Genomic DNA, 57,671 nt, shown 5'->3' on the forward strand with positions numbered 1-57,671 from the left:
CACGACGTCTGCCGTCGTCGGTCCCGGCCGCACGCTCGTGCCCAATGCGTTCACCATCGACCTGGGCCCCGCCGACCACGAGCGCTTCTCCTCCTGGGAGGACGCGCTCGCCGCAGAACTGGCGACGGCGGTCACCGAGCACGCACGCGCCCAGCGGTACTCCTTCTCCGGGCCTGTGGTGGTGCGTCTGCAACGCGACGACGAGCTCGCCACCGGCGTGTTTCGGGTGCGCAGCGCTCGCGTCCGGGGCGGCATCGCGCCCGCGACGTCCGCCGTCGCCACTCCGGCCCACCCCGTCCTCGAGGTCGACGGCCGCAGCTACCAGATGACGAGCGAGCGGACCGTCATCGGGCGCGGGAGCGAGTGCGACGTCGTCGTCGACGACCCGGGCACCTCCCGGCGCCACCTGGAGGTGGTCCGCAGCGGCGGACGCACCACCGTCCACGACCTGGGCTCGACCAACGGCACCAGCGTCGATGGCCGCCGCCTCGACGACGCGGGCGGACGCACCGCCGTGCTGCACGACGGCAGCCGCATCCAGCTCGGACGCACGACCGTGGTGTTCCACTCCGGCGAGAGCTCCGACAACCCCGACGAAGAGTGGTGAGCTCGTGAGCCAGCTCACCGTCACGGTCCTCCAGCTGGGCCTGCTCGTGCTCCTGTGGCTGTTCGTGCTGGGGGTCGTCACCGTGCTGCGGCGCGACCTGTTCGGCGCGCGCGCCCCCAGGCAAGAGCCTGCCGCGGCGGTTGCCGCACCTGACGCACCTGCTCGCCAGCCCGTCCAGCAACCGGCGGCCTCCCGGCCGGCTCCGGCCCCCGAGCGACGGCCCGAGACACCACGCTTGGTCCTGGTCACCGAGGGCCCTCGCTCCGGCACCCGCCTCGAGCTGGGCTCCTCGCCGATCCTGCTGGGCCGCTCCGACGACTGCACCCTCGTCCTCGGCGACGACTACGCCTCCGGCCACCACGCCCGCCTCGCACCTAGCCCGCAGTCCCCCGGAGGGTGGGTGGTGGAAGACCTCGGCTCCACCAACGGCACCACGGTGGGTCGTGGGTCGGCCGCCGTCCCCGTCCGCGGAGCGGTACCGGTGGGCGTGGGCAGCGTGGTGCGCGTCGGCCGCACCACCCTGGAGCTGCGCGCATGACCCTCGCCCTGCGGGCCGCTGCCCGCTCCGACGTGGGCCTGGTCCGCGCCAGCAACCAGGACTCCGGCTTCGCGGGGGCCCGATTCATCGTCGTCGCTGACGGCATGGGCGGTCACGCCGGCGGCGACGTCGCCTCGGCCACCGCCGTCGCCGAGCTCATGGGCCTGGACGACGAGGCGCACGGCGCGGAAGCGCCCCAGCGGCTCGCCGACGCCGTGGCACGCGCCCAGACCGCGCTGCTGCGCCGGGTGGCCGCCGAACCGGCGCTGGCGGGCATGGGCACCACGGTGACCGCCCTGCTGCGCGCAGGGGAGCGCCTGGTGCTGGCGCACCTGGGGGACTCGCGCGCCTACCTGCTGCGTGACGGCGCCCTGGCGCAGGTCACCCGCGACCACACCTTCGTGCAGCGGCTCGTCGACGAGGGCCGCATCACCGCGGCCGAGGCCGAGCACCACCCGCAGCGCAACGTCATCCTCCGCGTCCTCGGTGACGTGCAGTCCTCGCCCGATCCCGACCTGTCGGTGCAGGAGGCGCACGTCGGCGACCGCTGGCTGCTCTGCTCCGACGGGCTCCCCCGCGTCGTCTCCGACGAGACGATCGAGCGGACGTTGCTGCGCGTCGGTGACGTGGGGGCGTGCGCCGAGACACTGGTCGAGTTGGCGCTGCGCGCCGGCGCGCCCGACAACGTGACGTGTGTCGTCGCCGATGTCGTCGAGGTCGAGCCGGGTGGTCCACCGGCCACGGAGCGACAGGTGGTCGGTGCCGCCGGTGAGCGCCCGGATCCCGCCGAGCGCGCCGTCCGCATCCCCACGAGCCCCGCGATGCGCGCCGCGGGGCTGGGTCGCGGCTCGACCCCTTCCCCCGTGACTCCGCCGACCGGAGCGCCCGCCCCCGTCACGGCCACGCTGGACGCCTCGGCGACCGACCTCACGGATCGACCGGCAGCCCGGCAGACAGATCCTCAGCCGGACTCGCTGGAGGACCCTGACGACGACGGACAGCCCCGCCCCGTCACCGGGCGGCGACCCGACGACCCGCCGCCCCGACCAGCGCGCGTGCGCTGGGGATTGCGGGCTCTGGTGCTGCTCGCCGTGGTCCTCGTGCTCGGAGGCGGCGCCCTGGCCGGGTCGGCGTGGCTGGGGCGCCAGTACTTCGTCGCCGACGACAACGGCACCGTGGCCATCTACCGGGGCCTTTCACAGGACGTCGGCCCGCTGCACCTCTCGCAGCTGGTCAGCCCCACAGACCTGCGCACCTCCGAGCTCCCCGAGCTCTACCGGCAGCGTGTCGACGCCACGATGACAGCGGGAAGCCTCGGCGAGGCCGAGAAGATCGTCCAGCAGTTGCGCGACGTCTCCAGCACGGCGAACGCCACCGGTTCGACGGGCCCGACAGGCGGCATCCAGCCCTCGCCGACTGACAGCCTCCCCTCGCCGACGATCACGACGACGACGGCCGCACCGTGAGCGCCCGCTGGACCGAGTTCTGCCTTTCCGCGGCAGCCGTGGGCATCGCCATGGTCGCCTACGGCCTGGTCGGGGTCGCCACCGACGGTGCCTGGCCGGCGGGCTTGCTGGCCTACGGCGGTGGCCTGGGCGCTCTGGTGCTCGTGCTGCACCTGGCGGTCCGCTGGCGCGCGCCCTTCGCCGATCCCCTGCTCGTCCCGGTGGCCACCCTGCTCAACGGGCTGGGGCTGGCGCTGATCCACCGCCTCGACGTTGCCCGCGACGGCTCCTTCGCCGAGCGTCAGCTCGTGTGGTCGGCCGTCGGGCTGCTGCTCACCGTCGTCGTCGTGGTCGTCCTGCGCGACCACCGCTGGCTGCGCCGGTACACGTTCACGGCGATGGTCGTCGGTCTCGTGCTGCTCGTCATGCCCCTGGTACCGCTGCTCGGCGTCAACATCAACGGGGCGCAGATCTGGGTGCGCGTTGGACCGGTCGGCTTCCAGCCGGGTGAGCTCGCCAAGATCGTGCTCACGGTGTTCTTCGCCGGGTACCTCGTCACCGCACGCGACACGCTCTCCCTGGTCGGCCCGAAGGTGCTCGGTCTGCAGCTGCCCCGCGCGCGCGACCTCGGGCCCCTCATCGTGGCCTGGCTCGCGAGCCTGGCCGTGCTCGTGCTCGAGCGCGACCTCGGCACCTCGCTGCTGTTCTTCGGGTTGTTCGTCGCGATGCTCTACGTGGCCACCCAGCGCGTGAGCTGGATCGCCATCGGCATGACGCTTTTCGTCGGTGGGGCCGTGCTGGCCTGGAGCATGTTCGACCACGTGCAGGCCCGCGTGTCCGCCTGGCTGAACCCGTTCGACGCCGAGGAGTACGACCGGAAGTTCGGCGGCAGCTTCCAGCTGGTGCAGGGGCTGTTCGGCCTGGCGAACGGTGGCCTGGTGGGCACCGGCATCGGCGAGGGACGGCCGCAGACCGTGCCGTACGCCGAGAGCGACTTCATCATCGCCACGCTGGGGGAGGAGACCGGCCTGACCGGCCTGCTCGCCGTGCTGGTGGTGTACCTCGTGCTCGTCGAGCGTGGGCTGCGCACCGCCGTGGCGGTGCGCGACGGCTTCGGCAAGCTGCTCGCCGGGGGGCTGGCCTTCGCCATCGCCCTGCAGTGCTTCGTGGTGGCCGGCGGCGTGCTGCGCGTCATCCCCCTGACCGGTCTGACCATGCCGTTCCTCGCCTACGGCGGCTCCAGCCTCGTGGCGAACTGGATGATCGTCGGGTTGCTGCTACGCATCTCCGACGCCGCTCGCAGGCCCGCGCCCGCCGTCCCGGAACCTGAGGGCACCCCCGTGGTGCCCGACGTCGCGGGCTCGGCGGAGACGCAGGTGGTGCGCCTGTGAACGCCCCGCTGCGCCGCCTGGCGATGATCGTGACGGCCATGTTCACCGCGCTCATGGTGGCCGCCACCTGGGTGCAGTTCGTCGACGCCGGTCGGCTGCGCGACGACCCACGCAACTCGCGGACCCTCTACGAGAAGCTCGGGCGAGAACGGGGTGCCATCACCACCGCCGACGGCACCGTCATCGCCCAGTCGGAGAAGGTCGACGACCGCTACCAGTACCAGCGGAAGTACCCGAAGGGTGATCTCTACTCGGCCGTCACCGGCACCTTCTCGGTGACCACCGGGGCGAGTGGCCTGGAGGCCGCTGAGGACAAGTACCTCTCCGGCACCTCCGACAGGTACTTCTTCCGGCGCGTCTCCGACCTGCTCACCGGTACCCAGCCCAGCGGGGCCGTGGTGGAGACGACGCTGCGCGACTCCGTGCAGCAGGCCGCTGCCGACGGGCTCGGCAACCAGCAGGGCGCGGTCGTGGCGCTCGACCCGAAGACCGGAGCCGTGCTGGCGCTGTACTCCTCCCCCGGGTGGGACCCCAACGCCCTGGCCTCGCACGACCGCTCCGCCGCGGCGCAGGCCAGGGCCGCGCTGGAGGCCGAGGACAGCGAGCCTCTCGTCAGCAAGGCCACGCGGCAGAGCTACCCCCCGGGCTCGACGTTCAAGCTCATCACGACGGCGGCGGCGCTGGAGAGCGGCGACTACACCGCCGACAGCCTCCTGGACGGCCCTGCGGAGCTGACGCTCCCCCAGACCTCGCGCACGTTGGCCAACGACGACGACAGGCCGTGCGGCACCGACGGGAAGACTTCGTTGGCCGACGCGCTGCGCGTCTCGTGCAACACGGCCTACGCCAGCCTGGGTATGACGCTCGGTCAGGACGTGCTGCGCGAGCAGGCCGAGAAGTTCGGGTTCAACGCCGGCTTCGACATCCCGATCGGGGTGGCGGCCAGCACGTTTCCCACCGGGCTCGACGGAGCGCAGCTCGCCCGGTCCGCCATCGGGCAGGACAGCGTGACGGCAACCCCGATGCAGATGGCCATGGTCGCCGCGGCGATCGCGAACGGTGGAGTGGTGATGCAGCCGAACCTGGTGCGCACGGTGCGCGGGCGCGACCTGGAGGTTCTCGACGCACCGTCCCCCGACGAGCGCGGGCGTGCCGTGTCACGGCAGACCGCGGCCAGCTTGACCGCCATGATGGAGGGCGTGGTGGAGTCCGGGACCGGTCGCAGGGCGCAGATTCCGGGCGTCAGCGTCGCCGGGAAGACCGGCACGGCACAGACCGTCGCCGGGGCCGCCCCGCACGCGTGGTTCACCGCCTTCGCGCCCGCGGACGACCCGAAGGTCGCCGTCGCCGTCCTCGTGGAGAACGGCGGCAACGCCGCCCAGGAGGCGTCCGGCGGAAGCGTCGCGGCCCCCATCGCCAAGTCCGTCATCCAGGCCGCCTTGGCGGCCCCGAGCTCGGGGAGCGCCGGCTGATGCGCGTCGACGCAGGCACCGTGCTGGGCAACCGGTACCAGCTGACCACCCCCATCGCCTCCGGCGGCATGGGGGAGGTCTGGGAAGCCCACGACGAGCTGCTCGGCCGCACCGTGGCCGTCAAGGTGCTGCGCAGCGAGCTCGCGAGCGACCCGGGCTTCCTGGCCCGCTTCCGCACCGAGGCCCGCAACAGCGCGCGCCTGGCGCACCCGGCGATCGCCGCCACCTACGACTACGGAGAGTCCGACGGCAGCGCGTGGCTCGTCATGGAGCTCGTGCCAGGGGAGCCGCTCAGCGACCTCCTGGCCACGCAGCACTCCGTGGAGCCGCGCCGCGCCATGCGGATCATCGCCTCGGCGGCCTCCGGCCTGGCCGCGGCGCACGAGGCCGGGATCGTCCACCGCGACGTGAAGCCCGGCAATCTCCTCGTGACCCCGACCGGCGGGGTGAAGGTCACCGACTTCGGCATCGCCAGGGCCGCCGCGGAGGCGCCGCTGACGGCTACCGGGCAGGTCATGGGGACGGCGGCGTACCTGTCCCCGGAGCAGGCCACCGGTCGGCGCGACCTGACGCCCGCCGTCGACGTCTACGCCCTCGGCGTGGTCGCCCACGAGATGCTGGCCGGGCAGCGGCCCTTCACGGGTGAGTCGCAGGTGGCGATCGCGCTGGCGCAGGTCAACGACCCGCCGCCGCCGCTGCCGTCGTCGGTGCCGCCGGGTGCGCGGGCGCTGGTCGACGCATGCCTCGCCAAGGACCCGAACGCCCGTCCTCGAAGCGCCAGCATCGTGGCCCAGGTGGCCTCTCTCATCGCCGAGGGCGACGACGCGCACGCCCAGCGGGTGCTGCGCGCGGGTCTCGGCCCGGCCGCAGCGGGTGCGGCCGGCCCGGCCGGCGCCGCGACGGGCGGAGCCACCGTGGCCCTGCCTCCGACGACTGATGCGACCCGTGCCATGGGTCCCGGTGCCGACGAGACCGTCCCGTGGCCCGAGCCTGCCGCTCCCCCGAGTCGGCGCTCGGCGCAGGCGGCTGCTGCCTACGCCGCCGGCGCGGCGACCGGAGCGGGCAGCGCCGGGGCGTTCCCCTCGACGGGCATGACCACGGGTCCGCAGAGCGCGCCCGAGCCCACCGGCCAGCGGTCGGGTCGTGGCCGGATGACCGTGCCGCTGTTGGGGCTGCTCGCGGTGCTCGTCGTCGTCCTGGCGGCGCTGGTCTACCTGACCAGCGGTTCCGGGGACCAGCAGAACACCCCGAACCCGTCGCTGGACACCCCAGCGCCCACGCAGGACAGCTCGCCCGCCCCGCGGCAGTCGACCGTCACCCAGACGGTCACCTCGTCCGCTTCGAGCGCCGCGCCGACGAGCTCAGCCCCCACGCCGAGCACGGCGGCGCCCACGGAGACCGCCAGCGAACCGACCTCCGCGCCCGCATCGACCGCCCCGGCGGAGTCGACCGCCCCGGTAACGCCGAGCACTCCGGCCAGCAGCGCCCCCGCGGCAACACCGGGCGGCACCGGCACCGCTGGAGCAGCTCCCGCCAGCGGCACCGTGCAGGGGGTGGACGGCGCGTGAACGGAACCTCCCGGGTTCTCGGAGACCGCTACGAGGTCTCCGAGCTCCTCGGGCGCGGCGGGATGGCGGAGGTCCACGCCGGGCGCGACCAGCGACTCGGCCGCCGCGTCGCGATCAAGCTGCTGCGCGCGGACATGGCCCGCGATCCGGTGTTCCAAGCACGGTTCCGCCGTGAGGCGCAGTCGACCGCAGGTCTGAACCACCCCTCGATCGTCGCCGTCTACGACACCGGTGAGGACGTCTTTACCGAGTCCGGCGGAGCGCAGGTGCGGACGCCGTACATCGTCATGGAGTACGTCGAGGGCCAGACCGTGCGCGACCTCCTCGACGAGGCCGGCGGCTCCGGGCTCGGCACGCAGCGCGCAGTGGAGATCACCACTGGGGTGCTGACGGCCCTACAGGCCGCGCACGCCGCCGGCATCGTGCACCGCGACGTCAAGCCCGCCAACGTCATGGTGACGCCCTCGGGTGGCATCAAGGTCATGGACTTCGGCATCGCCCGCGCGGTGGCCGACTCCTCCGCCACGATGACCCAGACCAGCGCCGTCATCGGCACCGCGCAGTACCTCTCCCCGGAGCAGGCGCGCGGCGAGGTGGTCGACGCCCGCACCGACCTGTACTCCACCGGCTGCCTGCTCTACGAGCTGCTGACGGGCCGCCCGCCGTTCGTGGGCGATTCCCCGGTGGCGGTGGCCTACCAGCACGTGGGGGAGCTGCCGCAGCCGCCGAGCCGGTTCAACCGCGCTGTCGACGACGAACTCGACCGCGTGGTGCTCAAGGCCCTCGCCAAGCAGCGCGACGACCGCTACGCCGACGCCGCGGAGTTCCGCGAGGACCTGCTGGCCGCCGAGGCGGGCCACGAGGTGATGGCCCCCACGGTGGCGGTCGCCCATGCCGCGGCCACCCAGCACCTGCCGACCACCACCGAGGCCACCCGCGCGGTCGCCGCCGGCGGCTTCGTGAGCCGGCGCGGCCGCAACGACCCGACGGGCCAGGCCGCTGCCGTGGACGCGCCCGTCACCGGGCAGTTCGCTGCTCAGCCGGAACCACGCCGCGGCAGCCGTGTCTTCATGGCGGTGCTCGTCGTCGTCCTGCTCGTGGTGCTTCTGCTGGTCGGCTGGCTGACCCTCCGGGCGTACCAGGAGTCGACGATGGTCACGGTGCCGACGGTGGTCGGCCAGAACGAGGAGACCGCCAGGGGGCTGCTGCGTGCCCAGGGGCTCAGCGTCAGCGGCGTGACCTCCAAAGCCGACCCCAAGCCCAGCGGCATCGTCATCGACTCCACCCCCCAGGGTGGCTCCCAGGTCAAGGCGAAGTCGTCCGTGGCGCTCGTGGTGTCCTCGGGGCCGGCCGCCGTGCAGGTGCCGGAGGTCGCCGGCCAGACCCAGGAGCAGGCGGCCGCCTCACTGCGCCGCGAAGGGCTCACGCTCGGCGACATCGCGACGCAGGACATCGCGCAGCTCCGCGCTGGCACGGTCATCTCCACGGACCCCCCCGTGGGCTCCTCCGTGGCACCGCAGACCGCCGTCAACCTCACCGTCGCCAGCGGCAAGGTGGCGGTGACGAACGTCGTCACCAAGAGCCAGGAAGACGCCGTCGCCGCGCTCACCGAACTGGGGCTGGTGCCCTCGCTCTCCCCCGCGCCGAGCGACCAGCCCCTCGGGACGGTCCTTTCGCAGACGCCGGAGAGGGGCGTCGTCGCGATCGGGAGCGTGGTGCAGCTGGTGATCTCGGGCGGCCCGACGGCCACCCAGACCCCTAGCGAGACCACCCCCAGCGACACACCGACGTCGGACCCGACGGACAGCGGAGCGCCCCCCAGCCCCAGTCAGAGCCCCTCGGGGACGGCGAGCGGCACCCCGACGCAGAACACGTCGTTGGCTCCTGAGGAGCCCGACGAGAGCCCGACGCGGACCCCCGCGGCGGCGGGCTAGGAGCGAACGGGCTAGGAGCGGGCGCGCACCAGCGGCGCCATGCCGGCGGAACGGGCCACGGCGCCGTCGTCGCCGCAGATCTCCAGCCAGTTCGCCAGGAGACGGTGACCGCCCTGCGTGAGCACCGACTCGGGGTGGAACTGCACGCCGTGCAGGGGCAGCTCGCGGTGCTGCACCGCCATCACCACCCCGCCGGTGGTCCGGCCGGTGACCACGAGCTCGTCCGGCACGGTGTCGGCCACGACGGCGAGGGAGTGGTACCGGGTGGCCGTGAAGGGCTGCGGGAGCCCATGGAGCACGCCCTGCCCCTCGTGGACGACCTCGCTGGTCTTGCCGTGCAGCAGCTCCTCCGCGTGCGTCACCGTGGCGCCGAAGACCTCCCCGAGGGCCTGGTGGCCCAGGCAGACGCCGAGCATCGGGGTGGCCGTCTCGGCGCAGCGCCGCACGAGGTCGGGGCTGGCACCGGCGTCCTTGGGCGCGCCGGGACCGGGGGAGAGAAGCACCCCGTCGACACCGTCGAGCACGTCGCCGGAGTCGAGGGCCCTCTCGAGCGCAGGGTCGTCGTTGCGGAGCACGTGGCACTGCGCACCGAGCTGCTCGAGATAGCCGACGATCGTGAAGACGAAGCTGTCGTAGTTGTCGACGACGAGCACGCGGCGGCCGGTGGAGCTCATCGCGGCACCGTAGCGTGCGCAAGCTGCAACGACCCGTCCCAGCCGGGCACGCTCACCTGCTCCTCGCTCAGCTGCCAGCCCAGCCCGACGCGCGCCACGTCGGACAGGTAGGTCTGCACCGCCGGAGAGGCGTGCACGGCCGCGCGCAGCGCCGCCGGGTCTCCCACGGCCCTCACGGTGTACGGCGGGGCGTACAGACGCCCCTGGAGGCGCAGCACGTTGCCCACGCAGCGCACCGCGGACGTGGAGACGATCCGCTGGTCCTGGAGCCCGACGGCGGTGGCGCCGCCCTCCCACAGGGCGTTGACCACCGCCTGCAGGTCCTGCTGGTGGACGATGAGGACGTCGGCCGCGATGCCGCTGGCCGCCGCCGTGTCCGCGGCGCGCGGGGCGTCGTCGAGGGTGATGACCAGCCCGGGGCCCTCCACCGGGTCGAGGCCGGCAGCGCCGGCGAGCTCGTCGGCTTCCGCCTGGAGCTGCTGGGCGGCAGGGTCGTCGACCTCCTGCCCGAGCTGGGTGACCTCCTGCTGCAACGCGGCGAGGCGGCGGTCGGCGCGCGCGACCTCGCGCTCCTGCGAGACCACCTGGCTGCGCAGGTCGCTGGTGCTGGCCCGCAGGTCCGTCCCGTCAGCGGTGCGGGCACTCGTCGCGAAGAGCACCCCCGCCAGGAGGAAGACGACGACGACGGCCAGCGTGCCCCCGCTGCCGGGCTGGATCCACCGGAGGCGCCGGGTCCGCAACCAGCGCAGCGCACGGGCCGTGCGGGCGTCGCGGGGCGGTCCTGGCTCGCGCGATGCGCGCGGTTCGCGGGGTCCGGTCGCGGGCGGCGACGCGCCGGGAGGTGCGTAGGTCACGGCTCGCCCTCCCCGCCCGGCCCGGGCGACTACCCTCGGGCGCTGACAGCCCTGCAGAGGAGGACCGGTGCCCGAGTCGAGGATACGTCGCCGTCGCGCGTGGACAGCCCCGCGCGAGAAGAGCGCCGGCCCCCGCCCGAGCCCGCGCTGGTGGGTCCCCGTGATGCTGGGGCTGATGCTCATCGGCCTGGTGTGGATCGTCGTGTACTACCTCAGCAGCGCCACCTACCCGGTGCCTGCGCTGGGTCCGTGGAACCTCGGGGTCGGCTTCGGCGTGGTGCTCGTGGGTTTCGCGATGACCACACGCTGGCGCTGACGTCGCCGTCCTGAATCCGTAGTCCTGCGCCGGATCGACCGACAAGGTCGTGCGGGAGGCGTTCAGATCAGGCCGGTGGCCGCCATCCGCGCGACGGCGGCCACCACGAGCACCGCCGCCACCGCTACCGCCCCAGCCACCTGCACGGGCGTGCGGGCGCGCTGGGGTGCGTAGGCGAACACGGCGCCCAGCGCGAGACCCGTCACGAGGCCACCCAGGTGGGCCTGCCAAGCAATGTTCGGCAGCACGAAGCCGATCGCGCCGTTGATGACGATGAGCACGACGATCTGGCCGAACTGCTGGTTGAGCTTGCGCTGCACGAGCACGAGGGCTCCAAACAGCCCAAAGACAGCTCCCGATGCGCCCACGGAGATTCCGCCCCAGCCCTCACTGGCCGGCGAGATGAGCAGGAGCGAGCCGACGGACCCGCCGAACGCCGACAGCAGGTACAACGCGGCGAAGCGGAGCCTCCCGAACTGCTGCTCGAGGTAGGAGCCGAAGATCCACACCGCGTAGAGGTTGAAGGCGATGTGGAGCAGTTGGCCGTGCAGGAACGCCGCGGTGAGGAAGCGCCAGGGCTCGGCAGCGGCGAGGAACGGGCGGAAACCGAAGAAGAACGGCAGTCCCGGGGCGACCGACGCCTGGAACAGGTAGACGACGACGCAGATTCCGATCATCGTCAGTGTGACGACGGGCCGACCGCGCCGCAGCGTTGCCCCGAACGCGGTCCGCGCCTCGCGGACACCCCGGGAGCCCTCGCGGACGCAGTCGACGCACTGGATCCCCACAGCGGCCGCCCGCTGGCACTCGGGGCACGTGGGCCGCTCGCAGCGCTGGCAGCGGACGTAGGAGACCCGGTCGGGGTGACGCGGGCAGGTGGGGTCCTGCCCGGGGGCCTGGGGCCCCCAGGCAGGATCGGTCACGGGTGGATCAGCCGTGGATCTCGGTCAGGCAGAGATCTCGACGGACTCCACGACCACCGGCTCCACCGGGCGGTCCATGGCGCCGGTGCGCACAGCGGCGATGGCGTCGACGACCTTCTTGCTCTCGTCGTCGGCCACCTCACCGAAGATCGTGTGCTTGCCCTGCAGCCACGTCGTCGGTGCGACGGTGATGAAGAACTGCGACCCGTTGGTGCCCTTGCCGCCCCGCTTGCCCGCGTTGGCCATGGCCAGCAGGTACGGCTTGGTGAAGGTCAGCTCGGGGTGGATCTCGTCGTCGAAGGTGTACCCCGGGCCGCCCGTGCCGTTCCCGACCGGGTCACCGCCCTGGATCATGAATCCCGGGATGACGCGGTGGAAGGTCAGACCGTCGAAGAACTTGTCGGTGCGCTGGGCACCGGTCTGCGGGTCGGTCCACTCCTTCTCGCCCGTCGCCAGGCCGGTGAAGTTGGCCACGGTCTTGGGCGCGTGGTCAGAGAACAGCACCACGCGGACGTCACCGTGGTTCGTGTGCAGCGTCGCCTCCATGCGCACCATCCTCGCACCCGCGCGGATCTCGCCCCCTCGCTGGGCGAGCCGCAGCGCCTCCCGGCAGGATGGGCGCCGACGGTCCGGGAGCCGGGCCCGGGAGGAGGAACGCGTGTTCGGGAGGAAGAACCGAGCGGAGCGGACCGCCGCGGCGGTCAGCCACGCCACCAAGGCGGCCGGGGCGACGCTCGCTGGCAAGGCGGAGGAGCGTGCCGCGCAGCTCGCCGGTGAGCTCGCTCTCGCCAAGAGCACCGCGAAGGGCGCAGGCCACGCCGTGGCCGCGTCGGGAGCGGCGCTGCAGGCGGGGGCGCTCAGCAGCGCACAGCGCATCGCCAAGAGCGCCGAAGACTGGAAGAAGCAGGCGGGGCCGGCAGCGGCCCAGGCCCGCGATGTCGCCTCGACGTACGCGGGTCAGGCCCTGGAGTACGTGCAGCCCAAGGTGGAGGAGGCCTACGCCAAGGCCCTGCCGCTCGTCATCGACGCGAAGGACCGGGGGCTGCGCGCCGCCGCCCCCAAGGTCGAGCAGGCTGCGGAAGCGCTGGTTCCTCGCGTCGACCACGCGCGGGACGCCATCGTCGAAGACTGGCTGCCCCGCGCCGTGGCCGCCGTCGGCGCCGCGGCTGCTGCCGCTGCGACCAAGGCGAGCGAGGCCACCGATGCGGCGGCCACGAGCACCACCGCGGGCCTGAAGAAGGTCAGCGGTAGCCCGCTGATCAGCGCCAAGGCAGCCCGCAAGGCCGCCCGTCGTCGTCGTACACGCCGCTTCCTGCTCTTCACGGGCATTGCGGGCGCTGCCGGTGCCGCGGGGTGGGCCGTGTGGAAGTCTCGCCAGCAGGCCGTGGTCGACCCGTGGGTGCCGGCCACCGCGCCCGGTACGGGCGTCAGCACCGCTCCGGGCGACCAGAGCCGCCTGTCGTCCGCCACGCCGGGCAGCTCGCCCAGCGCCGGGGCGCCGCTGGGCTCGGGCTCCGCCGCGAGCACGTCGGCCGACGTCGACACGCCGTCCGCTGACGGCTCGTCGACGGCGCAGAAGGCCGCTGCCACCGCGAGTTCCGCGGCCAGCTCGGCCGCGAGCACCGTCAAGGAGACCGTCGAGAAGGCCGCCGACGCAGCCAAGGAGACGGCTGCCAAGGCGGCAGACTCCGTGAAGGAGACCGCCGAGAAGGTGACGGAGAAGGCTCCGGAGGGCGCCAAGAGCAGCCCCCAGGCCACTCCTTCGACCAGCCCTGCGACCAGCCCGGCGCCTTCGCCGAAGGCACCGACCACGGGCTCGACGCCGGCCTCGCCGTCGTCCAACCGGCCCCGGCCTCAGCCCCAGCAGCCTCGCAAGCCGGGCTCCGGAGCCTGACTCTCGAAGCACACGAGGGCCGGTCACCCTGCAGGGTGACCGGCCCTCGTGCTGTTCTCCATCAACCGCCGGGTGTCTCCGAGTGGAGGCGAGGGGACTCGAACCCCTAACCCCCTGCATGCAAAGCAGGTGCGCTACCAATTGCGCCACGCCCCCGGGGGCACGTCTGGTGGGCCTAACAGGACTTGAACCTGTGACCTCTTCCTTATCAGGGAAGCGCTCTAACCAACTGAGCTATAGGCCCGGGCCGGGCGCGAGGCACCCGGGTGGAACGAGATTACCGCACTGCGCGGGTCAGTCGTCGCTGAGGGTCAGACGGACACCGCCCACCAGGCCACTGGCGAGGTTGTAGAGCAGTGCGCTCAGCGTGCTGAGGAGGGTGAGCAGGACGACGTCGACGACCGCCAGGAACACGGTGACCGACAGCACCCGCGACAGGCTGAGCAGGTCGGCGACGCGGAAGTTGCTCTCCGAGCCGACGACGTCGCTGATGACGCTGTCGAGCTGGGCGAAGACACCCATGCCGTTGAGGATCGACCACAGCACGGTGACCGCCACGACGGCGATGATCCCCAGTGCCACCGACAGCAGGAACGCCAGCCGCGCTACGGACCACAGGCTGACCCTCGACAGGCTCAGCCGTACCCGGCGTGGCGCGTCGGCGACAGGTGCACTGGGCGCCGGTTCAGCCGGCTCCCCGCCGCGCGCCGAGGCGGACGTGCCGGGCTGACGCGCCGCCGTCGCCCCTGCCGCCGCGGAGATGCCGGCCGGGCGCTGCCCCACGGTGGTGCGTGCGGCCGCTCCGGCTCCGCTCCGAGGACCGCTGCCGAGCGGGCTCCGCCCGGCGGCACCGGCCGACCCCGCTGACCCTGCCGATCCGGAAGGCCCCGGTGTCGACGAGCTTGCGGAACCCGTGGTCGATGACGGACGGGGAGCACCGCCGGGACGCGACCCGAGGGGGGCGCGGGAGGCGCCTCCCGCGCTGGTGCGGGGTGCTCCGCTCCCGCCGGCACCCGCGGCTCCCCCGGGCGTGCTGCCCGACGGTGTGCTCGCAGACGACGAGGTCGACGGAGTGGACGCGGGCCGCCCTCCGGGCCGGGGGGAGTCTCGGGCGTCAGTCTTCTCCGACGGGCTCACGCCCCACCTCCGGGCTCAGGCTCAGGGTCGTTCGACGGTACGGCATCCGGACCGTCGTCACCGTTCGCCGCGCCCGGTGCCGCGCCGTCCTCGGAGGAGATCTCCTCTTCGACGGCTCGCTCGGCGTTACGCGCCACCAGGAGGATCTGGTCGCCGTTGTCGACCTTGGCGAAGCTCACGCCCATCGTGTCCCGGCCGGTGGCGCGGACCTCGGCGGCGTGGCTGCGGACCACCTTGCCGCTGGCCATGACCACGAGCACCTCGTCCTCGTCGCCCACGAGGAGCACGCCGGCCAGGTCACCGCCGCGCTCGGACGGCTTGGCCACCCGGACGCCGTACCCACCGCGGCCCTGGACGCGGTACTGGTCGACGGCGGTGCGCTTGGCCATCCCCGAGGCGAACACCACGAAGACGTCGGCGGTGGTGTCGTCGCGGACGGCGTCCATTGCCAGCAGCTCGTCACCGTCGCGGAACCGCATGCCCGTGACGCCGGAGGTAGCGCGGCCCATGGGCCGCAGGGCGTCGTCGGAGGCGGTGAAGCGGACCGACTGGCCCTGGCGGGAGACGAGGAGCAGGTCGTCCTCGTCACCCACGAGGCGCGCGGAGACCAGTTCGTCACCGTCACGCAGGTTGATGGCGACGACGCCGCCCGAACGCGGGGAGTCGTACTCGGACAGCCGCGTCTTCTTCACCAGGCCACTGCGGGTGGCCAGCACGAGGAACGGCGCCTGCGCGTAGTCGCGCAGGTCGAGCACCTGGGCGATGGTCTCCCCCGGCTGGAACGCCAGCAGGTTGGCCACGTGCTGGCCGCGGGCATCACGGCCGCCCTCGGGCAGCTCGTGCGCCTTGGCCCGGTAGACCCGGCCGTAGTTGGTGAAGAAGAGCAGCCAGTGGTGCGTCGTCGTCGTGAAGAAGGAGTTCACCACGTCATCCGCGCGCAGCGCGGCGCCGCGCACCCCCTTGCCGCCGCGGCGCTGGGCGCGGTAGGCGTCGACACGGGTGCGCTTGGCGTACCCGCCGGACGTGATCGTCACGACCACGTCTTCTTCGGGGATGAGGTCTTCGACGCTCATGTCGCCCTCGAACGGGACGATCCGGGTGCGTCGGTCGTCGCCGTACTTGGCGACGATCTCACCGAGCTCGTCACCGACGATGGTCCGCTGACGTGCGGGCCGGGCGAGGATGTCCTCGAAGTCGGTGATCTGCGCGACGAGGGCGTCGTACTCGTCGATGATCCGCTGGCGCTCCAGGGCGGCCAGGCGGCGCAGCTGCATCTCGAGGATGGCGTTCGCCTGGATCTCGTCGATGTCGAGCAGGCCCATGAGGCCGGTGCGGGCGTCCTCGGTGGTGGCCGAGGCGCGGATCAGGGCGATGACCGCGTCGAGGGCGTCGAGGGCCTTGAGCTGGCCCTGGAGGATGTGCGCGCGCTGCTGCGCCCGCCGTAGGCGGAACTGGGTCCGCCGGACGATGACCTCGAGCTGGTGGGTGATCCAGTGCGTGACGAAGGCGTTGAGGGGCAGCGTGCGGGGCACGCCGTCGACCAGCGCCAGCATGTTCGCGCTGAAGTTCTCCTGCAGCGGCGTGTGCTTGTAGAGGTTGTTGAGCACCACCTTGGCCACGGCGTCGCGCTTGAGCACGATGACGAGGCGCTGGCCGGTCTTTCCCGAGGTCTCGTCGCGTACGTCGGCGATGCCGGCGATACGGCCGGTGTTCGCCAGTTCGGCGATCTTGGTGGCGAGGTTGTCGGGGTTGACCTGGTACGGCAGCTCCGTCACCACCAGGCACTGGCGGTTCTGGATCTCCTCGACGGCGACGACGGCGCGCATCGGCACGCTGCCCCGGCCCGTCCGGTACATGTCCTCGATGCCGGAGCGGCCGAGGATGGTCGCAGCGGTGGGGAAGTCAGGGCCCTGGATCCGCGCCAGCAGCGCGTCGAGGAGCTCCTCCTCGTCGGCGTCGGGGTGCTCCAGCGCCCACTGGACGCCGTCGGCCACCTCCCGCAGGTTGTGCGGCGGGATGTTCGTGGCCATGCCCACCGCGATGCCCGCCGAGCCGTTGACCAGCAGGTTCGGGAAGCGCGACGGCAGGACGTCGGGCTCCAGCTCGCGGCCGTCGTAGTTGGGCGAGAAGTCGACGGTCTCCTCGTCGATGTCCCGCACCATCTCCAGCGCCAGCGGCGCCATGCGGCACTCGGTGTACCGGGGGGCGGCCGCGGAGTCGTTGCCGGGGGAGCCGAAGTTGCCCTGGCCGGCCACCAGCGGATACCGCAGCGACCAGTCCTGCGCGAGGCGCACGAGGGCGTCGTAGATGGCCGTGTCGCCGTGGGGGTGGTAGTTCCCCATGACGTCGCCGACGACGCGCGCGCACTTGGAGTACGGCCGGTCGGGACGGTAGCCGCCGTCCCACATCGCGTAGAGCACGCGGCGGTGCACGGGCTTGAGGCCGTCGCGCACGTCGGGCAGTGCCCGGCTCACGATGACGCTCATCGCGTAGTCGAGGTACGACCGCTGCATCTCCAGCTGCAGGTCGACCTGCTCGATCCGGTCCCCGCCTGACGACTCCGCGGGGGCGACCGTTCCGTTCGGGGGCTCAGACATCGAGGAACCTCACGTCGTGGGCGTTGCGCTGGATGAACGAGCGCCGGGAGTCGACGTCCTCGCCCATGAGCACCGCGAAGATGGAGTCGGCCGCGGCGGCGTCGTCGAGGGTGACCCGGCGCAGGGTGCGGTGGGCGCGGTCCATGGTGGTCCGCGCGAGCTCGTCCCAGTTCATCTCGCCGAGCCCCTTGTACCGCTGCACGCCACCCTCCTTGGGCAGCCGGCCGCCGTTCGCCTGGCCCTCCGCGAGGAAGGCGTCGCGTTCGCGGTCGGAGAAGACGAAGTCGTGCTCACGGTTGGACCACTTGATCCGATAGAGCGGGGGCTGGGCCAGGTAGACATGACCCATCTCCACCAGCGGACGCATGTACCGGAACAGCAGCGTCAGCAGCAGCGTGGTGATGTGCTGGCCGTCGACGTCGGCGTCGGCCATGAGAATGATCTTGTGGTAGCGCAGCTTGGAGATGTCGAACTCCTCGCCGATGCCGGTGCCGAACGCCGTGATGAGCGCCTGCACCTCCTGGTTGCCCAGGGCCTTGTCGAGGCGGGCCTTCTCAACGTTGAGGATCTTGCCGCGGATCGGCAGGATCGCCTGCGTCTCCGGGTCGCGTCCCTTCACGGCCGAGCCACCGGCGGAGTCACCCTCGACGATGAACACCTCGCAGCGCGAGGGGTCGTTCGAGGAGCAGTCGCGCAGCTTGCCCGGCAGACCGATGCCGTCCATGAGGCCCTTGCGACGCGTCGCCTCGCGGGCCTTGCGGGCCGCCATGCGCGCCACGGAGGCGCTGATCGCCTTGCGGACCACGGCCTTGGCCTCGGCCGGGTTGCGCTCCAGCCAGTCGGAAAGGTTCTCGGTCATCCGGTTCTGGACGAAGCCCTTGACCTCGGTGTTGCCGAGCTTGGTCTTGGTCTGGCCCTCGAACTGCGGCTCGCCGAGCTTGACGGAGACGACGGCGGTCAGGCCCTCGCGCACGTCGTCTCCAGTGAGGTTCTCGTCCTTCTCCTTGAGGAGGTTGTTGGCGCGCGCGTACCGGTTGACCAGGGCGGTCAGCGCGGCGCGGAAGCCCTCCTCGTGGGTGCCGCCCTCGTGGGTGTTGATGACGTTGGCGTAGGTGTGGACGCTCTCCGAGTAGCCGGTGGTCCACTGCATCGCCACCTCGACGGACATGCCGCGGTCGGTGTCTTCCGCTTCGAAGGAGATCACCGAGTCGTGGACAGCCTCGGACCGCTTCTGGTGGTTGAGGTGCTTGACGTAGTCGACCAGGCCACCGTCGTAGCGGTAGGTCACCGAGCGGGTCTTGCTCGTAGAGGAGGCCTCGTCACCGTCGGGGTCTGACTCGGTGACCGTCGGGCGCTCGTCGGTGAGCTTCAGTTCGAGGCCACGGTTGAGGAAGGCGTACTGCTGCAGGCGCGAGCGCAGCGTCTCGTAGTCGAAGACCGTCGTCTCGAAGGTCTCCTTGCTGGGCCAAAACGTCACCGTGGTACCGGTGGTCTCGCACTCCTCGCCCTGCTCCAGCGGGGCCTCGGGCACGCCGTGACGGTACGCCTGGCGCCACACGTGGCCCTGGCGGCGCACCTCCACCTCGACGCGGCGGGAGAGGGCGTTGACCACGGAAATGCCCACGCCGTGGAGGCCACCGGAGACGGCGTAGCCGCCACCCCCGAACTTGCCGCCCGCGTGCAGCACGGTCAGCACCACCTCGACGGCGGGCTTGCCCTCCGAGGGGATGACGTCGACCGGGATACCGCGGCCGTCGTCGATGACGCGGACACCGCCGTCGGCCAGGAGGGTCACGTCGATGGACGTGGCGTGGCCGGCGAGGGCCTCGTCGACGGAGTTGTCGACCACCTCCCACACGAGGTGGTGAAGACCCCGCTCACCGGTCGAGCCGATGTACATGCCGGGTCGTTTGCGGACCGCCTCCAGCCCCTCGAGGACCTGGATGTTGCTGGCGTCGTACGTGGGGGACGACGGTGCCGGGCCGCTCGCGCGGTGGTGCTCCTCCGGCTGCTCGGCCAGAGGCTGCAGAAGCGCCTCGGGCACGGGTGTCGCGTCGTCTGTGGGGTCGGCCACGGTCCTCCTCGCGCAGGAACGCGCTCGGGGGCGCGCACGGGTCTCCATCCTATGTCGTCCCCCGGACGGGTCGTCGCCGGACGCGCTCGTCCGGCCCCCAGCACCCCGTCTACGGCCCGTGGAAGCCCCCCAGCCGGCCGAACAGACCCGCGGACGTGTCCGGGGTCCGCCCCGGGTCTCCGAAACCCGCTCCGCGCCGATGCGCCGTGCCCCAGCGCTGCGCTCGGGCGGTGGGCGGGAAGTCAGCCGTAGGTGTCGCGCGGACCGCGCCCGCCTGCCGAGCGGCTGCCTGCCCGCCAGGACGGACCAGCGGGGCCGCGCACCACCAGACGCGTCACCACGCCCTCACCGAGCTCCTCACCCAGACGCCGCAGCACGGTCGCGGTGAGCATCCGGACCTGGGTGGCCCAGGCGGTGGAGTCGGCACGGACGACGAGCTCGCCCTCGGAGAAGGTCTCCGGCTGGCAGTGGGCGGCCACTTCGGCGCCGACGACGTCGGCCCAGCGCCCCATCACCCCGCCGATGGCCACCGGAGTGCGCCAGCCGCGCTCGCTGACCAGCCGGCCGATGCTGGAAGCAACGGTCTGCGGGTCGCGGGCGTCGGGCCGCGCCCCGGTGCGACCGCTGTCCCGGCCTCCGGCACCGCGTGCCGCCCCGCCGCCGGTCGCCCCCCCGGCGCTGCCGCCCTGACCGGAGCGGCCTGTCGGCGGCAGCGATCCGGGCCGCCCCGGACGAGCGCCGCGGGCGCGCGCCGCGGCCCGCGCCCGGTGAAGGGCCGTGGCGGCGGCGTCGGGCAGCTCCTCGGGGGCCGGAAGTGCATCGGGGTCGACCGGAGGGCCACCGGCTGAGTCACCCTGCTGGTCATCCGACGGACCACCCCGCGGGCCACCCGGCTGGCCGGGCACGTCAGGCCTCCACGGTGCCGGAGCGCACCTGCAGCCGGCGACCGGCCAGCTCCGGCGGTACGTCCTCGGCCACGGCCGCGGTGATGAGGACCTGCTCGGCGGGGGCCACCAGCGCCGCGAGGCGCTGCCGACGGCCGGCGTCGAGCTCGGCGAAGACGTCGTCCAGGACGAGCACCGGCTCGCTGGCCGGGTCCTTCGGACCCTCGCCGCTGAGCAGCTCGTACAGGCCAAGCCGCAGCGCCAGCGCGTACGACCAGGACTCACCGTGGCTGGCGTACCCCCGCGCCGGCAGGCCCGAGAGCTCCAGCAGCAGGTCGTCGCGCTGGGGGCCCACCAGCGACGTCCCCCGCTCCAGCTCCTCGGTGCGGACCTGGGCCATCTGCTCCAGCAGCGCCTGGGCTAGTTCGGCGCGCGGCGGCAGTTCTGCGTCGGAGGCGAGGTCGAGGTCGGCGAGCAGCGGCAGGCTGCTGCGGTAGGCCAGCCGCACGGGTCCCTCGACGTCCTGATCGGTGCCCTGACCGGTGGTCTGGCCCGCGCCGCTCACCGCGGCGTAGGCGCGGGCGACGTGGGGGTGGAGGCGGCGCACGAGCAGCAGGCGGGCGGCGAGCAGCTCCGCGCCGGCGGCGGCGAGGTGGGTGTCCCAGACGTCCAGCGTCGCGGCTTCGGCGGCGGCGGCGTCGTCCCAACCGGCGGCCGCAGCCGCCTGGGCGGCGCGCTCGCGTGCCCGTGCGGAGCCGCCGGTGCGGGACCGGCCGCCACGGCGCGTCGATGCGGCCTGGCGCAGCAGCGCCCCGCGCTGCTTGAGCACCCTGTCGAGGTCAGCCTTGACCCCGGCGAGCCGTGGAGCCAGAGCGACCAGGGCGTCGTCCATGAAGCGGCGCCGCCCGTCGGGGTCGCCCTTGACCAGGGCGAGGTCCTCGGGGGCGAACAGCACCGTGCGCAGCGACCCCAGGACGTCCCGGGGCCGCTGCAGCGGTGAGCGGTTGAGGCGGGCGCGGTTGGCGCGCCCCGGGGAGATCTCCACCTCGACCAGCGTGGAGCGCCCCGCCCTGTCGACGGCGGCGCGCACCACCGCCCGCGCCGCCCCGGCACGCACCAGAGGTGCGTCCGTGGCGGCGCGGTGGCTGCCGAGCGTCGCGACGTAGCCGACCGCCTCGACGAGGTTGGTCTTCCCCTGCCCGTTGGGCCCGACCAGGGCGGTCGGGCCCGGGCCGAGCTCAACCTCCGCCTCCGTGTAGTTGCGGAAGTCGACCAGGGACAGGTGCGTGACGTGCACCCGTCCCCGCTCTCAGTGGGAGGTGGAGCCGGTGCCCGAGCTGGGACCGGCCTCGGCGACGCTGGCCTCGCCACCGAAGGACTCCACCGCGTGACCGCCGAACTGGTTGCGCAGCGCGGCGACGGCCTTCATGGCCGGGGAGTCGTCCTGGCGGGAGGCGAAGCGGGCGAAGAGCGAGGCGGTGATCGCCGGCATCGGCACGGACTCGAGGATGGCCTCCTCGACCGTCCAGCGGCCCTCGCCGGAGTCGTTCACGTACCCGCGGATGTGCGGGAGGTTGGCGCCCTCCTGCTCCATGGCGCGCACGAGCAGGTCGAGCAGCCAGGAACGGACCACGGTGCCGCGCGTCCAGGCCTTGAAGCAGCCGGTGACGTCGGTGACGATGTCCTTGGCGGTGAGCAGCTCGAAGCCCTCGGCGTAGGACTGCATGAGCCCGTACTCGATGCCGTTGTGGACCATCTTCGCGTAGTGGCCGGCGCCGACGGCTCCAGCGTGCACGAAGCCCTCCTCGCGGGGGCCCTCGGGGCGCAGCGCGTCGAAGACGGGCATGAGGCGCTCGACGAGGGCGGCCTCGCCGCCGCACATGAGGCCGTAGCCGTTGTCCAGGCCCCAGATGCCGCCCGAGACGCCGCAGTCGACGAAGCCGATGCCGACCTCGGCGAGGGAAGCGGCGTGCGCGGCGTCGTCGGTGTACTTGGAGTTGCCGCCGTCGATGACGACGTCGCCCTCGGACAGCAGCCCCTTGAGCTGGTCGACGACGCTCTGGGTGATCGCACCAGCCGGGACCATCACCCACACGGCGCGGGGCGTCGGGAGCGCCGCGACGAGGGCCTCCAGGCTCTCCACGTCGGACAGCTCCGGGTTGTTGTCGAAGCCGGTGACCTCGATTCCTCCGCGGCGCAGGCGCGTGCGCATGTTGCCGCCCATCTTGCCAAGACCGACGAGACCGATGTGCACGGAAAACCTCCGGGGAAGGGGAAGTGGTGTGTGACGCAGGCGGGTCCGGTAACGCTCAGCGTGCTACGGCAGGTCCGGAGTTGTGCCTCCGCCCCCCCGCCACTAGTGCGTCCCACCGTTGCATCGAACGGGTGACGCGAAAGCTTTAGCCGGCCAACCTCACGGGCATGAGCAGGTACCGGTAGTGGTCGCTGGAATCGCCGTCTTCCTCGAGCTGACCGGTCAGGACGGCGGGCTTGGTGGGCACCGTGAACGAAAGCCTCACGTAGGGCGTGCTGAGCGCCAGCAGCCCGTCCAGGAGGAATTGCGGGTTGAAAGCGATCGTGACGTCGTCGCCGTGGAGCTGGGCGGTGATCGCCTCCGAGGCCTGCGCGTCCTCGCCGTCGCCTGCCTCGAGGACCACCTGGCCCTCCGTGAAGGACAACCGCACGGGGCGGCTGCGCTCGGCGACCAGGGCGACGCGGCGAACGGCCTCGACCAGGGCGGGCACGGAGACGACGGCGGAGATCGGGGACTCGGCCGGGAACAGTGAGCGGACCTTGGGGTAGTCACCGTCGACGAGCAGCGACGTGGTGCGCCGTCCCCCGGCTTCGAAGCCCACCAACCCGGAACCGCCGCGGCCGCGGCCTTCGACGGCGGCGTCCGGGGACAGCGCCACCACGACCTCACCGCTCCCCATGGCACGGGCGACCTCGGAGAGGGTCCTGGCGCGGACGAGCGCCGAGGACGACGCTCCGCCGGAGCCGGCGCTCCACGGCAGCGTGCGCACCGCCAGGCGGTAGCGGTCGGTGGCCAGGAGCGTCAGCTCGTCGCCCTCGATCTCGACGCGAACTCCCGTCAGGACCGGGAGCGTCTCGTCTCGGCTGGCCGCGACCACCACCTGAGCGACCGCAGAGGCGAAGACGTCACCGGCGACGGAGCCGAGCACGTCCGGCATCGCGGGCAGGGTCGGGTAGTCATCCACCGGCATGGTGAGCAGCGTGAAGCGGCTCGACCCGCACGTGACGACGACGCGAGGCCCCTGCAGGGAGACCTGGACCGGCTGCCCCGGCAGGGAGCGGGCGATGTCGGCCAGCAGGCGCCCGGAGACGAGTACCCGGCCGGGCTCGTGGACCTCGGCGGAGACCTCCACGTGCGCGGAGACCTCGTAGTCGAAGCTGGACAGCTTGAGGACCCCGGGTTCGGTGGCCTCCAGGAGGACCCCGGACAGCACCGGTACGGGCGGACGTGCGGGCAGGGTCCTCGCCGTCCATCCGACGGCGTCGGCCAGGACGTCGCGCTCGACCCCGAACCTCACGGGTCCACCTCCATGCGTGCTGCGTGCCCGCTTCATGTCTCTGCGCCCTGGATGGGCCCCGATCGGCGAGGGTAACGGTGTGCGGGCTCGGCCCCTGCCAGCCACCCACAGGCCCCCCGTGGGCGGCTCCGGGCGGTCCGGCGTAGATGAAGGCGGCGCGATCGAATCCGCTAGATGACGTGTTCCGTAGTAGTCATAGGGCCTGTGGAAACTGTGGAGAACCCTCGTCGTCGCAGGTGAGGCGCCATGCACACCTGTGGACAGAGCTGTGGATGACGTGGGGAAAAATTACGGGTGCCTGTGGACGGCCAGAATCTGTCCACATCCCGTCCACAGAAGGACCCCCTGTTGTCCACACGTCATCCACAGGATTTGCGGGGTTTTCCACAGCCCCTGTGGATGGAGTTGTCCACAGGGGCTGTGGATGCCTGTGGATCGTCCTCACCTGGGGACAGAGGCTGTGGAAAAGTCACGTCGCCGCAGTTCAGGGCGCTGACGGGTGACCCTGGCGTCAGGCGCGGTGCTGCAGCTTGATGCGGTTGGTGAGTTCCGTGACCTCGTTGTAGGTCTGCCGGCGCTCGGCGAGCTGCTCGCGCACCTTGCGGTTGGCGTGCATGACGGTGGTGTGGTCACGACCGCCGAAGGCCTGCCCGATCTTGGGCAGGCTGAGCTCTGTGAGCTCGCGGCACAGGTACATCGCGACCTGGCGGGCGTTCACCACCGCACGCGAGCGAGCGGGGCCGCACAGGTCCTCGATGGTCACCTTGTAGTAGTCCGCCGTCTGCGCCATGACGGTCGCCAGGGAGATCTGCGCGGTCTCCCCCGTGAGGAGGTCCTTGAGGACCACCTCGGCCAGTGCAAGGTCGACGTCGGCGCGGTTGAGGTTGGCGAACGCCGTGACGCGGATGAGGGCGCCCTCGAGCTCGCGGATGTTCGTGGAGATCTGCGAGCCGATGAACTCCAGCACCTCGTACGGCACGGAGAGCCGGTCGGTAATGGCCTTCTTGGACAGGATCGCGATGCGCGTCTCCAGGTCCGGCGGCTGGACGTCGGTGGTCAGGCCCCACTCGAAGCGCGACCGCATCCGCTCCTCGAACCCGAAGAGGTTCTTGGGCGGCTGGTCGGAGGTGATGATCACCTGCTTGTTGGCGTTGTGCAGCACGTTGAAGGTGTGGAAGAACTCCTCCTGCGTCTGCACCTTGTTCGAGAGGAACTGGATGTCGTCGACGAGGAGGAAGTCGACATCGCGGTATCGACGCAGGAACGAGTTCTTCTGGTCGTCGCGGATCGAGTTGATGAAGTCGTTGGTGAACTCCTCGGAGTTCACGTAGCGCACCTTGACGCCCTGGTACAGGTGCTGGGCGTAGTGCCCGATGGCGTGCAGCAGGTGCGTCTTGCCCAGGCCGGAGGGGCCGTAGACGAACAGCGGGTTGTAGGCCTTCGCGGGTGCTTCGGCCACGGCCACGGCTGCCGCGTGGGCGAACCGGTTGGACGAGCCGATGACGAAGGTGTCGAACGTGTACTTGGGGTTCAGGCGGGCGGGCTCGGCGTCCTTGCGGGACTGCTCACCTCGTCGGCTGCGAGGAACCTGCGGAGGCCGGCTCACGCCGAACAGCGCGCCGTCCTCGCCGGTGGCCAGCAGCTCCGCGCCGTCCTCGTCGTCGACGTCGGAACCCGGGTCCGCTGCCTCGGGGGACCCCAGGGAGCCGTCCTCCGGTCCCCCTCGGGGCGCGGGGACCTGACTGTCCGCGGCCGGGGCGGAGGAGGGACGCGGCGCCTCGTAGGGCGGCGCGTCCGTCAGGGAGCTGTCGACAGCCACCGCCACCCGGACCGGGCGGCCCAGGCGATCGGAGAGCGCCGCCGCCACCGGCTCGCGCAGCCGCTGCTCGATCATCTCCTTGGTGAGCTCGTTCGGGACCGAAAGCAGCACCATGTCGTTGAGCAGGCCCAGGGGACGGGTCAGGCGCAGGAACGCCAGCTGCTGGCGGGAGATACGAGGATCAGCACCCAGCGCGGCGATGACGGCCGGCCAGGCAGATGGGAGGTCCTGCTCATCGGCCACCGCTCCACCCTCCCACGACCGCACGAGGGGTCGCGCACGTCATCCACAGGGTTGTCCACAGGCTGTGGACGGAGATGGGGACGTCGGCCGCTCAGGAGCGGCGACGCCAGCACCGGAGCGGGAGCGCACGACGCTAGCGGCACCCTCTCCTCGGGCACAAGATGGCACGCCCCGGGCCCTTTCCGGCGCGCTGACGCCCTTCAGGTTTGACCCTTCAGCCCTCGCGCCCCTACCGTGGAGCGGTTGCGGCAGGCGCTTGTGTGTCCGCTGGTGCCCCTCCGGTCCTCCGGGGCGGGGCCCGCGGGTCCTGGGCCCAGCCGTTCGGAGCGGCTCGGCCTGTCGATTATTCGACGGGCTTCGGGTCGCCCCCAGACAGCGAGCTGATCAGCGACGTGATGGAGTGACGGGCGTGAGCAAGCGGACTTTCCAGCCGAACAACCGGCGCCGGGCCAAGGTGCACGGCTTCCGCCTGCGCATGCGGACGCGCGCCGGTCGCGCCATCCTCGCCGCGCGGCGTTCCAAGGGCCGCGCGCAGCTCTCTGCCTGAGGCAGGGGGCTTCCGGGCCCGCTGACTCGTGCTCCCCACCGCGCATCGCTTACGCCGGTCCGCCGACTTCTCCGCCGTTGTCCGGCGTGGGCGTCGTGCCGGACGACGGCACCTGGTGGTGCACCTGCTCGACCCCTCGGGACCCGCTGTCGATGCGGGCTCGACGGGTCTGGGCTCGACGGGCTTGGGCTCGGTGATCGGGGAGTACGGGGTCAGCCACGAGGTGACGGTCGTCGAGCCGGCCCGGGTCGGCTTCGTCGTCTCGCGCGCCGTCGGAGGCTCCGTGGTGCGCAACCGCGTGGAGCGCAGGCTCCGGCATCTGGTGCGCGACCACCTCGCCTCGCTCCCCGCCGGAGGCAGGGTCGTAGTGAGGGCCAACCCCGCCGCCGCTGACGCCCCCAGTGACGTCCTGGCGCGGGATCTCGCGTCCGCTCTGCGGCGGCTCCTCCCACCGCCGGAGGCCTCCTCATGACGTGCCGCCAGAGGCAAGCACCATGAGTCGCGTCGTCGGCGCGAGGGTTCGGAGCGGGTGGCTGGTTCGGTGCTGGAGAGCCCTCGACGGGGCGCTCGCCGTCGTCCTCCTGCTGCTCGTGCGGATCTACCAGCTGCTCGTGTCACCGCTGCTGGGTCCGGTGTGCCGCTACGCACCCTCCTGCTCCTCGTACGGCGCCACCGCGCTGCGTCGACACGGCGCGCTGCGCGGAACGTGGCTGACCGCGCGTCGGTTGCTGCGCTGCCACCCGTGGGCGGCGGGCGGCTGGGACCCGGTGCCCGAGCGGGCCGAATGGGGGGAAGACGACGGCGTGGACGGGACGGCTGACGGGGCACCGAAGGCCAGGCCCCACACTGGTGGGGGCTGCGCGCCCGAGCCGCACCACGAGCACCAGCTCCCGCACCACCACGACCACGGGGCCTCCCGTCCCCAGCCCGTGAGGACGAGATGAACTTCTTCGAGAGCCTGATCTTCCCGCTCGAGTGGGTGGTCGCCTGGATCATGGTCGCCGCTCATGCCGGCCTGACCGCCCTCGGCATGCCCGAGGCGAGCGGCTGGACCTGGTCGCTCTCGATCGTGGTGCTGGTCATCGTGATCCGCATCGTCCTGATCCCGCTGTTCGTGAAGCAGATCAAGGCCAGCCGCGGCATGGCGCTGCTGCAGCCGGAGATGCGGAAGATCCAGCAGAAGTACAAGGGCAAGACCGACCCGGCCAGCCGCGAGGCGATGAGCCGGGAGACCATGGAGCTCTACCGCTCCAGCGGCACCAATCCCTTCTCCTCCTGCCTGCCGATCCTCCTTCAGGCGCCGATCTTCTTCGCCCTGTTCCGGGTGCTGAACTACGGCCTGCGCGAGGAGCAGGGTGTCGGCCCGCTCACGGGTGTGCTGGCCCGGCAGGCCGCGGAGTCGACCATCTTCGGCGCGCGCCTGACGGACACCTTCCTCGGCAGCGACGACCTCAACGTCAAGATCCTCACCGCGGTCCTCATCGTGGCCATGAGCCTCACGACGTTCACCACGCAGCGCCAGCTGATGATCAAGAACATGCCGGCCTCCGCGCTCGACAATCCGTTCGCGCAGCAGCAGAAGCTGATCATGTACTTGTTCCCGATCATCTTCGCGGTCTCCGGCGTGAACTTCCCGATCGGCGTGCTCATCTACTGGTTCACCACCAACCTGTGGACCGGTGGCCAGCAGGCCTACGTCATCCGCCGCATGCCCGCCCCCGGCTCCAAGGCCGAGGAGGCACTGGAGGCCCGGCGGGCCCGCAAGCGCGCCCGCCGCGGTGAGGCCGCCACCGACGTCGTCGCCGGTGAGGTCATCGAGCAGCCGCAGCGCGCCGGCCAGCGCGTCCAGCCCAAGCGCAAGGACCGCAACCGCTGAACGGCGCCGGCCCCCAGACCCGAACCCGCCCACCTGACGACGAGGAGGCCGTGGTGAGCACCGAGCAGGCCACGCACGAGGTCCCCACCCCCACCACCGATGCCCTCGAGGGCACCGACGCGGCTGACACCGGCGCTGGCGCCGAAGCCCAGCCCGACGGCGCCGCCGCAGACGGCCACGGCCAGCCCGCCGAGGGCGGCCCCGAGCGCCGCAGCCGCCTGGAGCGGCTGGAGGAGGAGGGCGAGGTCGCCGCTGACTACCTCGAGGAACTCCTCGACATCGCCGACCTCGACGGCGACATCGACATCGACGTCGAGGACGGCCGTGCGGCGGTCTCCGTCGTCGCCGAGGGCAGCGATGCCGTCGCCCTGCGACGTCTGGCCGGCGCCCGCGGTGAGGTGCTGGAGGCCCTGCAGGACCTCACACGCCTGGCGGTCCAGGCGCGCACCGGCGAGCGCAGCCGCCTCATGCTCGACGTCGCGGGACACCGGGCGCGCCGCCGCGAGGAGCTGCAGCAGCTGGCCGCGCAGGCGGTCGCGGAGGTGCAGCGGGACGGCGCTCCCGTCGCGCTGGAGCCGATGAACCCCTTCGAGCGCAAGGTCGTCCACGACGCCGTCGCCGCGGCCGGGCTCGTCAGCGACTCCGAGGGCGAGGAGCCCCACCGCCACGTGGTGGTCTCCCCCGCCGCCTGACGCGTGCCCGAGGACGTGGCGGGCGAGATTCCGGCTCAGCAGCCGGGCGACGCGCCCGGGGTACTGGCCGAGCCCGAGGAGCTGCGCGAGGCCGTCGCGACGGTCTTCGGGGCCGAGGTCGACCTGGCGCGGCGCTACGCGGGGCACCTCGCCACCACGGCCGTCGAGCGCGGCCTGGTGGGTCCGCGGGAGGTTCCGCGCCTGTGGGAGCGGCACGTGCTCAACTGCGCCGTCGTGGGCGAGCTGTTGCCGCCCGCGGCGCTCGTCGTCGACGTCGGCAGCGGGGCCGGACTGCCGGGCCTGTGCCTGGCGCTGGCCCGCCCGGACGCCACGGTCGTCCTGGTGGAGCCTCTGGAGCGCCGCGCGATCTGGCTCACCGAGGTCGTGGACGACCTCGGGATCGAGCGGCGCGTCAGGGTGGTGCGGGCACGCGCCGAAGAGGTGGCCCCCGGTCGCCCGGGTGCCCTTCCGCCCGCTGACGTGGTGACCGCGCGGGCGGTGGCCCCGCTGGAGCGGCTGGCCGGGTGGTGCCTTCCGCTGGCCCGCCGCGACGGCCTGCTCCTGGCCCTCAAGGGGCGCAGCGCTGCCGAGGAGGTCCGCGCCGCCGGGTCCGCTCTGGCACGTCTGGGCGGCCTGGACGTGCAGGTGCTGGAGGTGGGTGCCGGAGTCGTCCCGGTCCCGACGACCGTGGTGAGCGTTACTGTGGGTGCCGCCCTTCACCCGGCTGGAGGTTCGCGAGGCGGAGAGGACGTCAGTGGTCGATCACGAGCGGCGCGGCAGCACGCGCGGAAGCCACGTCGCTGAGCAGTCCGCCAGGACGCCCGACGACGAGGAGCTGGCCCGCAGGGCGCTGCTCGCGCAGGCGATCCCCGAGTCGGGCGAGGACACACCGCTGGCGCGCCAGGCCGGTGAGGACGCCCGGCGGCGGATCCGGCTGCGCGGGCGCACGTTGCCCAAGCCACCGGCCACCCGGGTGCTGACCATCGCCAACCAGAAGGGCGGCGTCGGCAAGACCACCAGCGCCGTCAACCTCGCCGCCGCGCTCGCGCAGTGCGGCCTGCAGGTGCTCGTGCTCGACGTCGACCCGCAGGGCAACGCGTCCACCGCGCTCGGTGTGGCCCACGAGGACCGCACCCCCGGTACCTATGAGGTGCTCGTCGAGGGCCTGGCGCTGTCCGAGGCGATCCGCCAGTGTCCCGACGTGGCCGGCCTGGAGGTCTGCCCCGCGAGCATCGACCTGGCCGGCGCGGAGATGGAGCTGGCTGCCGAGTCCGACATGGTGGCGCGCGTCTCGCTGCTGCACGGTGCGCTGGCCGACTACATCGCCCAGCGCGAGGAGCAGGGCCTGCCCCGGCTCGACTACGTGCTGATGGACTGCCCGCCCAGCCTGGGGCTGATCACCCTGAACGCGCTGGTCGCGGCCCGCGAGGTGCTCATCCCCATCCAGTGCGAGTACTACGCGCTGGAGGGCCTGACGCAGCTGCGGAACAACATCGGCCTGGTGCAGCGGTCGCTGAACCCCGAGCTGGAGATCAGCACCATCCTGCTCACGATGTACGACGCCCGCACCCGCCTGGCGCGAGAGGTGGCCGAGGAGGTGCGCCGTGCCTTCCCGGACCGCGTGCTCGACACGACCATCCCGCGCTCGGTGCGGATCTCCGAGGCGCCCAGCCACGGCGAGACCGTCATGACGTACGACCCAGGCAACTCCGGGGCGCTCTCCTACCTCCAGGCGGCCCGTGAGCTCGCCGAGGGCCACCAGGCGCGCCTGGCCGCGCTCGCGCAGGCCCAGGCAGGGACCGAGGCGGCGCCGGAGGCCACCGAAGAGGTGGCCCCTGAGGCAGGGTCTCCGGAGCCGGCGATGACGGCTGCTGCCCCCGAGGAGCCGGCGAACGTCGTCGACCTGCGCACCGGTCCCCTCGACCTGCGCGGATCGTGGACTCCCGACCGGCGCACCGCCGGCCGCGGCCGGGCCGCGGAGCCCCGCTCGTGACCGAGCGCAAGCGCGGACTGGGGCGGGGCCTGGGAGCCCTCATCCCCGACGCCGTCTCCCCCGAGGTCACCGGGCAGCTGCGCTCGGTCAGCGCCTCCGATCGGCCCTACACGGCGCGCCACGCCGATCGGGCTGGTAGCGCGGATCGTCTTGCTCGTCCCGAGCTGCGTGACGTGCGTCCGGAGAAGGACGGCGACGACGACGGCGACCTCGTCATCGACCTGCGCGACGGCGCGCCCGTCCCGTCGAGCTGGCAGGCGCCCCGGCGCCCCGGCGCCCGCGGGGCGCGCGGCGGTGCCTCCGACCAGGACCTGCTGCCCATCCCCGGCACGTGGTTCGCCGAGGTGCCGATCGGGTCGGTCAGTCCCAATCCGCGCCAGCCGCGGCAGGTCTTCGACGAGGACGCGCACGCCGAGCTCGTGCACAGCGTCAAGGAGATCGGCATTCTGCAGCCGGTCGTGGTGCGGCCGCTGCGCCGCGCCGACGGCAGCGCCCCGCCGCCCGGCGAGCAGATGTCGTTCGAGCTGGTCATGGGCGAGCGGCGCTGGCGCGCCGCGGAGAGCGCGGGCCTGGCGACTGTGCCGGCCATCGTCCGCGACACCACCGACGAGGACCTGCTGCGCGACGCGCTGCTGGAGAACCTCCACCGCGCGGACCTGAACCCGCTCGAAGAGGCCGCCGCCTACCAGCAGCTCCTCGACGACTTCGGCTGCACGCACGACTCCCTGGCCCAACGCCTCGGGCGCTCGCGCCCGCAGATCTCCAACACCATCCGCCTGCTGCGGCTGCCGCCGTCGGTGGCCCGTCGTGTGGCCGCCGGGGTGCTCTCCGCTGGTCACGCCCGTGCGCTGCTCGGCCTTCCGACGGCGGATGCCATGGAGCGGCTCGCGCAGCGCATCGTCGCCGAGGGTCTGTCCGTGCGCACCACCGAGGAGCTCGTCGCGCTCGGTGGAGTGGGTCCCGCTCGCCCGGCACGCCCGCAGGTGCGTACCGCCGCGCCGGTTCTGGACGACCTCGCCGCGCGCCTGTCGGACAGGTTCGACACGCGCGTCAGCGTGGCGATGGGCGCCAAGAAGGGCCGTCTGACGGTGGAGTTCGCCACCCTGGAGGACCTCGACCGCATCCTCGGGTCTCTCGCACCCGGCGAGGCCGGGGTCGCGCAGACGCCGTCGGGCGACGCTGAGCACGCTGGAGGTCCGTACGAGTCCTCCAGCGCCCTCTGAGCGCCGCAGGGGCCGTGGCGTGTCACGCCGCATCGCCGCGCTGACCCTCGAGGCGCTGGCCGACCTTCCCGATCCCTGTCGCGGGTGCGTGGCATGGGAGCTCGACCCGGTCTCGGCGGGGCGTGCCGTCGCCGGGGGCGGCACCGCCTTCGAGAAGGAGGCATGGCTGTCGGAAGTTCTCCTGCAGTGGGGTACCGCCGGGCGCGTCGCCTACGTCGACGACGCGCTGGCGGGCTTCGTCACCTACGCCCCGCCCGTGCACGTCCCGCGCTCGCGGGCGTTCCCGACCTCCCCGGTGAGCGGCGACGCCGTCCTGCTCATGACCGGGTGGGTGGATCCGGCGCACCGCGGTGGTGGCATCGCGCGAATGCTCGTCCAGAGCGCCGCCAAGGACCTCACGCAGCGCGGCATGCGTGCCATCGAGGCGTTTGGAGTGGCCGGGGCCGAGCTGGCCGGGCAGGGGGTCGGCCTGACCGCCGAGTGCATGGTGCCCGCGGCCTTCTACGAGGCGGTGGGCTTCACCGTCGTGCGACCCCACCACCGCTACCCGCGGCTGCGGCTGGAGCTGCGTACGGCGCTGTCCTGGCGTGAGGACGTCGAGGCGGCCCTGGAGCGCATCCTGGGCCGCGCGCGCGTCCCAGTCCTTTCCGGAGTCTGACCCGGCGCTACGAAGCCGTCAGCGGGACGCACAGGGCTCCCTGAAGGTCATCACGACGACGAAGGCCCCCGACCTGAGCAGGTCGGGGGCCTTCGTCGTCGTCAGTGGCTGTCAGCCGATGAACTCAGCCAGCTCGCGCTCGAGCACGGGCTTGGGACGGGCGCCGATGATCTGCTTCACCAGCTCACCGCCCTTGTAGACGTTGAGGGTCGGGATCGAGGTGATCCCGTAGGCCGCGGACGTGCGCGGGTTCTCGTCGGTGTTCACCTTGACGACGTCGAGGACCTCGGCGTGCTCACCGGCGATCTCCTCGATGATCGGGGAGACCTGGCGGCACGGGCCGCACCAGGGGGCCCAGAAGTCGACGAGGACGGGCTTATCGTTCTGGAGCACCTCGGTGTCGAAGGTGGCGTCGGTGACGGCGCGAGCGCTCATGGCGGTTCCTTTCGGTCTGCGCAGGGGTACTGGAAGGTTGGTCTGGGTCAGCTGACGGCGGTCGCCTCGGCGACCTCTTCGGCTTCCACCGCGGCGACCCGCGGAGAGTCGGTGTCGGCGAGGGCGGCGAGGTAGCGCTCGGCGTCCAGGGCGGCGACCGTGCCGGAGGCGGCCGCGGTGATGGCCTGGCGGTACTCGTGGTCGACGACGTCGCCGCAGGCGAACACGCCCGGCAGGTTGGTGCGCGAGGAGCGCCCCTCCACGGCCACGTACCCCTTGTCGTCGAGGTCGACCTGGCCGCGGAACAGGTCGACGCGGGGCTCGTGGCCGATGGCCACGAAGACGCCGGACACCGGCAGCTCGGACAGCTCGCCGGTGACGGTGTCACGCAGGCGCAGCGCGGTCACCTTGTCCTGACCGACGACGTCTTCCACGGCGCTGTTCCAGGCGTAGCGGATCTTCGGGTCGTTCTGGGCCCGACGCTGCATGATCTTGGAGGCGCGCAGCTCGTCACGGCGGTGCACCAGGGTCACGGACTCCGCGAAGCGCGACAGAAACGTCGCCTCTTCGAGGGCCGAGTCACCGCCGCCGACCACCGCGACGTCCTTGCCCTTGAAGAAGAAGCCGTCACAGGTGGCGCACCAGGAGACCCCGTGGCCGGAGAGCCGCTTCTCGTTGGGCAGGCCCAGCTCGCGGTAGGCGGAGCCGGTGGCCAGGACGACGACGCGCGCGCGGTACGTCTCACCCAGGCCCGTGCGGACCACCTTGACGTCACCGGTGAGCTCGAGCGCGACGGCGTCGTCGTAGACGACCTCCGTGCCGAACCGCTCGGCCTGCGCCTGCATGCGCTCCATGAGCTCGGGGCCCATGAGGCCCTCGGGGAAGCCGGGGAAGTTCTCGACCTCGGTGGTGTTCATCAACGCACCGCCGACGGTCACCGATCCGGCGATCACCACCGGGCGCAGGTCGGCGCGGGCCGCGTAGATGGCCGCCGTCCACCCTGCTGGTCCCGAACCGACGATCACCAGGTCGCGGACGTCGTCGGGCACAGTGGGTCTCCCCTCGAAGGCGGTGGCGCCGGGTCCCGCTGCTGGTCACGGGGCGCGAGTCGTTCAACCGATCGTAGGGGCCCGTCTGTTCCCGCCTCAGCGAGCCGAGACCTCCTGGACCGCCGCGGCGAAGCCGGAGGAGGTCTGGGGGAGCTCGGTGAACCACAGCAGCAGGTGGGTCGTCGAGGTCGGCTCGTCCAGCGGCACCTCGACGGTGCGACCGTCGGTGCCGGCGTCCACCGTGGCGACGACGGTGCTGCCCTCGTAGCCGCCGTCGGGGCTGCTGCGCACCTCCAGGCGGCCTCCGGTGCCCTCGGTGCGCAGCTCCAGGGAGCTCACCGTGGCGGGGGTGGTGCCGTCACCGACGACGAGCGCCAGGCCGACGCCGCGCTTGAGGTTGCCGAGCGCGGGGTTGCTGTACGTGCTGGACCGCCAAGACGTGGCCGGGTCGCCGTCGATCGCCCGGCCGGTGGCGTCGTCGTTCTCGGAGGAGTCGCCGAACGGGTCTTCCGCCAGCGCGGACGTGAGGGCAACGGAGCCGCCGTCCTGCGCAGCGGCGCTGGGAGCGCCGCCCGCCGCAGCGCCCGTGGACGGTGAGCCCGGCGCAGCGGCACCTGCGGCGGGTGCCGCTGACGTGGTCGACGGCGCGATGCCGAGCATCCCGGCGATCTGGGGCACCCGTGGCACGAGCACGACCGCCGCCACCAGGAGCACCAGGACGAGGACGACGAGCACCGCGAGCGCGGGCGTCCGGCGGCGCCGCTGCTCCGGCTCCGGGTAGGCCTCCTCCTCGGCCGCACCGGCGCGTGCCGGAGCGTGCCCCCAGCCTTCGCTGACCCAGTCGGTCGCGTCGGTGTCGGAGAAGCTGCGCGTGGTCGCGGACACCGGGCCCGGAGCCAGCCGCACCGGCTCCACCGGGGCAGACGGGTGTCGCTTCGCCGCGGGGCGAGGCCGGGGTGCGGCGATCGTCGACCCTGCCGCGGTGGGCGCCCCGAACGGAGCCGTCGGACGGTCGACCCGCTCACCGTGCGCGTCCTGACTCGACGGGGCCTGAGGCGTGCGTCGGACCTCCTGGCGGTCCGCCGGCCCGGAGTGCACCGGAGCAGTGGCGCCGGGAGCCGTGGGGACGGCGGTGCTCGGCGGGACGGCTGAGCGGGGACCGGTCACCGGGCCCAGCAGCGCCTCGAAGGCGTCCTCGCCGCCGGCCGCGAGCTCCGCCTCGCGCTCGGCGCGCCGCTGAGCAGCACGGCGTGCGGCGCGGGTGGGAAGGACGGCAACGGCCGGCTGATCGGCCCGCTCAGCGTTCAGCTGCTCAGCGGGCTCGCCGGCGCTGGGCGCGGCCACGGCGCGGTCGTCGTCGTCGTCCTGCTGGGTACCTTCGCCCTGAAGCGTCTCGTCGGGCTGGCCGGCGAAGTGCACGCCGGGGTCGCCGCCCAACCGGACCTGGGCGGGCGCGGACCCCCATGAACTCGCGGGGGCACCGGCTTCGTGCACCAGCGGTCGCGCCATGACGACCGGCGTGGCGGGAAGGCCGAGGGCGGTGCGGGTGACCGGCCCGGCCGAGCTGCCCCAGGGAGCGAGAGCCGAGGCGACCTCGGCGGGAGTGGCCGGGCCTTCGCGGTAAGGGCCGAGCACGGTCGCGCAGAGCGCGTCCATGTCGTGCGGCACCGCGAGAGCCAGCTCCCCCGGGGCGACCGGGCTGCCGCCGCGACCCGTGGGGGCAGCGCCGAGCGCTCCGCAGCGACCCGCGGGCCACAGACCCGTGAGGGCCGCGTACAGCACGCGCACGAGGCCTTCGGCATCTTCACGGTCGGACTCGGCCGGAGTGCGTGCCGGTGCACCGGCGGCGGCGGCCGCGACCTCCAGGCCCATGACGCTCACGGCGCCGTCGGCGGTGAGGACGATGGAGGAAGGCTCCAGGCGGCGGTGGTGCAAGCCGGAGATGCTTCCGCGCGCCAGCACGGCTGCGGCCTCACCGACGAGGGCGCGCGCCCGGGCGGCGGGCAGCGGTGCCTCGCGGAGGAGCTCCGCCAGCGTGCGGCCCTGCGGCCGCTCGGTGACCACCCAGCCGAGGGCGGTCCCGTCGGCGGCGCGGTCGAGCCCGACGTCGAGCAGGTGGGGCAGCCGGTCGTCCTCGAGGGTCGCGGTGCGGCGGGCGGCGTCGACAGCCTCGGCGGCAGTGGGACCGGACACGACGGTGATGACGACGGGACGCAGCAGCTGGTCGTCTTCGCCGTCCCAGGTGGCGGCCGCGCCGTCGCGGGTGCGTCGCTGCAGGAGGCGGTAGCGCCCATCGAGCAGCACGCCGACCGAGCCGGGGGAGCCGGCCGTCGTCCTCGTCCTCACCGTGCTGCGCGCCGAGGAGGCGCCGTCCGTCGTGGAGGGGCTCACCGGGTGGGTTCCACCGTCGCGTGGGGTCCGCATCGCTCCATCAGCCACGTCAGCGCCCCTCATCGGTGCTCCAGGACGCACCGGTGTATCCGGAGCGCAATCAACCAACCACGGAATCGTACGGCGGATCAGCTTCGGTCCGTCGGACCTCGAAGACTGCCGTGGTGGAGACACGGCCGATCGGCGGGTCCGCTCCGGCGGGTCGTGGTGGTTCGCCGCGCTTCGTCCTCGTCTGTCCGGTGTCGCGCCCGGCGTGTCGTGGTGGTGCTGGTTCGGTCAGGGGCGGCGCAAGGGGCCGGGCAGGCGGCGCAGCAGCGGGCGCACCTCCTCGACGCGGAGCACCGCCAGCCCAGCCCCGTAGACGAGGACGACGACGCCGCCACCGATCACGGCCAGCGCCGCCGCACCGACGTAGCTGCGCTCTAGTAGACCGTCGAGCGGCCGGACGGCGAGCAGGCCGGCTGCCGTCGCCAGTGCACCGATGACGAGCAGCCGGACATGGGTCGAGGCGATGCGGGCGGCATCGACACCACCGAGGCGGCGGTGCAGGGCGACCAGGCCCGCCAGAGCACCCGCCCACTGCGACACCGCGAGGGATGCGGCCACTCCGACGACGCGGTGCTCCGGCGGGAGGAGGAACGAGGCCAAGGACCCGCTCACCCACAGGAACGTCGCGAGGCACTGGACGAAGAACGGGGTGCGTGCGTCCTCGAGGGCATAGAAGCCTCGTTGGACGAGGTAGGTGGCGCTGAACGGCACGAGGCCCAGCGCCGCGACCGCGACGACGGCTCCCAGAGCACGGCCCGGCTGGGCGCGACCGCCTCCGAGGAGCACGCCTGCGGCGTCAGCCGTGACGATCAGACCTGCCGTGGCGAGGACCATCGCGACGCCCACCGTGCGCATGGCTGATGAGACATCAGCCCGAAGCTCCTCCAGGGCCCCTCTTGCGGCGGCGGCGCTCATCCGTGTGAAGAGCGCCGTCACGAGCGAGACCGTGACCAGTGAGTGGGGGAGCATGAAGAGCAAGAAGGCGTTGGCCCACGCGTAGTTTCCCGCCCCGCTGTCGTCGGGGACCGACGTCGTCACGTTGCTGACGACGAGGGCCGTTCCCTGGCTCAGGAGCAGCGCTCCAAAGGTCCAGCCGGCGACCTTCCCCGCGGTGCGCAGGCCCATGCCGCGGACCCCCCAGCGCGGGCGCAGGCGTACGCCTGCGCGCCGGAGCGGCACCAGGAGGATCAGCGCCTGCGCGACGACGCCCAGCGTCGAGCTGCCGGCCAGGACGGCGATCTGCGCGGGGGTCCAGGCATCTGCAGGAGTTGTCTCGCTGACGCGGCCGAAGGCCAGCACGAAGGCACCGAGGCCCGCGAGCGCGACAACGTTGTTGACGACCGGCGCCCACATGTAGGCCCCGAAGTGGCCCTTGGCGTTGAGGATCTGACCGAGCAGCGTGTACAGCGCGTAGAAGAAAACCTGGGGGAGGCACCAGAACGCGAAGGCGATCGCCAGTGGTCGCATCTCCCCCGGAGACTCCGTGGAGAACAGCCACACGATGGCCGGTGAGGCGAGGGTCAGCAGCAGCGTGGCAGTGGCGAGCACCGCCACCGCGGCGGTGACGAGCCTGTCGAGGTACTCCGCGCCGCCGTCGGGCCGTTGCATGGCCCGCACCACCTGCGGCACCAGGACGGCGTTGAGCACGCCCCCTGCGATCAGCAGGTACAGATTGGTGGGGATGGTGTTGGCGAGGGTGAACGCGTTCCCCCCTGCCGTCAGGACACCACCGATGACGAGCGCCAGGACTGCCGCTCGCACGAAGCCGAGCACGCGGGAGACCGCCGTCCCCGCCGCCATCACCGCACTGGCGCGCCCCAGCGCCGCTCCTCTGAGGGATCGGCGATCGGAACGCGCTTCAGCCACGGGGTGTCTCCTCGGGTCGGCGGGCAGCCGTGCGAGTGGTGTCGGCCTCCTCGGCGGACCTCACGACGGGGGGAGCGGGACGGCGCTTGACGCGCACCACGGTGCGGGCGAGCCCCCCGACGAGCACCAGCCCGACGACGCCGGCGGCGATCGCCACGCCCCGGCCTTCCCAGTCGGCTCGGACCATGACGCGCACCGGCGCGGGCTTTCCGACCCGGGTCCCCTGCGCGTCGGTGAGGTACACCGTCACCAGCGTGTCGCCGCTGGCCGAGGCACGCACCGGCAGCGGGACGCTCTCCTGCGATCCGGGGGCGATGAGCTTCTCGACCGGTGGGCCTGGGACCAGTCGCAGGTTGGTGGAGCTCAGCTCCACACGCACCGTCACGGCAACCGGAAGGTTGTTGCGCACGATCACCGGCAGGCTGACGTTCTCGGAGACCGCCGTGAGGGGGGTCGGCACGATCTCGATGCCGCTGCGCAGCCACTCGGTGCGCTCCGCGAGAGCGTCCAGGGCTGAGCGCCAGGCACCGGGGTCCGCACGCCACCCCACGGAAGCGGCTGCCGTGGCGCTGCTCTGCACCGGCGCCAGCAGTTGCTGGCGCTGCTCGGTGGGCACCAGCGTCGCCATGGTGCTGGCAGCGGAGACCGCGTCCATCGCGGTCCGCAGCCCAGCGGCGTCCAAAGGCGCTCCTGCGCTGCTGGGATCGGCGCTGCCGTCACCCGCGTCGGTCACGGTGAACTGTCCTGACCCGGGGGCTGCGAGCAGGTCGGGCAGCGACGTGCTGCGCACCCACGGGGCACTCCCGGCCGGGCCGAGGACTGCCGCGACGGCCGTCGGGGAGGGCGACCAGTCCCTCGGGAGAGCGAGCACCACGCCGCCGCCGCCGGCCGCCGCGACCGCCGTGTCCGCCAGCAGGCGTGCCGACGTCTCGGCCTGCCCGTTTCCGTTGGTCCCCCCGGCGCCGTTGCTCCCGTTGCTCCCGTCGTCGTCCGCCTCGTCGGTGGCGGCCGCGACCCGCGCCGAATCGGTGGTGTCGACCAAGACACCTGTCGCGCTCACCGGGTTGCCGTCAGGGGCGGTGGCCGTGAGAACAGCCGTGGCGGGCGACCATCCGCTGGCCGTAGCCGCTCCCGGGACCAGCGAGGAGGACACCAGCACCGCCGGCACCTGAGCCGGGTCTCCAGTGGCGCGCGTCGTCGCCGCGGACTGGACGACCAGGGAAGCCGCAGGCGCGGAGCCGGGGTCCACCGGCCACAGGAGCGTGCCGTCGTCGTCGCCGTCCAGCTCCTCGGAGGACTGAGCCACCGCCAGCCCCACGAGGTCGTCGGTCTGAGCGGCGGCCGCCGCGACGACGTCGGTATCACCGCGCGGCAGCACCACGCTGGCGCCGCTGGTCCTCGCGGCCAGTGCGGTCAGCCACGCCTGCACTTCCGGGGACTCCTCGCCCTCGGTGCCTTCCCTGAGCTCCGGAACGTCACCGGTGCCTTCCCCATCCGAGGGTGCGGAGGACGCCGAGGGTGCCGTGGTGCCGCTGGCGCTGAAGTTGGGCGAGGCGCTCTGCGCTGGAGTGGAGGCGGGCGGGGGAGTCGTGGTGGAGTCGGTGGGGGAGCTGCTGGAACCGGTGCCCGGAGTTCCGCTGGGCGTGCCACTCGGGCTCGACGTGCTGCCCGAGGACGGGGGCGTCGTGCTCTGCTGCGTCGGCACAGCGAACGGGCCGAGCAGGGCCGGGTCGACCACGGGGGTCGTGCCGGGCAGGGACATCGCCTGCAGCACCCGCGTGAGCCTGTCTCGTTGCTCCTCCACTCGGGCCTCGGGGAGCTGCCCGGTGTCCACGTCAGGAGGTCCCGCGGTCACCGGCGCGACCACGGTAAAGGCCGCGGGCGTCGGGACGCTGCCCGGGGGAGCCCAGACGACGAAGGTTCGCAGCGCGGTGAGGCGCTGCAGGGAGGAATCGAGGACGTCGACGGTGACTCCCCGCACGCCGAAGTCCGGCCCGAGCGCGAGCTGGTCAGCGTCGACGGTGAAGGTGACCTCCATGCCCTCGCCCGGGGCCAGCGTCTGACCCAGCGGCTGCTCGGCGCCGTCGACCCCGGCAAAGCGGTCTCCGCCCTGGACCCCCTGCCCCGCAGCCCAGGCGTCGACGGCCTTGCGGTCGGCCAGCACAGGCGAGTTGACGAACAGGCGCGCCCGCGCGCCAACCAGGGGACTGGCACTGGTGTTGACCACCTGGACGCGGACCACGAGCTGCGAGCCGGGGACCAGCGCCGCCGGACCGATCTGTGTGAGCTCCAGGCCGATACCGCTGTGGCCGACGACCACGGCAGGAACCCCGGTATCCACCGGACTGGCCAGGGCGGCCGGGGCGAGAGCGGTGGGAGCCAGGGCGGCGGGAGCCAGGGCCAGCGCCGCCGCTCCCAGGAGGACGACGAGCCGCGGCCGTCCGGGGCCCACAGGCTCAGCCACCGCTGGCGAGCAGCTCGCTCGCGGCGCGAGCGATCCGACGCTCGTTGGAGAAGGCCAGCCGCTTGCCAAGCTCGGCCACGGGGACCCAGGCAGCCTCGACAGCTTCCGCGTCCGGATCACCTTCCACGCTGATCGCTCCCCCCGTGGCCTCGAGCAGGTAATGGTGAACCGTCTTGTGGATCCGGCGGCCCTCCACGGAGAACCAGTAGTCGATGGTGCCGAGCTCCCCCACCACCACGCCGGTAATGCCGGTCTCCTCGGCGACCTCGCGGACCGCGGCCTCCTGCGGCGTCTCGTCGCCCTCGAGGTGGCCCTTGGGCAGGCACCACTCCAGGCGACCGGCGCGGTTGAGGCGGGCGATGAGCGCGGCCCTGGCCTCACCGGTGGACGTCTCCACCACGATGCCGCCCGCGGAGACCTCCTCCACGGTGCGTCCGCCATGACGCCATCCGTTGCGGCCCTCGCCCTGACGGCGTCGTCCCGGCGTCGGTCGACGCTCACCGGGGGACATGCCGCCACTGTAACTACGGGACCTCTGGCAGCCTTGACGCTCGTGTCGCGCCTCGCCAGTGGATCCGCGCCGTGAACGGCCCCATCGACAAGAGCCCGCAGGGGGAGCCCTCGGGGGAACGCTCCGACGCCGTCGTCGCGGCGGAGCGTCGCGTGCTCGAGGAGCTCGCTCGGGTCGCCCCGGCGGCCGCGGAGCTGGGACGCCGGTTCGCCGCCGAGGGCCACGAGTTGGCCCTGGTCGGCGGCTCCGTGCGCGACGCCCTGCTCGACCGGCTCGGTGGTGAGGGGGAGTTCGACCTCGACTTCGCCACGTCGGCCCGTCCCGAGCAGACCGAGCGGATCCTCGCCGCGTGGGGCAGTTCCACGTGGGACGCCGGCCGCGCCTTCGGGACCATCGGAGCGCGCGCCCGCTCCGCGGCCCCCGTCGTCGTCGAAGTCACCACCTACCGCTCCGACGTCTACGACCCGGAGAGCCGCAAGCCGGTCGTCGCCTTCGGTGACACCCTCGAGGGCGACCTGTCCCGCCGCGACTTCACCGTCAACGCCATGGCGCTGCACCTGCCCGACGGGGTCTTCGTCGACCCCTTCGACGGTCTGGAGGACCTCGCCGCCGGGTACCTGCGCACGCCGATCGCCCCCGAGCGGTCTTTCGACGACGACCCGCTGCGCATGATGCGCGGCGCCCGCTTCGCCGCGCAGCTCGGCTTCGACCTGGCGCCCGACGCGCTCGCGGCAGCCGCAGCCATGGCGTCGCGACTCTCGATCGTCTCGGCCGAGCGCGTGCAGGCGGAGCTGGTCAAGCTGCTCCGTGCCACCGACCCGGTGCCTGGGCTGCGCGTGCTGGTCGACGCGGGCCTGGCTGCCGTCGTCCTGCCCGAACTGCCGGCGCTGCAGCTGGAGGTCGACGAGCACCACCGCCACAAGGACGTCTACGAGCACTCCCTCACGGTGCTGCGGCAGGCGATCGAGCTGGAGCCGCGCTACGGGCTGAACGCCGACGGACCCGACGTGGTGCTGCGGCTGGCGGCGCTGCTGCACGACATCGGCAAGCCGCCCACGCGACGCTTCGAGCCCGGTGGCGGCGTGAGCTTCCACCACCACGAGGTGGTCGGGGCGAAGATGACGGCTCGCCGGCTCAAGGAGCTGAAGTTCGACAAGGAGACCACCAAGCAGGTCGCGCGCCTGGTCGAGCTGCACCTGCGGTTCCACGGGTACGGCGGCGGTACGTGGACCGACTCGGCGGTGCGCCGCTACGTCACCGACGCCGGTCCGCTGCTCCCCCGCCTGCACGCGCTCACCCGCGCTGACTCCACCACGCGCAACAAGCGCCGCGCGGAGCAGCTGCAACGCACCTACGACGACCTGGAAGACCGCATCGCCGCGATCCGCGAGCAGGAGCAGCTCGACGCGGTCCGGCCTGAGCTCGATGGCGCCGCCATCATGCGGATCCTGGGCGTCAAGCCCGGCCCGGTGGTGGGGCGCGCCTACAAGCACCTGCTCCAGGTGCGCCTCGACGACGGTCTGCTGGGTGAGGACGGCGCGCGCGCCGAGCTGCTGCGGTGGTGGGCGGAGCAGCCGGAGTCGCAGACGCCCGACGCCTGAGGCTTCCTGCTTCCGTCGACGACGACGGACCGCTGCGCCAGGGCCGGTGTTCCACGCGGATCACCGGCCCTCCGCGTCCGTTGCGCTGCCCGAGTGGATGTTCCGCACGCCCCTCAAGGTCGCTACCCCTGCGTGGCGACGCTGGAGGCGAAGGATCGGACAGGTGCCCGGCTCCGGCCCAGGAGGCACTCGACCGTGTCAGCGCTGCCCAGCACCCCGCTCCGCGACGGTCTCGTCCGGTCGACCCTTCCCCAGCGGGACCGTTCCGTGCCCGCTGCCGCAGACGTCCTGGCACCTCACCGGGTCACCGAGCACGGGGATCCACGCGGTCCCGTGCTGCTCCTGGCGCACGGCTTCGGAGGCGGACAGGCCGCCTGGTCGCGTCTGCTCCCCCACTTCCCCGACCACCGCGTCATCACCTTCGACCACCTCGGCTCCGGGTCCACGGACGTCAGCCAGTTCGACCACGAGCGGCACGCGACGCTGACCGGCTACGCCGAGGACGTCCTCGACGTGTGCGCGGCACTGGGCCCGGTGGACGTGACGTTCGTCGGCCACTCGGTGAGCTCCATGATCGGCTTGCTCGCCGCAGTCGCCGAGCCGGAGCGCTTCGCATCGCTGGTGCTCGTCGCGCCGTCGCCGCGGTACGTGGACGACCCGGCGACCGATTACGTGGGCGGCTTCTCACAGGAGGACGTCACGGAACTGCTCGCCTCACTCGACAGCAACTACTACGCGTGGTCGGCGGCGATGGCACCCGTCGTCATGGGGACGCCCCAGTCGCCCGAGCTGGGCGGGGAGCTCACCGAGAGCTTCCTCGGTACGCACCCGGACGCAGCGCGCACCTTCGCCGGAGCCATCTTCCTGTCCGACTCGCGCGCGGTGCTCCCCCATGTCAGCGCGCCGGTCCTCGTGCTGCAGTGCCGCCACGACGCGCTGGCTCCGGAGGCGGTGGGTGAGGCCACTGCCGACGCACTGCCGGCGGGTGAGCTCGTCCGGCTCGAAGCCACGGGCCACTGCCCACACATCAGTGCGCCCGCCGAGACGTCAGCGGCCATCTACCGCTTCCTGGGAGCGCTCGAGGCCCGTCGGGCCGGTGGTGGCTCAGCCTTCCCACCAGGGCGTACCGGGGGATGAGCCGGCTGCGCTCCACTGCCGTCCCGGTGGTGCCGGCGCCATCGCGCCACGGCGACGACGGCGGACTGCTTCCGGGTGCGGCGAGGGTTCCCGTGGAACCGTCCGCTCGCGACAATTCCTGGGGCACACGGCTGTGGAACTGCTCGCCGTGCCCTCAGCTCGTGCTGGACCCGTCTGCAGGCACGGTCGTGGAGGCGAACCAGACCTTCTGGGACTGGACGGGTCTTGACCACACCCTGGTCGTGGGGACCGCCTTCGCTCGGCTACTCCCCATCGGTGATCGCATCCTGTGGAGCACCCACTGCCTGCCCAAGCTCGACGCCGCAGGTCATGTGGAGGAGGTCTCCCTGGAGGTGCTCGGTGCCGGGGGAGTGCGACGGGCCGCCTTCCTCACGGCATCGCGCCTGCAGCCGGTGGCCGGTCCTGCTGCACCGCACGATGGCGGCGCGGCACGTGGGGAGCTCGTGCTCGTGGCGCTGTTCGGGGCGTCCGCTCGACGGCGCTACGAGGAAGACCTCCTGGCAGCCAAGCGCCGCGCCGAGGCCTCGGAGGAGCGCAGCGCTCAGGCGGAGGCGGGCCTGAAGCACCTCGCCCACCACGACCAGGTCACGGGCTTGCTCAACCGCCGGGGCCTGGACGCCAGCCTGCTCGCGGTGCTGTCGAGAGGCGAGGAGCAGCCGGCGCAGGGGACGCTCACGCGCCTGTCCCCACCACGTGGACCGGTGGTCTTCTTCATCGACCTCGACGGCTTCAAGCAGGTCAACGACAGCATCGGCCATGCCGGAGGTGACGCTCTGCTGGTCGAGGTCGCTGAGCGGCTGCGTGCGACGACCGATCCCGCGGCGGTGCTGGCGCGGTTCGCTGGGGACGAGTTCATCGTGGTGGATCCCCTCGCAGGTGGCGACGACGACGCCGTGGTCGCCGACGTGTGTGATCGATTGCTCGCCGCGCTGGCCCGGCCGGTCGTCATCGGCGGCGTCGAGGTGCTCGTCTCGGCCAGCATCGGCGTGGCTCGGTCCAGTGACGACGTGACGCAGCCGAGGGAGCCCGAGGCGCGGGCCGAGGCGCTCCTGAGCCGTGCCGACGCCGCCATGTACCAGGTGAAGCGCAGCGGTCGCAGCGGGTGGCGGGTCCACGACCCCGCGGCTGCTGATCCCGTCGCGGACCGCCTCCGGCTGCTGGAGCAGCTGCGCCACGGGATCGCCGAGGGTCAGCTGCGCCTGCACCACCAGCCGCGGGTCGAGCTGGCCACCGGGAGCACCACGGGCGTCGAGGCCGGTGTCGCGCAGGCCGCCGCGTGGAACGCCGCAGGCCGGCACCTGGAGATGAGCATCAACGTCTCGGCGCGGCAGCTCGCCGACCCGGACCTGCCGCGAACCGTGGCTTCCGTGCTCGCCCGCCACGGGGTGCCTGCTTCGCAGCTCGTGCTCGAGATCACCGAGACGGCACTGATGCTCGATCCCGACGCGGCCGCCACGACGCTCGGGCGACTGGTCGACCTGGGAGCGAGGATCGCCGTGGACGACTTCGGCACCGGCTACGCCAGCCTCACCTACCTCCGGCGCTTCCCCGTGCATGAGCTGAAGGTCGCCAGGTCCTTCGTCGCCGGGGTCGCCCGTGACGCGGGCGACCGCGCGATCGTGACCGGCTGCATTCAGCTCGCCCACGCCCTCGGCCTCACGAGCGTGGCTGAAGGCGTGGAGACGGTCGACCAGCGAGACGTACTGACCGAGCTGGGCTGTCACGTGGGTCAGGGGTACTTGTTCAGCAAACCGGTACCCGCGGAGGCGCTCCGCTGGTGAGGTGTTCCACGGGCGTCGTGTTCCCCGTGGAACGCCAGAGGTGCGTCGGTCGTCGTCGGTGGGGCGCAGCTCAGGACGACGACGTGCGGCGCACCGATGCTGCGCTGAGCGCCGCCACCGCCACCCACCACACGGCGAGGGCCACCAGAACCGGCGCTGAGTATCCGTCGTCCGGCAGCACCAGCGTGGTGAGACCGGCCGCGGCGACCGTGGCCGCATTGGTCAGCACGTCGTAGAGGACGAAGACGCGACCGCGGAACCCGTCGTCGACACCGGTCTGCACGAGAGTGTCGACGGAGATCTTGAGGCTCTGCGCCGTCAGGCCCAGCAGACCGGCGACCACCACGAGCGAGGTCGGACCGGGCGCCCCCACGAGAGCCAGGGGCGCGGCAGCGGATGCTGCGGCGGCGAGGTGAGCCCATCGCTGAGCCCCCAGGCGCTTCGCCGCCACGGGCGTGAGGGCAGCGGCCAGCGCAAAGCCCAGCCCGGAAGCCAGCGTCACTGCCCCGACGAGAGCTGTTGCCGCGAGCAGTCCCGACGTGCTCCCCGTGGAACCCGCGGCCGCGGCGGGGGACCCGTCGCTCACCGCCGTCCGCGCGTAGAGCAGCGACAGCACCAGCGCGACCCCGTATCCGAGCCGGTGAGCTCCGATGAGCAACAGCGCCCGCGCCGCGGTGCGGCGCTCGCGGAGGTGCCGCAGCGCGCCGACCAAGTCTCGCTCGGGCCGGGTGTGCTGGGCCACGTCGTCGGCGCCCGGGCCGAGCTCGTCTCGACCGATGCGCAGCGCCACCGCTCCCGCGGCAGCGCACAGCACCACGGTGCCGATCAGCAGCCGCGCGTCTCCGACGTCACCCAGCCCGAGCGCTGGGTGGACTGCCAGGGCCAAGGCCCCGGCGGCGAGCGCCGTGGCGCTGCCGGCGGTGGGCACGACGGCGTTGGCGGCCACCAGGTCACGTGCGGGCAGCACACGCGGCAGCGACGCCGAGAGCGCTGCGAGGAGGAGCCGGTTCACGGACAGGTAGCCCAGTGCCACCACGAGCACGGCTACGGGGGGACCGATCAGGACGGCGATCGCCGCCCCCAGGGCGAGTACGGCGCGAGCCGCCGACGCCACCACGAGAACCTGACGGCGCCGGAACCTGTCGAGCACCGCGGCCGCCCACGGCCCGACGATCGTGAACGGCAGCAGCAGCACCGCCATCGCGCCGGCGATGGCGGCCGGCGAGGCAGCGCGCTCGGGGGAGAGCAGCACGAAGGACGCGAGCGCCGCCTGCAGCACGCCGTCGCCCGCCTGCCCCAGCAGACGCACCGCGACGAGCCGTCGCGCACCCGGCGCGCGAGCCACGGCAGCGGCGCCGGCCAGCAGCCCGGACGTCGCAGCACCGGACGGCTGCCGATCCGGACGTCCCACGGAGAACGAGTCGGCGCTCATGCGTCCAAGCCTGGCCGATCCCCCACCCCTGGTGTCCGGTGAATCGACGACGGGCCGCAGGTTCCACGTCGAACAACGACGGCCCGGACCCCCACGGGGATCCGGGCCGTCGCTGTGCTGTCAGGTGGCGATCAGCTGCTGCGCGTCAGCGCTCGTTGGTGCCGGCGATGAACGCCTCGACGTCGTCCTTGGCCTTGTCGTCGCGCTTCTGCACCGGCGGCGACTTCATGAAGTACGACGACGGCGACGTCAGTGGGCCGCCGATGCCACGGTCGAGGCCGATCTTGGCGGCGCGGAGCGCGTCGATGATGACGCCGGCCGAGTTCGGGGAGTCCCAGACCTCGAGCTTGTACTCCATGTTCAGCGGCACGTCGCCGAAGTTGCGAGCCTCCATGCGCACGTACGCCCACTTGCGGTCGTCGAGCCACTCGACATAGTCGCTGGGGCCGATGTGGACGTTGCGCTTGCCGAGGTCGTGGTCGACGTTGCTCGTCACGGCCTGCGTCTTGGAGATCTTCTTCGACTCGAGACGGTCGCGCTCGAGCATGTTCTTGAAGTCCATGTTGCCGCCGACGTTGAGCTGGTACGTCCGGTCGACGATGACGCCGCGGTCCTCGAAGAGGCGCATCAGGGCGCGGTGCGTGATGGTGGCGCCGATCTGGGACTTGATGTCGTCACCGACGATCGGCACACCGGCGTCGGTGAACTTTTGCGCCCACTCCGGGTCGGAGGCGATGAACACCGGCAGGGCGTTGACGAACGCCACCTTGGCGTCGAGGGCGCACTGCGCGTAGAACTCCGCGGCCTCCTCGGAACCCACGGGCAAGTAGCAGACGAGGACGTCGACGCGGGCGTCCTTGAGGGCCTGCACCACGTCGACCGGCTTCGCGTCCGACTCCTGGATGGTCTCGCGGTAGTACTTGCCGAGACCGTCGTGGGTGTGGCCGCGCTGCACCGGCACGCCCATGGGGGGCACATCGGCGATCTTGATGGTGTTGTTCTCGGAGTTGAAGATCGCCTCGGAGAGGTCGAAGCCGACCTTCTTGGCGTCCACGTCGAACGCAGCGACGAACTCGATGTCGCGGATGTGGTACGGACCGAAGCGGACGTGCATGAGACCGGGGACGGTCGCGTCATCGGCGGCGTCCTTGTAGTACTCGACGCCCTGGATCAGGGACGCGGCGCAGTTGCCGACGCCCACGACGGCGACGCGGATGGAGCCCATCCGTTCTCTCCTCACTGGTTGGACGACAGCTGGCCGAATGGCTGGCTGGTGGTGCTGGCCTGCTCCTCACGTCCCGCACCGGGTGGTGCGGCAGGGGAGGACGGCGGTGTCTCCGGGGGCCTGGGCGGCGCTCCGGACCCGGGGCCGGAGGTGCGCTCCCGCTCGACGAGCTCGTCGAGCCAGCGCAGCTCCCGCTCCAGGGAGTCGGTGGTGTGGCGGTGCAGCTCGGCCGACCAGCTGTCGGACCGGGTGCTGGCACGGGCATCGCAGACGCGCTCCAGCCTCTCCACCACGCGGGTGCGGCGACCTTCGAGGATGCGCAGCCGGGTGGTGGGGTCGGTGCTGCCGAAGAAGGCGAAGTGGACGTCGAACTGCTCGTCCTCCCACGTCGCCGGGCCGGAGTTGGCCAGCAGCGAGCGGAGCTGTGCGCGACCGGCGTCCGTCAGCTGGTAGACAACGCGGCTGCGTTTGCCGGCGAGCGGGGGCGTGGCCGTGGTGGGCGAGCTCTGGGTGATCCAGCCGCGCTCCTCCAGGGAGCGCAGCGCGGGGTAGAGGCTGCCGAAGGAAATCCGCCGCCTCAGGGGACCGATGACCAGGTCGATCCGCTTGCGCAGTTCGTAGCCGTGGAGCGGGGTGTCATCGAGAAGCCCGAGGACGGCGATGGTGAGCGCGTCCGATCCCCGTGCCACCGTGTCGACCTCCTGGGCTGCCTGCGCCCGCACGCCCGCAGCGCGCAGATGTATCGAACCGATACATCTGCGGACTGTAACGAGCAGGTGCAGAGAACGCGAGTCCAGCCCCACCTGTCCGGCCGAAGGTCAGTGGGGCACCAGGTCACCGCCGCATACTGAGGGTGACCCGCGACCGCTCCACCCGCGGTGCCGACCGAGCCCAGGACGAGGCTCCCGGTGCCCGCACGACTCCAGGGACGCACCCGGTGCCTTCTCACCCTCCGGCGCCCAGCCGGCGCTCAGCCCCCGCTGCCCGCACGGCACCGCCCCGCAACCCCGGGGCGGGCGGCCGGCCGCCGGCGCAGCCCCCTGCGAAGCGGAAGCGCCGGTTCCTCTCCTGGTCGGTGGTACTCAGCGGCCTGCTGCTGCTGGTGATCATCGTGGTGGGTGTGGGCACCCTCGCGTACGCGACGACGCCCACGCCGTCGCTCAACGCGAACGCGCTCAAGGCGACCACCACGGTCTACTACTCCGACGGCACCACGGTGATGGCCGAGCTCAACGACGACGGCATCGACAGGAAGCCGCTCACCGAGGAGCAGATGCCAAAGTCCGCCAAGGACGCGGCCGTTGCCTCGGAGGACCGCACCTTCTACGAGAACAAGGGCGTCTCTGTCACCGGCATCGCCAGGGCCGTCTGGGGCGTCGTCACCGGCAACCCCGACCTCGGTGGCGGCTCGACGATCACGCAGCAGTACGTGAAGAACATCACCGGCAACGACCAGCGCGCCTACACGCGCAAGGCCACCGAGGCGATCCAGGCGCTCAAGGTCGACCAGCAGTACGAGAAGGACCAGATCCTCACGAGCTACCTCAACACCGTCTACTTCGGGCGCGGCGCGTACGGCATCGCTGCCGCGACGGAGGCCTATTTCGGGCCGACCGTCGACCCGACCCAGCTCACCCACGAGCAGGCGGCGTTGCTCATCGGCATCCTTCCGGCCCCCTCAGCGTGGGACCCGGCGAACAGCCCCGAGAACGCGCAGAAGCGGTACTCGTACGTCATGGACGCCATGCAGAAGATGGGCTCCATTTCCGCCGACGAGGTAGCGGCGAACCCGACGATGCCGGAGGCGGTCAAGCAGGAGAAGCCGAAGTGGTTCCAGGGACCCCGCGGCTACGTGCTCAACGCCATCGTCAAGGAGCTCGCTGCTCCGGGATACAGCTTCACTGGGCTCGACGGCATCAACCGAACCTTGAAGACCGCTGACGACGTTGCTGCCGCCGGACTCAAGATAGTCTCCACGATCGACGCCGCCAAACAGCAGGCTGCCGAGGAGACCATGGGTGACACCAAGGTGTTCCCGGCCAAGGGCCGACCGGAAACGCTCCGCGCAGGGCTCATCTCCATCGACCCGACCACCGGCGGCGTGGTCGCGATGTATGGCGGCCCCGACTACCTGACCCAACCCTTCGACGCCGTCAATCAGGGCATGGCGCAGGCGGGTTCCACCTTCAAGCCGATCACGCTGCTCGCGGCCCTGCAGAACGGCACCACCGACGGTCAGAAGGTCGAGCTCTCGGACACCTTCAACGGATCCAGTCCGCAGACTTTCGGAGACACACCGACCACAAACTTCTCGAATGAGCAGTTCGGGAACATCAACCTCGTCAAGGCCACTGCCGACTCCGTGAACACGGTCTACGTGCACCTCAACCAGGAGATCGGTCCGCGGACGACGGCCAAGACGGCCGAGCAGCTCGGCATCACCATGGAGGACAACTCGACGAGCGCCCTCGCCAACGTGCTCGGCAGCTCGGCTGTGCTGCCGATCCAGATGGCGCAGGCCTACGCGGCCCTGGCCAACGGGGGCACTGTGCACCCCGCGCACTACATCCAGCAGGCCACGGTGGGAGACAGCGACGTCTACGTCGTCAGGACGGATCCCAACAAGGGGGAGAAGCCGTTCAAGGACGACGCCGTCGCCGACACCGTCTACGCCATGCAGGCCGTGACCAAGCCTGGGGGCACCGCGGCGAGTATCGGCAGCGCCTTCGGCAAGCGTCCGATCGCCGGCAAGACCGGAACCACCAACAAGAACAGGGCGGCGTGGTTCAACGGCTTCACCCCGCAGTTGCAGACGGCCGTGGTCCTCTACAACAGCGGTCCGAACGGGGAGGAGCTGTCTATTCCTGGGTGGGGCGGCGTCAGGGAGGTCACCGGAGCCACATACCCCACGCGGATCTGGACCTCCTACATGCAGAAGGCGCTCAAGGGCACCAAGATCGAGCAGTTCGCGAGGCCGTCCGAGCAGGTCAGCTCCGAGCCGTCTCCGACGCCCTCGGCGACTCCCACCGACACGGCCAGCGCCTCCCCCAGCGATTCGGTCAGCCCGAGCGACTCCCCCAGCGACGACGGCGACGGCCCCGACGGCGGCGACGGCCCGAGCAACGGCCCGAGCCAGAGCGGCCCGGGACAGAACCAGGGCGGCAACCAGGGGGGCGGCCAGGGGCAGAACCAGGGCGACACGACCGACCAGGCGGCCGGGCCTCCGGGGCTCGCCGACCGGGTGGCCGCGCGCCTCGGCCAGGCCCGTCCCGGACCTGGCGCTACCGGCGCCCCGGCCGGCGGTCAGGCCGGCGGTCCGGCCGGACGCACCCAGGGCTGACCGGAACCAGTCCCGGTGGGGGACGATCGCGCGGTGACCGCGCCCAGCCACAGCGACGCCGTCGTCCGAGCCGCCAGCGAAGTGGTGGGCGGTCCGTGGGGTAACCACGCCGCCGATTCCACAACCGGCAGCCCAGCCTCGGGTCGCGGGAGCCGGCTCTGGGGCCCGGCCCCGCTGCTGGCGCTCGCGGCCGTTGTGCCGGTGGCCCTGGCCGCCCTGACGCGCGCCCACTGCCGCGAGACCGGATGGGCGACGCCGGACCAGTACGTCCACGCCTGCTACTCCGACGTCCCTCTCCTCCTCGGGGGACCGGGCGGCGCCGCGGGGCAACCGCCGACCACAGCGGTGCTCCTGCGCCTGCTGGACCTGGCGACGACGACGCCGCTCGCCGCGTTCGACCTGTCGGTGCTGCTCGCCGGCCTCTGCCTGTCCGTGGCGGCTGTCCTGCTCGTGCTCGCACGCACCGGTGTGCGGGGAGCGTCGGGTTGGGAGGCGGCCCTCGTGGCCCTCAGCCCCGTCGTCGTCACCGCCGGGGTGATCTCGGTGGACCTCGCGGCTGTCGCGTTGCTCGCTGGCGCGCTGCTGGCGCTCAGGCGCGAGCACCCCGCCGTCGCCGGGGCCCTGGTGGGCCTGGCGGCCGGGGTCAGGCCCGCGGCGGCGCTCGTCGTCGTCGCCCTGTGGCTCGTCGTCCTCATCGGGCGCGGATTGGGGGACCACCCGGGCGCGCGTGCCGGCGCTCGGAGGCACGCCGCGGGTCCGGGCGGGCTGGACGCCCTCGGCGCCGCAGCGGCGACCGCTGCCGCTGTCCTTGCCGGTGGACTCGTGACGCTGGCCGCGAGCATCGGCGTCGGCGAGCAGGAGGGCGGCTCGCGCTGGTGGGACGGCGGCGGGGGTGCCGGCTATGGCGCCCTGTGGCTGCTGCCCGGGTTGCCGGGCAAGCTGCCCGACGGGACGGAGCTGCCGTGGAGTGCCCTGCCGGCCGACGCGGTCACCGCCCTCGCGGCGATGGGCCTCGTCGTCGTCCTCCTGCTCGCCGCGGCTGCCGCAGCGCGGACCGCCGGTGCTGAACCGCTCCGCAGGACCGCCGCGGTCGCGCTGGTGCTCGTCGCCGGTGGGTTGGCGGTCTCCCCCAGCGTGCCCGTGCAGGCGACGCTCGTGGTGCTGCCGCTGGCCGCCGTCGCCGCGCCTCGCTGGAGCCATCACCTGCCCTGGGCGCTCACCGAGTGCGCCTACGCCACCGGCACCTGGCTCTACCTCTACGCGCTGAGCTCCTCCGACGGGCGAGGCCTGTCTCCGGGCGCCTACGCCGTGCTGCTCGCCGTGAGGCTTGCAGCGCTGGGGTGGTTGACGGTGCAGGGCGTGCGCTCGACGGCCCGCTCGGTGTCGGTGGCGCAGGACGACGACGTCGAGGGTGGCGTGCAGCGCATCGACGGCGTCCGGGCAGCCGCCGCGCAGCCGGTAGACTGATCTGCTGGCCCGGGTCCCCGGGCTACCGCCGCCCTCCGGGGTGGCACCTCCTGTCACGGAAAGACCGTGACCGCCGAGTCCAGAGGAGGTGGGCCGCTCATGCGCGCCTACGAACTGATGGTCATCCTCGACGCCGAGCTCGAGGAGCGCACTGTCGCCCCGTCGCTCGACAGGTTCCTCAACGTCGTCCGCGCCGACGGTGGCACCGTCGAGAACGTCGACATCTGGGGCCGCCGTCGCCTGGCCTATGACATCGACAAGAAGTCCGAGGGCATCTACGCCGTCGTGACCATGAAGACGGTGCCCGCCACCGCCAAGGAGCTTGACCGCCAGCTCAACCTCAACGAGGCCGTGCTGCGCACCAAGCTCATGCGGCTCGAGAACGCCTGAGACCCGCTGTCGGCGCTGGCTGCTAGACCGGCGCCCGACCGCGGACCGCACGCGACACCACACCAGCTGCTGAGGAGCACACCATGGCCGGCGAGACGACGATCACCGTCATCGGCAACCTCACGGGAGACCCCGAGCTTCGGTTCACCCCGTCTGGGGCCCCCGTGGCCAACTTCACGGTGGCTTCCACGCCCCGCCAGTTCGACCGCCAGAGCAACGAGTGGAAGGACGGCGAAACGCTGTTCATGCGCTGCTCCATCTGGCGTGACGCGGCGGAGAACGTCTCCGAGTCCCTGACCCGCGGCACGCGGGTCATCGTCACCGGCCGCCTGGTCTCGCGCTCGTACGAGACCAAGGAGGGCGAGAAGCGCACCACCATGGAGCTCCAGGTCGACGAGATCGGCCCGTCGCTCCGCTACGCCAACGCCAAGGTCAACAAGACCCAGCGGTCCGGCGGCGGCGGTGGTGGCGGCTTCGGTGGCGGTGGCCAGGGCGGGGGCAGCGGCTTCGGCGGCGGCTCCAGCTCCGGTTCCAGCGGTGGCGGCTACGGCGGTTCCTCCGGTGGCGGCCAGCAGTCCAACGACCCGTGGGCCACCGGCCCGTCGGGTGGTGGCGGCCAGAGCTCCGGCGGCGGCAGCTGGGGCGGCGGCTCGTTCAACGACGACCCGCCGTTCTGACAGACGCCTCATCTAGATCCCCAGACCACATCCACCATCCCGGCCCCTGCCAGCGGGGCCGGGCTCCGAGAAAGGGAGCTCCACGATGGCCAAGCCCGCTGTGCGCAAGCCCAAGAAGAAGGTCAACCCGCTCAAGGCGGCGAAGATCACCACGGTCGACTACAAGGACACCGCGCTGCTGCGGAAGTTCATCTCCGACCGCGGCAAGATCCGCGCCCGCCGCGTGACCGGTGTGTCCGTCCAGGAGCAGCGCCAGATCGCCACCGCCGTGAAGAACGCGCGCGAGATGGCCCTGCTGCCCTACACCAGCTCGCCGCGCTGATCCGGCTGACAGAGGAGATCGAGAGATGAAGCTCATCCTCACGCAGGAGGTCACCGGACTCGGTGCCCCCGGCGACGTCGTCGACGTCAAGGACGGCTACGCCCGTAACTACCTCGTGCCCCGCGGCCTGGCCACCGGCTGGACCAAGGGCGGCGAGAAGCAGGTCGCGTCGATCCGCGCGGCCCGCGCCAGCCGCGAGCTGGCCTCCCTCGACGAGGCCAAGGTCGTCAAGCAGCGCCTGGAGTCCAACCCGGTGAAGCTGCAGGTCCGCACCGGTACCGGTGGGCGCCTGTTCGGCTCCGTGACGCCGTCGCTGGTCGCCAGCGCCGTCAAGGACGCCACCGGCACGTCGATCGACCACCGCAAGGTCGAGATCGGCAACGCCATCCGCTCCACCGGCGAGTACACCGTGCAGGTCCGTCTGCACCCCGAGGTGTCCGCCTCGATCGACGTGCAGGTCGTCCCGGAGGCCTGAGCCCCCGGCAGCCGCTGCTGCACTCCACGGACGCCCGTCCCGCTCACGCGGGGCGGGCGTTCGTGCGTTCCCCGCGGATTGCTTTCGTGATCATGGGGCGTTCGCCACCACCGTCTACGGCGACGCCCCTTACCTCGACCACGGACGTGAGCGTCACGTTCCGCCCGGGGAGCCGGGGCGAACGGCCCCGCGGCGCGCAGTTCTTGGCGATCGATCGGCTCCCCGTGCGGGAAATCCCGATCGATCGCCAAGATCTGCAACCCATTGCCGCGATAACCGCCCAGGTCACGGGCTGTTGTGACGCGCAGGTCCTTGAACGACTCTGGCCGGGGGCCGTCTCGGGTACCGAAAGTGACCGCCCGACTCCGTTCGGTCTACGGAGGCGGTCAATTTCGAGTGATCGTCACTGAGGGGGTGGGGCGACGACTCCTGCGGTTGGGGTGAGGCATTTTCGAGTGATCGATCGCCGATCGCGGCGCTGCGGTGACTGACTGGCGGCGGTGGGTTTCGTCGTCGTCATGACCTACAGCAACGCTGTGGACAGGGACGTCAGCGCTGCGTCACCACCGGCGCGTCTCGCGCGACACGCCGATGATGCGACACGCCGCAACCTGGAGTTCACCCTGTGGACGATTCTCCGTCCACATCCGGTGGACAACCATCGGCGCAGCTCACGCGCCGTCCGCCCATGATCAACAGACAGTTATCCACAGTTGTGCACAGGTCTATCCACAACTTGTGGATAACTGTGGATGCCTGCGCCGCAGGTGGCAGCGCTGCCCATGCGCGTTGTCCACAGGGTCGCCGCGCCGAGGGGCGCGCAGAGCCTCCGGGGAGCCTTCCGGGCGCCTACCGTCGTCCTGCCACCGAGTCCGCGGCAGCAGGCGGCGAGCCCTCCGGCCCGTCACCCCGCTCCGCCGCCGGCCACGGACTGTCGGTGGTGGGTGAGTAGATGTGCCAGCAGGGCTCGGGGCGGTATCGCGACCTCGAGACGACGGGTGAGCGGGAGACCGCTCGGAGAGGGCGGAGGGCGAACACGGATGTCGCTTGCTGACCTGGAGCCGTACGAGTCCTCAGGGCCGTCGGAGGAACTGGGGCGTACACCCCCGCAGGACGTAGCCGCCGAGATGAGCGTGCTGGGCGGCATGATGCTCAGCAAGGACGCCATCGCCGACGTCGTCGAGCAGATCCGCGGCACGGACTTCTACCGTCCCGCGCACGAGCTCATCTACGACGCGATCATGGACCTGTACGGTCGCGGTGAGCCGGCCGACGCCATCACCGTCGCCGCGACCCTCACCCGTAAGGGCGAGATCGGGCGCGTTGGTGGCCCCGGCTATCTGCACACCCTGATCTCCTCGGTGCCGACGGCGGCGAATGCCGGCTACTACGCCCGCATCGTGCGCGAGCGGGCCGTCCTGCGGCGCCTCGTGAACGCCGGCACGCGCATCGTGCAGCTCGGCTACGCCGCGGAAGGCGGCGACGTCGACGCGCTCGTCAACACCGCCCAGGCGGAGGTCTACGCGGTCACCGACCAGCGCCAGACCGAGGACTACGTGGCGCTCGGATCCACCATCGAAGCGACGATCGACGAGATCGAAGCGTCCAGCCATCGCGGTGACGGGATGATCGGCGTCCCCACGGGATTCGCCGATCTCGACGCGCTCACCAATGGTCTGCATGGCGGCCAGATGATTGTTATTGCCGCAAGGCCAGCAATAGGTAAATCTACAATTGGCCTAGATATTCTCAGGTCGGCGGCGATCAAGCACAACATGCCAGCCGTGGTCTTCTCCCTGGAAATGGGAAAGACCGAGATCACCATGCGTCTGCTGTCCGCTGAGGCGAAGGTCCCCCTGCAGAACATGCGCAAGGGCACTATGCGCGAGGAGGACTGGACCCGCTTGGCCCGCACCATGGGTGCGGTCAGCGAGGCGCCGCTGTTCATCGATGACAGCCCCAACATGACGCTCATGGAGATCCGAGCGAAATGCCGGCGGCTCAAACAGCAGCACGGGCTCAAGCTCGTCGTCATCGACTATCTGCAGCTCATGACGTCGGGCAAGAAGGTCGAGAGTCGCCAGCAGGAGGTCTCGGAGTTCTCCCGTGCGCTGAAGCTGCTCGCCAAG

49 protein-coding genes and 2 tRNA genes (2 of these 51 cut by a window edge) are annotated in these 57,671 nt (G+C 72.2%); 28 read left to right on the plus strand and 23 right to left on the minus strand.

Going from position 1 to position 57,671, the window contains the following annotated elements; genetic code table 11:
• The 7 genes in view from BXY45_RS02910 to pknB are tightly spaced (at most 50 nt apart) and all read left to right on the plus strand, a layout consistent with a single transcriptional unit that may run on beyond the window.
• Window positions 1-607, plus strand: the 3' portion of a protein-coding gene (locus BXY45_RS02910) for an FHA domain-containing protein (RefSeq protein WP_109772813.1). Its footprint begins 122 nt before the window's first position; 607 of the gene's 729 nt are visible here — the last part of the coding sequence; the start codon falls outside the window, past its left edge; it ends in the stop codon at window positions 605-607.
• 4 nt (window positions 608-611) lie between these two features.
• Window positions 612-1,145 carry an FHA domain-containing protein FhaB/FipA gene (locus BXY45_RS02915; protein ID WP_109772814.1) on the plus strand — a complete coding sequence of 178 codons (534 nt, stop codon included), beginning with the start codon at window positions 612-614 and terminating at the stop codon, window positions 1,143-1,145.
• On the plus strand, window positions 1,142-2,611 hold the full coding sequence (locus BXY45_RS02920; RefSeq protein WP_109772815.1) for a PP2C family protein-serine/threonine phosphatase: 1,470 nt from the start codon (window positions 1,142-1,144) through the stop codon (window positions 2,609-2,611). Before BXY45_RS02915 ends, BXY45_RS02920 begins: the two co-directional genes overlap by 4 nt.
• A gap of 50 nt (window positions 2,612-2,661) precedes the next feature.
• On the plus strand, window positions 2,662-3,981 hold the full coding sequence (locus BXY45_RS02925; protein WP_109772947.1) for an FtsW/RodA/SpoVE family cell cycle protein: 1,320 nt from the start codon (window positions 2,662-2,664) through the stop codon (window positions 3,979-3,981).
• Entirely contained in the window at window positions 3,978-5,453 is a 1,476-nt protein-coding gene (locus BXY45_RS02930) for a peptidoglycan D,D-transpeptidase FtsI family protein (RefSeq protein ID WP_109772816.1), read from the plus strand. The genes BXY45_RS02925 and BXY45_RS02930 overlap by 4 nt, the downstream gene beginning before the upstream one ends.
• Window positions 5,453-7,021 carry a serine/threonine-protein kinase gene (locus BXY45_RS23695; protein WP_211319175.1) on the plus strand — a complete coding sequence of 523 codons (1,569 nt, stop codon included), beginning with the start codon at window positions 5,453-5,455 and terminating at the stop codon, window positions 7,019-7,021. Before BXY45_RS02930 ends, BXY45_RS23695 begins: the two co-directional genes overlap by 1 nt.
• Window positions 7,018-8,955 (plus strand): Stk1 family PASTA domain-containing Ser/Thr kinase, encoded by a 1,938-nt coding sequence (gene pknB, locus BXY45_RS02940; protein ID WP_109772817.1) that lies wholly within the window; start codon window positions 7,018-7,020, stop codon window positions 8,953-8,955. Before BXY45_RS23695 ends, pknB begins: the two co-directional genes overlap by 4 nt.
• A gap of 11 nt (window positions 8,956-8,966) precedes the next feature.
• On the opposite strand, the gene BXY45_RS02945 is transcribed toward pknB, so the two are convergent.
• Window positions 8,967-9,629 (minus strand): aminodeoxychorismate/anthranilate synthase component II, encoded by a 663-nt coding sequence (locus tag BXY45_RS02945; RefSeq protein ID WP_109772818.1) that lies wholly within the window; start codon window positions 9,627-9,629, stop codon window positions 8,967-8,969.
• Window positions 9,626-10,483, minus strand: a complete 858-nt coding sequence (locus BXY45_RS02950) for a DUF881 domain-containing protein (protein ID WP_245961619.1) — start codon at window positions 10,481-10,483, stop codon at window positions 9,626-9,628. Before BXY45_RS02950 ends, BXY45_RS02945 begins: the two co-directional genes overlap by 4 nt.
• 67 nt (window positions 10,484-10,550) lie before the next feature.
• Here BXY45_RS02950 and BXY45_RS02955 point away from each other — a divergent pair, with 67 nt between their 5' ends.
• The gene (locus tag BXY45_RS02955) at window positions 10,551-10,799 is read left to right on the plus strand and encodes a cell division protein CrgA (protein ID WP_109772819.1); all 249 of its coding nucleotides are present in this window, start codon (window positions 10,551-10,553) and stop codon (window positions 10,797-10,799) included.
• A 62-nt stretch (window positions 10,800-10,861) separates the two neighbouring features.
• Here the strand turns inward: BXY45_RS02955 and BXY45_RS02960 are convergent, their stop codons facing one another.
• Complete coding sequence (locus BXY45_RS02960) at window positions 10,862-11,722, minus strand: rhomboid family intramembrane serine protease (RefSeq protein WP_109772820.1); 861 nt, start codon at window positions 11,720-11,722, stop codon at window positions 10,862-10,864.
• A 24-nt stretch (window positions 11,723-11,746) separates the two neighbouring features.
• Window positions 11,747-12,268: a peptidylprolyl isomerase gene (locus BXY45_RS02965; protein WP_109772821.1), complete on the minus strand. Its 522-nt coding sequence runs from the start codon at window positions 12,266-12,268 to the stop codon at window positions 11,747-11,749.
• A 112-nt stretch (window positions 12,269-12,380) separates the two neighbouring features.
• On the opposite strand from BXY45_RS02965, the gene BXY45_RS02970 reads away from it, so the two are divergent.
• Window positions 12,381-13,616: a hypothetical protein gene (locus tag BXY45_RS02970; RefSeq protein ID WP_109772822.1), complete on the plus strand. Its 1,236-nt coding sequence runs from the start codon at window positions 12,381-12,383 to the stop codon at window positions 13,614-13,616.
• Window positions 13,617-13,699: 83 nt separating this feature from the next.
• On the opposite strand, the gene BXY45_RS02975 is transcribed toward BXY45_RS02970, so the two are convergent.
• The 10 genes from BXY45_RS02975 to dnaA form a co-directional block, all read right to left on the minus strand.
• Window positions 13,700-13,772 (minus strand) — tRNA-Ala (locus BXY45_RS02975).
• Between the two features lie 11 nt (window positions 13,773-13,783).
• Window positions 13,784-13,860: transfer RNA gene (locus BXY45_RS02980), tRNA-Ile, on the minus strand.
• A 50-nt stretch (window positions 13,861-13,910) separates the two neighbouring features.
• Window positions 13,911-14,399, minus strand: a complete 489-nt coding sequence (locus tag BXY45_RS02985) for a DUF3566 domain-containing protein (protein WP_109772823.1) — start codon at window positions 14,397-14,399, stop codon at window positions 13,911-13,913.
• A gap of 350 nt (window positions 14,400-14,749) precedes the next feature.
• Window positions 14,750-17,350: a DNA gyrase subunit A gene (gene gyrA / locus BXY45_RS02990; protein ID WP_109772824.1), complete on the minus strand. Its 2,601-nt coding sequence runs from the start codon at window positions 17,348-17,350 to the stop codon at window positions 14,750-14,752.
• On the minus strand, window positions 17,343-19,472 hold the full coding sequence (gene gyrB / locus BXY45_RS02995) for a DNA topoisomerase (ATP-hydrolyzing) subunit B (protein ID WP_109772825.1): 2,130 nt from the start codon (window positions 19,470-19,472) through the stop codon (window positions 17,343-17,345). Before gyrB ends, gyrA begins: the two co-directional genes overlap by 8 nt.
• 194 nt (window positions 19,473-19,666) lie before the next feature.
• Complete coding sequence (locus BXY45_RS03000) at window positions 19,667-20,329, minus strand: DciA family protein (protein ID WP_211319176.1); 663 nt, start codon at window positions 20,327-20,329, stop codon at window positions 19,667-19,669.
• A 1-nt stretch (window position 20,330) separates the two neighbouring features.
• Entirely contained in the window at window positions 20,331-21,605 is a 1,275-nt protein-coding gene (locus BXY45_RS03005) for a DNA replication/repair protein RecF (protein WP_109772826.1), read from the minus strand.
• A gap of 12 nt (window positions 21,606-21,617) precedes the next feature.
• Entirely contained in the window at window positions 21,618-22,562 is a 945-nt protein-coding gene (gene gnd / locus BXY45_RS03010) for a phosphogluconate dehydrogenase (NAD(+)-dependent, decarboxylating) (protein ID WP_109772827.1), read from the minus strand.
• A 145-nt stretch (window positions 22,563-22,707) separates the two neighbouring features.
• Window positions 22,708-23,859 carry a DNA polymerase III subunit beta gene (dnaN, locus tag BXY45_RS03015; protein ID WP_109772828.1) on the minus strand — a complete coding sequence of 384 codons (1,152 nt, stop codon included), beginning with the start codon at window positions 23,857-23,859 and terminating at the stop codon, window positions 22,708-22,710.
• 511 nt (window positions 23,860-24,370) lie between these two features.
• Window positions 24,371-25,921: a chromosomal replication initiator protein DnaA gene (gene dnaA / locus BXY45_RS03020; RefSeq protein WP_109772829.1), complete on the minus strand. Its 1,551-nt coding sequence runs from the start codon at window positions 25,919-25,921 to the stop codon at window positions 24,371-24,373.
• A gap of 409 nt (window positions 25,922-26,330) precedes the next feature.
• Here dnaA and rpmH point away from each other — a divergent pair, with 409 nt between their 5' ends.
• The 9 genes from rpmH to BXY45_RS03065 all read left to right on the plus strand — a co-directional run bounded on the left by rpmH (window position 26,331) and on the right by BXY45_RS03065 (window position 32,910).
• Window positions 26,331-26,468, plus strand: a complete 138-nt coding sequence (gene rpmH / locus BXY45_RS03025; RefSeq protein WP_109772950.1) for a 50S ribosomal protein L34 — start codon at window positions 26,331-26,333, stop codon at window positions 26,466-26,468.
• 28 nt (window positions 26,469-26,496) lie between these two features.
• Window positions 26,497-26,940 carry a ribonuclease P protein component gene (gene rnpA, locus BXY45_RS03030; RefSeq protein ID WP_109772830.1) on the plus strand — a complete coding sequence of 148 codons (444 nt, stop codon included), beginning with the start codon at window positions 26,497-26,499 and terminating at the stop codon, window positions 26,938-26,940.
• A 61-nt stretch (window positions 26,941-27,001) separates the two neighbouring features.
• Window positions 27,002-27,412 (plus strand): membrane protein insertion efficiency factor YidD, encoded by a 411-nt coding sequence (yidD, locus tag BXY45_RS03035; RefSeq protein WP_342799504.1) that lies wholly within the window; start codon window positions 27,002-27,004, stop codon window positions 27,410-27,412.
• Complete coding sequence (gene yidC / locus BXY45_RS03040) at window positions 27,409-28,344, plus strand: membrane protein insertase YidC (protein WP_109772832.1); 936 nt, start codon at window positions 27,409-27,411, stop codon at window positions 28,342-28,344. Before yidD ends, yidC begins: the two co-directional genes overlap by 4 nt.
• A gap of 218 nt (window positions 28,345-28,562) precedes the next feature.
• Window positions 28,563-29,036 carry a Jag family protein gene (locus BXY45_RS03045; protein WP_342799505.1) on the plus strand — a complete coding sequence of 158 codons (474 nt, stop codon included), beginning with the start codon at window positions 28,563-28,565 and terminating at the stop codon, window positions 29,034-29,036.
• Window positions 29,037-29,099: 63 nt separating this feature from the next.
• On the plus strand, window positions 29,100-29,840 hold the full coding sequence (locus BXY45_RS03050; protein ID WP_109772952.1) for a 16S rRNA (guanine(527)-N(7))-methyltransferase RsmG: 741 nt from the start codon (window positions 29,100-29,102) through the stop codon (window positions 29,838-29,840).
• Window positions 29,743-31,029 (plus strand): ParA family protein, encoded by a 1,287-nt coding sequence (locus tag BXY45_RS03055; protein ID WP_425468301.1) that lies wholly within the window; start codon window positions 29,743-29,745, stop codon window positions 31,027-31,029. The genes BXY45_RS03050 and BXY45_RS03055 overlap by 98 nt, the downstream gene beginning before the upstream one ends.
• Complete coding sequence (locus BXY45_RS03060) at window positions 31,026-32,252, plus strand: ParB/RepB/Spo0J family partition protein (RefSeq protein ID WP_109772954.1); 1,227 nt, start codon at window positions 31,026-31,028, stop codon at window positions 32,250-32,252. The genes BXY45_RS03055 and BXY45_RS03060 overlap by 4 nt, the downstream gene beginning before the upstream one ends.
• 19 nt (window positions 32,253-32,271) lie before the next feature.
• The gene (locus BXY45_RS03065; protein WP_109772833.1) at window positions 32,272-32,910 is read left to right on the plus strand and encodes a GNAT family N-acetyltransferase; all 639 of its coding nucleotides are present in this window, start codon (window positions 32,272-32,274) and stop codon (window positions 32,908-32,910) included.
• A 111-nt stretch (window positions 32,911-33,021) separates the two neighbouring features.
• Here the strand turns inward: BXY45_RS03065 and trxA are convergent, their stop codons facing one another.
• The 6 genes from trxA to BXY45_RS03095 all read right to left on the minus strand — a co-directional run bounded on the left by trxA (window position 33,022) and on the right by BXY45_RS03095 (window position 41,674).
• Window positions 33,022-33,345, minus strand: a complete 324-nt coding sequence (gene trxA / locus BXY45_RS03070) for a thioredoxin (protein WP_109772834.1) — start codon at window positions 33,343-33,345, stop codon at window positions 33,022-33,024.
• 47 nt (window positions 33,346-33,392) lie between these two features.
• Window positions 33,393-34,394, minus strand: coding sequence for a thioredoxin-disulfide reductase (trxB, locus tag BXY45_RS03075; protein ID WP_109772835.1), 1,002 nt, complete (start codon window positions 34,392-34,394; stop codon window positions 33,393-33,395).
• 96 nt (window positions 34,395-34,490) lie between these two features.
• A complete protein-coding gene (locus tag BXY45_RS03080) occupies window positions 34,491-36,785 on the minus strand; it encodes a protein kinase family protein (RefSeq protein ID WP_146211059.1) in 2,295 nt (764 codons plus the stop codon).
• 276 nt (window positions 36,786-37,061) lie between these two features.
• Window positions 37,062-38,699, minus strand: a complete 1,638-nt coding sequence (murJ, locus tag BXY45_RS03085; protein ID WP_146211060.1) for a murein biosynthesis integral membrane protein MurJ — start codon at window positions 38,697-38,699, stop codon at window positions 37,062-37,064.
• Window positions 38,692-41,163: a DUF6049 family protein gene (locus BXY45_RS03090; protein ID WP_109772838.1), complete on the minus strand. Its 2,472-nt coding sequence runs from the start codon at window positions 41,161-41,163 to the stop codon at window positions 38,692-38,694. Before BXY45_RS03090 ends, murJ begins: the two co-directional genes overlap by 8 nt.
• Window positions 41,156-41,674 (minus strand): NUDIX hydrolase, encoded by a 519-nt coding sequence (locus BXY45_RS03095; RefSeq protein WP_109772839.1) that lies wholly within the window; start codon window positions 41,672-41,674, stop codon window positions 41,156-41,158. Before BXY45_RS03095 ends, BXY45_RS03090 begins: the two co-directional genes overlap by 8 nt.
• 71 nt (window positions 41,675-41,745) lie before the next feature.
• Here BXY45_RS03095 and BXY45_RS03100 point away from each other — a divergent pair, with 71 nt between their 5' ends.
• The 3 genes from BXY45_RS03100 to BXY45_RS03110 all read left to right on the plus strand — a co-directional run bounded on the left by BXY45_RS03100 (window position 41,746) and on the right by BXY45_RS03110 (window position 46,214).
• Window positions 41,746-43,275, plus strand: coding sequence for a CCA tRNA nucleotidyltransferase (locus BXY45_RS03100; protein ID WP_245961620.1), 1,530 nt, complete (start codon window positions 41,746-41,748; stop codon window positions 43,273-43,275).
• A 267-nt stretch (window positions 43,276-43,542) separates the two neighbouring features.
• The gene (locus BXY45_RS03105; protein WP_218566879.1) at window positions 43,543-44,412 is read left to right on the plus strand and encodes an alpha/beta fold hydrolase; all 870 of its coding nucleotides are present in this window, start codon (window positions 43,543-43,545) and stop codon (window positions 44,410-44,412) included.
• A gap of 161 nt (window positions 44,413-44,573) precedes the next feature.
• A complete protein-coding gene (locus BXY45_RS03110) occupies window positions 44,574-46,214 on the plus strand; it encodes a putative bifunctional diguanylate cyclase/phosphodiesterase (protein ID WP_170131291.1) in 1,641 nt (546 codons plus the stop codon).
• 70 nt (window positions 46,215-46,284) lie between these two features.
• On the opposite strand, the gene BXY45_RS03115 is transcribed toward BXY45_RS03110, so the two are convergent.
• The 3 genes from BXY45_RS03115 to BXY45_RS03125 all read right to left on the minus strand — a co-directional run bounded on the left by BXY45_RS03115 (window position 46,285) and on the right by BXY45_RS03125 (window position 49,560).
• Window positions 46,285-47,646, minus strand: a complete 1,362-nt coding sequence (locus tag BXY45_RS03115) for an MFS transporter (RefSeq protein WP_211319178.1) — start codon at window positions 47,644-47,646, stop codon at window positions 46,285-46,287.
• 145 nt (window positions 47,647-47,791) lie between these two features.
• Complete coding sequence (locus BXY45_RS03120; RefSeq protein WP_109772841.1) at window positions 47,792-48,871, minus strand: inositol-3-phosphate synthase; 1,080 nt, start codon at window positions 48,869-48,871, stop codon at window positions 47,792-47,794.
• Window positions 48,872-48,882: 11 nt separating this feature from the next.
• Window positions 48,883-49,560 carry a PadR family transcriptional regulator gene (locus BXY45_RS03125; protein WP_109772958.1) on the minus strand — a complete coding sequence of 226 codons (678 nt, stop codon included), beginning with the start codon at window positions 49,558-49,560 and terminating at the stop codon, window positions 48,883-48,885.
• A 248-nt stretch (window positions 49,561-49,808) separates the two neighbouring features.
• Here BXY45_RS03125 and BXY45_RS03130 point away from each other — a divergent pair, with 248 nt between their 5' ends.
• The 7 genes from BXY45_RS03130 to dnaB form a co-directional block, all read left to right on the plus strand.
• Window positions 49,809-52,211 (plus strand): transglycosylase domain-containing protein, encoded by a 2,403-nt coding sequence (locus BXY45_RS03130; protein ID WP_146211061.1) that lies wholly within the window; start codon window positions 49,809-49,811, stop codon window positions 52,209-52,211.
• 33 nt (window positions 52,212-52,244) lie between these two features.
• Entirely contained in the window at window positions 52,245-53,678 is a 1,434-nt protein-coding gene (locus BXY45_RS03135; protein WP_170131292.1) for a glycosyltransferase 87 family protein, read from the plus strand.
• A gap of 99 nt (window positions 53,679-53,777) precedes the next feature.
• A complete protein-coding gene (gene rpsF, locus BXY45_RS03140) occupies window positions 53,778-54,068 on the plus strand; it encodes a 30S ribosomal protein S6 (protein WP_109772844.1) in 291 nt (96 codons plus the stop codon).
• A gap of 83 nt (window positions 54,069-54,151) precedes the next feature.
• Window positions 54,152-54,745 (plus strand): single-stranded DNA-binding protein, encoded by a 594-nt coding sequence (locus BXY45_RS03145; RefSeq protein WP_109772845.1) that lies wholly within the window; start codon window positions 54,152-54,154, stop codon window positions 54,743-54,745.
• Window positions 54,746-54,830: 85 nt separating this feature from the next.
• Window positions 54,831-55,067: a 30S ribosomal protein S18 gene (gene rpsR, locus BXY45_RS03150; RefSeq protein ID WP_109772846.1), complete on the plus strand. Its 237-nt coding sequence runs from the start codon at window positions 54,831-54,833 to the stop codon at window positions 55,065-55,067.
• Between the two features lie 25 nt (window positions 55,068-55,092).
• Window positions 55,093-55,542, plus strand: coding sequence for a 50S ribosomal protein L9 (rplI, locus tag BXY45_RS03155; protein WP_109772847.1), 450 nt, complete (start codon window positions 55,093-55,095; stop codon window positions 55,540-55,542).
• 1,040 nt (window positions 55,543-56,582) lie between these two features.
• Window positions 56,583-57,671, plus strand: the 5' portion of a protein-coding gene (gene dnaB / locus BXY45_RS03160) for a replicative DNA helicase (protein WP_109772848.1). The gene runs 282 nt beyond the window's last position; only the first 1,089 of its 1,371 coding nucleotides appear in the window; its start codon is at window positions 56,583-56,585; its stop codon lies off the right edge, out of view.

The organism is Quadrisphaera granulorum (assembly GCF_003149145.1).
In the GTDB taxonomy this organism is placed as follows: domain Bacteria; phylum Actinomycetota; class Actinomycetes; order Actinomycetales; family Quadrisphaeraceae; genus Quadrisphaera; species Quadrisphaera granulorum.

Excerpts from the sequence above, each read along its gene's own strand:
- BXY45_RS02920 (WP_109772815.1), top strand. The coding sequence starts at position 1,142 with ATGACCCTCGCCCTGCGGGCCGCTGCCCGCTCCGACGTGGGCCTGGTC.
- BXY45_RS02925 (WP_109772947.1), top strand. The coding sequence starts at position 2,662 with ATGGTCGCCTACGGCCTGGTCGGGGTCGCCACCGACGGTGCCTGGCCG.
- BXY45_RS23695 (WP_211319175.1), top strand. The coding sequence starts at position 5,453 with ATGCGCGTCGACGCAGGCACCGTGCTGGGCAACCGGTACCAGCTGACC.
- BXY45_RS02945 (WP_109772818.1), bottom strand. The coding sequence starts at position 9,629 with ATGAGCTCCACCGGCCGCCGCGTGCTCGTCGTCGACAACTACGACAGC.
- BXY45_RS02965 (WP_109772821.1), bottom strand. The coding sequence starts at position 12,268 with ATGGAGGCGACGCTGCACACGAACCACGGTGACGTCCGCGTGGTGCTG.
- gyrA (WP_109772824.1), bottom strand. The coding sequence starts at position 17,350 with ATGTCTGAGCCCCCGAACGGAACGGTCGCCCCCGCGGAGTCGTCAGGC.
- gyrB (WP_109772825.1), bottom strand. The coding sequence starts at position 19,472 with ATGGAGACCCGTGCGCGCCCCCGAGCGCGTTCCTGCGCGAGGAGGACC.
- yidC (WP_109772832.1), top strand. The coding sequence starts at position 27,409 with ATGAACTTCTTCGAGAGCCTGATCTTCCCGCTCGAGTGGGTGGTCGCC.
- trxA (WP_109772834.1), bottom strand. The coding sequence starts at position 33,345 with ATGAGCGCTCGCGCCGTCACCGACGCCACCTTCGACACCGAGGTGCTC.
- BXY45_RS03095 (WP_109772839.1), bottom strand. The coding sequence starts at position 41,674 with ATGTCCCCCGGTGAGCGTCGACCGACGCCGGGACGACGCCGTCAGGGC.
- BXY45_RS03115 (WP_211319178.1), bottom strand. The coding sequence starts at position 47,646 with ATGAGCGCCGACTCGTTCTCCGTGGGACGTCCGGATCGGCAGCCGTCC.
- BXY45_RS03120 (WP_109772841.1), bottom strand. The coding sequence starts at position 48,871 with ATGGGCTCCATCCGCGTCGCCGTCGTGGGCGTCGGCAACTGCGCCGCG.
- rpsF (WP_109772844.1), top strand. The coding sequence starts at position 53,778 with ATGCGCGCCTACGAACTGATGGTCATCCTCGACGCCGAGCTCGAGGAG.
- BXY45_RS03145 (WP_109772845.1), top strand. The coding sequence starts at position 54,152 with ATGGCCGGCGAGACGACGATCACCGTCATCGGCAACCTCACGGGAGAC.
- rpsR (WP_109772846.1), top strand. The coding sequence starts at position 54,831 with ATGGCCAAGCCCGCTGTGCGCAAGCCCAAGAAGAAGGTCAACCCGCTC.
- rplI (WP_109772847.1), top strand. The coding sequence starts at position 55,093 with ATGAAGCTCATCCTCACGCAGGAGGTCACCGGACTCGGTGCCCCCGGC.